Annotated in this window: 45 protein-coding genes and 2 pseudogenes (1 of these 47 running past the window's edge); 33 read left to right on the top strand and 14 right to left on the bottom strand. The window is 71.3% G+C overall.

The window, feature by feature from the left end; all coding sequences use genetic code 11:
* Window positions 1–337: 337 nt before the first annotated feature.
* On the top strand, window positions 338–1657 hold the full coding sequence (locus tag NQU54_RS35845) for a WS/DGAT domain-containing protein (protein ID WP_257634663.1): 1320 nt from the start codon (window positions 338–340) through the stop codon (window positions 1655–1657).
* Here the strand turns inward: NQU54_RS35845 and NQU54_RS35850 are convergent.
* Window positions 1606–2808 carry an SDR family oxidoreductase gene (locus NQU54_RS35850; protein ID WP_257634664.1) on the bottom strand — a complete coding sequence of 401 codons (1203 nt, stop codon included), beginning with the start codon at window positions 2806–2808 and terminating at the stop codon, window positions 1606–1608. The two genes, NQU54_RS35845 and NQU54_RS35850, sit on opposite strands and share 52 nt — an antisense overlap.
* 399 nt (window positions 2809–3207) lie before the next feature.
* Between NQU54_RS35850 and NQU54_RS35855 the strand changes: the two genes are divergently transcribed.
* Window positions 3208–11343: a type I polyketide synthase gene (locus NQU54_RS35855; RefSeq protein WP_257634665.1), complete on the top strand. Its 8136-nt coding sequence runs from the start codon at window positions 3208–3210 to the stop codon at window positions 11341–11343.
* A gap of 114 nt (window positions 11344–11457) precedes the next feature.
* On the opposite strand, the gene NQU54_RS35860 is transcribed toward NQU54_RS35855, so the two are convergent.
* Complete coding sequence (locus tag NQU54_RS35860) at window positions 11458–11733, bottom strand: hypothetical protein (RefSeq protein ID WP_257634666.1); 276 nt, start codon at window positions 11731–11733, stop codon at window positions 11458–11460.
* 19 nt (window positions 11734–11752) lie between these two features.
* Between NQU54_RS35860 and NQU54_RS35865 the strand changes: the two genes are divergently transcribed.
* The gene (locus tag NQU54_RS35865; protein WP_257634667.1) at window positions 11753–12580 is read left to right on the top strand and encodes a hypothetical protein; all 828 of its coding nucleotides are present in this window, start codon (window positions 11753–11755) and stop codon (window positions 12578–12580) included.
* 23 nt (window positions 12581–12603) lie between these two features.
* Here NQU54_RS35865 and NQU54_RS35870 read toward each other — a convergent pair whose 3' ends face one another.
* On the bottom strand, window positions 12604–13578 hold the full coding sequence (locus NQU54_RS35870; protein WP_257634668.1) for a hypothetical protein: 975 nt from the start codon (window positions 13576–13578) through the stop codon (window positions 12604–12606).
* Between the two features lie 296 nt (window positions 13579–13874).
* On the opposite strand from NQU54_RS35870, the gene NQU54_RS35875 reads away from it, so the two are divergent.
* From NQU54_RS35875 to NQU54_RS35920, 10 genes are all read left to right on the top strand, one after another.
* A complete protein-coding gene (locus NQU54_RS35875; RefSeq protein WP_257634720.1) occupies window positions 13875–16046 on the top strand; it encodes a HAMP domain-containing protein in 2172 nt (723 codons plus the stop codon).
* A 9-nt stretch (window positions 16047–16055) separates the two neighbouring features.
* On the top strand, window positions 16056–17615 hold the full coding sequence (gene pgsB, locus NQU54_RS35880; RefSeq protein WP_257634669.1) for a poly-gamma-glutamate synthase PgsB: 1560 nt from the start codon (window positions 16056–16058) through the stop codon (window positions 17613–17615).
* A complete protein-coding gene (locus NQU54_RS35885) occupies window positions 17612–18094 on the top strand; it encodes a poly-gamma-glutamate biosynthesis protein PgsC/CapC (protein ID WP_079259757.1) in 483 nt (160 codons plus the stop codon). The genes pgsB and NQU54_RS35885 overlap by 4 nt, the downstream gene beginning before the upstream one ends.
* Before the next feature lie 21 nt (window positions 18095–18115).
* Window positions 18116–19177, top strand: a complete 1062-nt coding sequence (locus NQU54_RS35890) for an NlpC/P60 family protein (protein WP_257634670.1) — start codon at window positions 18116–18118, stop codon at window positions 19175–19177.
* Between the two features lie 168 nt (window positions 19178–19345).
* Window positions 19346–19786, top strand: coding sequence for a Fur family transcriptional regulator (locus tag NQU54_RS35895; RefSeq protein WP_257634671.1), 441 nt, complete (start codon window positions 19346–19348; stop codon window positions 19784–19786).
* Between the two features lie 33 nt (window positions 19787–19819).
* Entirely contained in the window at window positions 19820–22033 is a 2214-nt protein-coding gene (gene katG / locus NQU54_RS35900; protein WP_257634672.1) for a catalase/peroxidase HPI, read from the top strand.
* A 187-nt stretch (window positions 22034–22220) separates the two neighbouring features.
* Window positions 22221–22595: a Tat pathway signal sequence domain protein gene (locus NQU54_RS35905; RefSeq protein ID WP_257634673.1), complete on the top strand. Its 375-nt coding sequence runs from the start codon at window positions 22221–22223 to the stop codon at window positions 22593–22595.
* The gene (locus tag NQU54_RS35910) at window positions 22592–23206 is read left to right on the top strand and encodes a class F sortase (protein ID WP_257634674.1); all 615 of its coding nucleotides are present in this window, start codon (window positions 22592–22594) and stop codon (window positions 23204–23206) included. Before NQU54_RS35905 ends, NQU54_RS35910 begins: the two co-directional genes overlap by 4 nt.
* Window positions 23207–23291: 85 nt before the next feature.
* Window positions 23292–23783: an RNA polymerase sigma factor gene (locus tag NQU54_RS35915; protein ID WP_069867421.1), complete on the top strand. Its 492-nt coding sequence runs from the start codon at window positions 23292–23294 to the stop codon at window positions 23781–23783.
* Window positions 23767–24303 carry a hypothetical protein gene (locus NQU54_RS35920; RefSeq protein ID WP_372506156.1) on the top strand — a complete coding sequence of 179 codons (537 nt, stop codon included), beginning with the start codon at window positions 23767–23769 and terminating at the stop codon, window positions 24301–24303. Before NQU54_RS35915 ends, NQU54_RS35920 begins: the two co-directional genes overlap by 17 nt.
* 40 nt (window positions 24304–24343) lie before the next feature.
* Here the strand turns inward: NQU54_RS35920 and NQU54_RS35925 are convergent, their stop codons facing one another.
* Window positions 24344–25939 carry a monocarboxylic acid transporter gene (locus NQU54_RS35925; protein WP_069867420.1) on the bottom strand — a complete coding sequence of 532 codons (1596 nt, stop codon included), beginning with the start codon at window positions 25937–25939 and terminating at the stop codon, window positions 24344–24346.
* Entirely contained in the window at window positions 25936–26331 is a 396-nt protein-coding gene (locus tag NQU54_RS35930; RefSeq protein WP_079259763.1) for a DUF485 domain-containing protein, read from the bottom strand. Before NQU54_RS35930 ends, NQU54_RS35925 begins: the two co-directional genes overlap by 4 nt.
* A 538-nt stretch (window positions 26332–26869) precedes the next feature.
* Between NQU54_RS35930 and NQU54_RS35935 the strand changes: the two genes are divergently transcribed.
* The 11 genes from NQU54_RS35935 (at window position 26870) to NQU54_RS35985 (ending at window position 39312) form a co-directional block, all read left to right on the top strand.
* Entirely contained in the window at window positions 26870–28258 is a 1389-nt protein-coding gene (locus NQU54_RS35935) for an L-lactate MFS transporter (protein ID WP_257634675.1), read from the top strand.
* Between the two features lie 4 nt (window positions 28259–28262).
* Complete coding sequence (locus NQU54_RS35940; RefSeq protein ID WP_158525951.1) at window positions 28263–28409, top strand: MFS transporter small subunit; 147 nt, start codon at window positions 28263–28265, stop codon at window positions 28407–28409.
* 144 nt (window positions 28410–28553) lie between these two features.
* On the top strand, window positions 28554–31424 hold the full coding sequence (locus NQU54_RS35945) for a nitrate- and nitrite sensing domain-containing protein (RefSeq protein ID WP_257634676.1): 2871 nt from the start codon (window positions 28554–28556) through the stop codon (window positions 31422–31424).
* Between the two features lie 30 nt (window positions 31425–31454).
* Window positions 31455–31904 carry a roadblock/LC7 domain-containing protein gene (locus NQU54_RS35950; RefSeq protein ID WP_069867416.1) on the top strand — a complete coding sequence of 150 codons (450 nt, stop codon included), beginning with the start codon at window positions 31455–31457 and terminating at the stop codon, window positions 31902–31904.
* Between the two features lie 16 nt (window positions 31905–31920).
* On the top strand, window positions 31921–32532 hold the full coding sequence (locus tag NQU54_RS35955; RefSeq protein ID WP_257634677.1) for a DUF742 domain-containing protein: 612 nt from the start codon (window positions 31921–31923) through the stop codon (window positions 32530–32532).
* Between the two features lie 313 nt (window positions 32533–32845).
* Complete coding sequence (locus NQU54_RS35960; protein ID WP_257634678.1) at window positions 32846–33682, top strand: endo alpha-1,4 polygalactosaminidase; 837 nt, start codon at window positions 32846–32848, stop codon at window positions 33680–33682.
* Between the two features lie 15 nt (window positions 33683–33697).
* Window positions 33698–35014, top strand: a complete 1317-nt coding sequence (locus NQU54_RS35965; protein WP_257634679.1) for an ABC transporter substrate-binding protein — start codon at window positions 33698–33700, stop codon at window positions 35012–35014.
* 10 nt (window positions 35015–35024) lie between these two features.
* A complete protein-coding gene (locus NQU54_RS35970; protein ID WP_257634680.1) occupies window positions 35025–35975 on the top strand; it encodes a carbohydrate ABC transporter permease in 951 nt (316 codons plus the stop codon).
* Window positions 35972–36883 carry a carbohydrate ABC transporter permease gene (locus NQU54_RS35975; protein ID WP_257634681.1) on the top strand — a complete coding sequence of 304 codons (912 nt, stop codon included), beginning with the start codon at window positions 35972–35974 and terminating at the stop codon, window positions 36881–36883. The genes NQU54_RS35970 and NQU54_RS35975 overlap by 4 nt, the downstream gene beginning before the upstream one ends.
* 46 nt (window positions 36884–36929) lie before the next feature.
* On the top strand, window positions 36930–37928 hold the full coding sequence (locus tag NQU54_RS35980) for a carbohydrate kinase family protein (protein ID WP_257634682.1): 999 nt from the start codon (window positions 36930–36932) through the stop codon (window positions 37926–37928).
* Between the two features lie 73 nt (window positions 37929–38001).
* Window positions 38002–39312, top strand: coding sequence for an alpha-glucosidase/alpha-galactosidase (locus NQU54_RS35985; protein WP_257634683.1), 1311 nt, complete (start codon window positions 38002–38004; stop codon window positions 39310–39312).
* An 82-nt stretch (window positions 39313–39394) separates the two neighbouring features.
* Here NQU54_RS35985 and NQU54_RS35990 read toward each other — a convergent pair whose 3' ends face one another.
* The 6 genes from NQU54_RS35990 to NQU54_RS36015 all read right to left on the bottom strand — a co-directional run bounded on the left by NQU54_RS35990 (window position 39395) and on the right by NQU54_RS36015 (window position 47133).
* Window positions 39395–40018: a LysR family transcriptional regulator gene (locus NQU54_RS35990; RefSeq protein WP_257634684.1), complete on the bottom strand. Its 624-nt coding sequence runs from the start codon at window positions 40016–40018 to the stop codon at window positions 39395–39397.
* A gap of 113 nt (window positions 40019–40131) precedes the next feature.
* Window positions 40132–41595 carry a glycoside hydrolase family 43 protein gene (locus tag NQU54_RS35995; RefSeq protein WP_257634685.1) on the bottom strand — a complete coding sequence of 488 codons (1464 nt, stop codon included), beginning with the start codon at window positions 41593–41595 and terminating at the stop codon, window positions 40132–40134.
* Window positions 41596–41667: 72 nt separating this feature from the next.
* Window positions 41668–43524 carry a glycoside hydrolase family 76 protein gene (locus NQU54_RS36000; RefSeq protein ID WP_257634686.1) on the bottom strand — a complete coding sequence of 619 codons (1857 nt, stop codon included), beginning with the start codon at window positions 43522–43524 and terminating at the stop codon, window positions 41668–41670.
* 127 nt (window positions 43525–43651) lie between these two features.
* Window positions 43652–45967, bottom strand: a complete 2316-nt coding sequence (locus NQU54_RS36005; RefSeq protein WP_372506161.1) for an AbfB domain-containing protein — start codon at window positions 45965–45967, stop codon at window positions 43652–43654.
* A gap of 242 nt (window positions 45968–46209) precedes the next feature.
* Window positions 46210–46668, bottom strand: coding sequence for a hypothetical protein (locus tag NQU54_RS36010; RefSeq protein WP_257634687.1), 459 nt, complete (start codon window positions 46666–46668; stop codon window positions 46210–46212).
* A gap of 3 nt (window positions 46669–46671) precedes the next feature.
* Window positions 46672–47133 carry an ATP-binding protein gene (locus NQU54_RS36015; RefSeq protein ID WP_257634688.1) on the bottom strand — a complete coding sequence of 154 codons (462 nt, stop codon included), beginning with the start codon at window positions 47131–47133 and terminating at the stop codon, window positions 46672–46674.
* 244 nt (window positions 47134–47377) lie between these two features.
* Between NQU54_RS36015 and NQU54_RS36020 the strand changes: the two genes are divergently transcribed.
* From NQU54_RS36020 to NQU54_RS36030, 3 genes are all read left to right on the top strand, one after another.
* Complete coding sequence (locus NQU54_RS36020; protein ID WP_069867407.1) at window positions 47378–48253, top strand: Sco1979 family transcriptional regulator; 876 nt, start codon at window positions 47378–47380, stop codon at window positions 48251–48253.
* A gap of 1 nt (window position 48254) precedes the next feature.
* Entirely contained in the window at window positions 48255–48491 is a 237-nt protein-coding gene (locus tag NQU54_RS36025; RefSeq protein ID WP_257634689.1) for a DUF397 domain-containing protein, read from the top strand.
* 108 nt (window positions 48492–48599) lie between these two features.
* Window positions 48600–49415, top strand: a complete 816-nt coding sequence (locus tag NQU54_RS36030; protein WP_257634690.1) for an SAM-dependent methyltransferase — start codon at window positions 48600–48602, stop codon at window positions 49413–49415.
* Window positions 49416–49513: 98 nt separating this feature from the next.
* On the opposite strand, the pseudogene NQU54_RS36035 reads toward NQU54_RS36030, so the two are convergent.
* Window positions 49514–49906: pseudogene (locus tag NQU54_RS36035) on the bottom strand (response regulator); the annotation flags it as partial.
* A gap of 194 nt (window positions 49907–50100) precedes the next feature.
* Here NQU54_RS36035 and NQU54_RS36040 point away from each other — a divergent pair.
* A complete protein-coding gene (locus NQU54_RS36040) occupies window positions 50101–51114 on the top strand; it encodes a LacI family DNA-binding transcriptional regulator (protein ID WP_257634691.1) in 1014 nt (337 codons plus the stop codon).
* Between the two features lie 173 nt (window positions 51115–51287).
* The gene (locus tag NQU54_RS36045; protein WP_257634692.1) at window positions 51288–52766 is read left to right on the top strand and encodes an FGGY-family carbohydrate kinase; all 1479 of its coding nucleotides are present in this window, start codon (window positions 51288–51290) and stop codon (window positions 52764–52766) included.
* Between the two features lie 37 nt (window positions 52767–52803).
* Here NQU54_RS36045 and NQU54_RS36050 read toward each other — a convergent pair whose 3' ends face one another.
* Entirely contained in the window at window positions 52804–53361 is a 558-nt protein-coding gene (locus NQU54_RS36050) for a hypothetical protein (protein WP_257634693.1), read from the bottom strand.
* Window positions 53362–53477: 116 nt separating this feature from the next.
* On the opposite strand from NQU54_RS36050, the pseudogene NQU54_RS36055 reads away from it, so the two are divergent.
* The 3 genes and pseudogenes from NQU54_RS36055 to NQU54_RS36065 form a co-directional block, all read left to right on the top strand.
* A pseudogene (locus NQU54_RS36055) lies at window positions 53478–54053 on the top strand (DUF4185 domain-containing protein); the annotation flags it as partial.
* Between the two features lie 197 nt (window positions 54054–54250).
* Entirely contained in the window at window positions 54251–54871 is a 621-nt protein-coding gene (locus NQU54_RS36060) for a flavin reductase family protein (RefSeq protein ID WP_257634694.1), read from the top strand.
* Between the two features lie 40 nt (window positions 54872–54911).
* Window positions 54912–55556 carry an HAD family hydrolase gene (locus tag NQU54_RS36065; RefSeq protein WP_306279401.1) on the top strand — a complete coding sequence of 215 codons (645 nt, stop codon included), beginning with the start codon at window positions 54912–54914 and terminating at the stop codon, window positions 55554–55556.
* 266 nt (window positions 55557–55822) lie between these two features.
* Here NQU54_RS36065 and NQU54_RS36070 read toward each other — a convergent pair whose 3' ends face one another.
* Window positions 55823–56695: an undecaprenyl-diphosphate phosphatase gene (locus NQU54_RS36070; protein WP_257634723.1), complete on the bottom strand. Its 873-nt coding sequence runs from the start codon at window positions 56693–56695 to the stop codon at window positions 55823–55825.
* Window positions 56696–57013: 318 nt separating this feature from the next.
* Between NQU54_RS36070 and NQU54_RS36075 the strand changes: the two genes are divergently transcribed.
* Window positions 57014–57671: the beginning of an MFS transporter gene (locus tag NQU54_RS36075; protein ID WP_257634695.1), read on the top strand. It continues 887 nt past the right edge of the window; 658 of the gene's 1545 nt are visible here — the first part of the coding sequence; it begins with the start codon at window positions 57014–57016; its stop codon lies beyond the right edge, outside the window.

Here is a 57671-nt window from a genome sequence, read left to right on the forward strand (position 1 = left end):
AAGGCCACGACGGCCGCGGAGGCCGCCAGCAGCCCCAGGGCCGCCGTGTGGACGAGGGCGCGCCTGCGCCCGTTCGCTGAAGTCACGCGCTTCTCCCAGGTCGGGCCCCACAACTCGCGGGCCGTTTCCGATGGTTGATCCGTCCGATGATGGCGGCGCGGGCACCCTCGGCCGTTGGTCCATGCGGGTGATTCACCCGCACGGTCACCAAGGTGCACCCGTAATCGTGAAGGCGCCCGCCGACCGCTGACGCCATGGCCGCCGGGGGTGACGTGAGCGCCACCCGCGGCGTTGTTCCGGCTGCCGGTCGGTGTCACCGGCGGAGGGGTGGAGCGAGATGACCGGGAAGTCGACGGGGGATGCGGCCGGGGAGCCGACCGGGCAGCCGACAGGGAAGCTGCCGTTTCCGGACGCGGCCCTCGTCGCGTACGGCAGGGCGCACCCCGGCACCGGGCTGACCATCGGCGTGGTGCTTGAGCTGGAGGGCCCGCCGCCCGATCGGCGTCAACTCGCGGACTCGTTGCGGCCGGTGGCGGAGCTGCTGGGGACCGGGCCCTCGGACGGCGGCCCGTGGAACGGTGCGGTGGAGTACGCCGAAGCATGTCCGGGGCGGGAGCTGTCCGATGTGGCGCACGAGGCGCTGACCAGTCCGCTGGAGCCGCACCGCTGGTCCTGCGGCGCGGTGGCGGGGCTGCCGGGCGGCACGTCCGCGCTGGTGTGGCGGGCGGACCACCGGCTGCTCGACGGTGCGGGAGCCGCTGGAGTGCTGGCCGCCTGGACGGGCGCCCACCGCCCGGACGCCGCCACCGCGTCCCCCGCGCGGGCCGAACCGTGGCGGGCGCGCGGCGCCGTGCACCGTGCCGTCACCGATCCACTGCGCGCGGCCTGGCTGTGCGGGGCGCCCCTGCTGGAGCGGCGCCGGGCGAACGCGGAGGAGCGCGCCGAGGACGCCGTAGGTGCCGAACACCCGCCCACCGCCCTGTCCTACGCCTGCGCGGAGATCGGCCTCGGTGTGCTGCGCGACATCGCCCGGCGCCACGGCACGACCGTCAACGATGTGTATCTGGCCGCGCTCAGCGGCGCCCTGCGCACCCGGCCCGAACTCGACGGCCCCGACGGGCGGGTGCGCGCCCTGGTCCCGGTGAACGTCCGGGGGCCCGGGGACGCGGCCGTACTGCGCAACCGCCACATTCCGCTGCGGATCCCCCTCCCCGTGGCGGAGCCCGACGCCGGGCGCCGCCTCGCCCTCGTCGCCGCCCGCACGGCGGGCCGGGCCCGCGCACTGCGCCATCCGCTGGTGCGTGCGGTGTTCCGGTCCATCCCCGCCGCGGCCGGGGGATGGTGTTTCGAGCGGTACTTCGACCCGGCCCGCGCCACCCTGCTCGCCAGCAACGTCCGGGGCCCGTCGTCCGCCTTGGCGGTGGCCGGGCGGCGGGTCCTGCGGACGCTGCCGCTGAACTTCCTCCCGGCCGGACACCGGCTGTCCACGGTCCTGGCCACCGCCCAGGGCCGGGCCGTGGTCGGCTTCACCACCTCCGAACCCCGCGCGGCCGCAGAGTCGCTGGCCGCCGCATGGCTGGGGGAGCTGCGGGTGCTGGCGGCGGCTCAGGCCGCCGCGACCGGGGTCACCACCTCTCCGACGGCGTTGGCCAGGTAGGTGGCGTCCAGGGGTTCGGGGTCGGGCAGACCGGCGGTGTCCTGGAGCAGGTTGCCGCGGTCGTACGTCCTGCGCTGGGCGGTGAAGACCAGCAGCGACGCCAGATGGTGGGCGAACAGCGACTCGTACGGGTCCGGGTCGTCGAGGTCGTCCACGAGGTCCAGGGACAGCCCCGGGTAGAGCCGCTCCAGGACCTTCACGGCCGTCGCGAAGGGCGTGTTGTGCGGATGCGTCAGATGTACGGTGCGCACTCCCGCCGGGGCGCCCGGACGGCACGCGGCGCGGGCGGCGCACACCGCGGCGCGCGCCGCGTACTCCACCGGGACGAGGTTGAGCGCCCCGCCGCTCCCCGCGCGGACCCGCACCCGCAGCCCGCTGCCGTGGGCGTCGCCACCGTCGAGGAGCGAGGCGAGCGCCGGGTCGTCCTCGGCCCTGCGGCGCAGCGCCTCGTGGATGAGGAGCGCCAGCACCGCGAGCGGCTGACGCTGCCCGCTGCCGCGGACGGGCCGGTCGGAGACCAGCAGAGACGGCCGCAGGATCGTGGCGCCGCGGCCGGTGCGCGCGCTCCAGGCGTGTACCGCGCGTTCGGCGGTGTACTTGCTCTCCTCGTACGGCGTCAGGAAGCCGTGGCCGCCGTCCAGGTCGTCCTCGCGGATATGCCCCTCGGCGCGTCCCCCGGCCACGTACGCGGTGCTCAGATGGACCACCCGCGCCCCTGCCGCCTCGGTGGCCAGGTCGAGGACGCGCCGGGTGCCGAGGACGTTCGCCTTGAACAGCGGCACCGGGTCGTCGTGCAGGGCGAGTTGTGCGGCACAGTGCCAGAGCTCCGAGCAGCCGTGGGTGAGGGCGTGGCGCTCGCCGTCGGCGAGGCCGAGGCCCGGCAGGGTGAGGTCGGCGGACACGTACCGCAGGCGCCCGCGCGGTGTCGCGGCGCCCGCCAGGACGTCGAGCCCGTCGAGGGCCGTCTCGACGCGCGCCCGCAGACTCCGGGCTCCGGCACGGCGTCTGTCAGGTCCTCCACCATGTCCTCCGCCACGGCCCTCGCCACGGCCGAGGACGGTGATGGGCCGGTCGTCGCCGTCCTCGGTGAGCAGTTGGCGCAGGACGCGGCTGCCGAGGAAACCGGTCGCGCCGGTGAAGAGTACGGCCATGGCGGGCTCCAGACGTCGAAGGGCGGGTGGTTGCGGCTCCGGCGGGTTCGGGAGCGTCCCGGCGTGTTTCCGTGGCGGACCCCATCGCGCCGGGGCGCGTGCCGAGGACACCACATCGACCGCACCCCGCCACGCCGCCCGAGCGCCGCCGTACGCGCCTCCGTACGCGCACTCCGTACCGGCCCTGCCGGTGCGGCTCACCCGAATGGGCTAGGCGGCTCGGAAGGGGTCCGTTCATCACACCGAGTGCACTTCAACTCCGTTCCCTCTAAAGGGTGTACGGGGCGGCGTCGGCGGTCGCCCGGCTGGCTAGTGTGCGTCGCTGCCGAGAGCGTGAGCCGAAAGCGTGACGCGGGCCATCCGCCGGCGTCGCCGAGTGAACATGAGAGAGGCCCCGGTATGCGTCAGGACGAGGCCGAACCGATCGCGGTGGTGGGGGCGGCCTGCCGGCTCCCCGGTGGCATCCGGGACCTGGACGGGCTCTGGGAGGCCCTGGACCAGGGCAGGGACCTGGTGGGGGAGGTGCCCGCGGACCGCTTCGACGCCCGCCTGTTCACCGACCCCTCCGTGCCGCGCCGGGGCAAGTCGTACACCGCGGCCGGCGGTTTCCTCGACGACGTGGCCGGATTCGACGCCGCCTACTTCGGGATCTCCCCCAAGGAAGCGGCGCACATGGACCCGCAGCACCGGCTGCTCCTGGAGATGACCGCCGAGGCGCTGGACGACGCCGCCGTGGACCCGGCCACGCTGGCCGGTTCCGACACCGCCGTGTTCGTCGGGATCTCGGACGCCTCCTACGGCGCTCTCCAGATGTCCTCGCTGCGCACGGTCGGCGCCTACACGATGTCCGGCGCCGCCTCGTCGATCGCCGCCAACCGGGTCTCGCACGCCTTCGACCTGCGCGGCCCCAGCATGGCGATCGACACCGCCTGCTCCTCCTCCCTGGTGGCCCTCGACCGCGCCTGCCGCACCCTGTGGGAGGGCGGTGGCCGGGCCGCCGTCTGCGGCGGGGTCAACGTGCTGCTCAGCCCCTTCCACTACGTGGGGTTCTCCCAGGCGTCGATGCTCTCCCAGCGGGGCCGGTGCGCCTCCTTCTCGGCGCGGGCCGACGGGTTCGTCCGGGCCGAGGGCGGCGGCGTGGTGCTGCTGAAACGGCTGTCGGACGCCCTGGCCGACGGCGACCGTATCCACGGACTCGTCCTGGGCACCGGCAGCAACAGCGACGGCAGGACCATGGGGCTCGCGCTGCCCAACTCCGAGGCGCAGGAGCGGCTGCTGCGCGAGGTCTACGACCGTGCCCGGGTACACCCCGACGAACTGGTCTACTTCGAGGCCCATGGCACCGGCACCCCGGTCGGCGACCCGCTGGAGGCCCTCGCCATCGGCCGCGCCCTCGGCGTGCGCCGGATCTCCGGCGCCCTCCCGATCGGCTCGGTGAAGACCAACCTGGGCCATCTCGAACCGGCGTCCGGCATGGCCGGTCTGTTCAAGGCCCTCCTGGTACTGCGGCACCGCACCGCACCGGCCTCCCTCCACGCCGACCCGCCGCACCCCGACATCGACTTCGAGGGCCTCGGGCTGCGGCTCACCACCCGCTCGACGGCCCTCGCGCCGGTCGAGGCCGACGGGCGCGCCGTCGCCGGGGTGAACTCCTTCGGCTTCGGCGGCGCCAACGCCCACGCCATCGTGGCCGACGCCCCGCCCATGCCCGACGGCCCCCGGCCCCCGCGCGAACCGGTGCCGGTGCTCATCTCGGCCCGCACGGCCAAGGCGCTGCGGCAGGCAGCCGAGACCATGGCCGCCCACCTGGACCAGACGTCCCCGGCCGACTTCTACGACCTGGCCCACACCTCCTGCCTACGCCGAGGACGCCACGACCACCGCGCCGTCGTCTGGGCAACCACCCCAACGGAAGCGGCACGCGGCCTACGCGCCTTGGCCGCGCCGGAGCCGGACCCTGGACGGCTTGATGGTGGGGACCCGGCCGGGGAGCCGGTCGGGCTGGGCGGGGAGTTGGCTGCGTCTGGCGGGCAGTTGGTCGGGGCCGGTGGGGAGTCGGCCGCGCTGGGTGGGGAGTCGGCCGCATCCGCCGGGAAGTCGGCCGCGTCCGCCGGGGCTCCGACCGCGCCGGTCGGGGAGTCAGCTGAGCCCACCGTGGAGCCGACGACGCCTGCCGTTGTAGAGCCGGTCGCGCCCGCCCGGGAGTCAGCCGTGCCCGCCGTGGAGTCGGCCGTACCCGTCGGGGACCCGGTCGTGCCCGCCGCGAAGGCGACCGTGCCCGGCGCGGTGAGTATCGCCGCTGACAGTGGGCGTGTGGCCTTTGTGTTCTGTGGCAATGGGTCGCAGTGGGCCGGGATGGGGGCCGATCTCTTCGCTGCCGACGACGTCTTCCGGCGCGCGGTGCATGACGTCGACGTCGAACTCGCGCCCCGGTTGGGCTGGACGGTGGGCGAGGTGCTCGCCGCGCCCGTCGGGAAGGCGGATCTCGACGCGACGGAGGTGGCTCAGCCCCTCCTCTTCGCCGTGCAGTTGGGGATCACCGCCGTGTTGCGCGACCGGGGGATCGAGCCCGCCATGGTCGTCGGCCATAGCGTCGGGGAGGTGGCCGCCGCCCACGTCTGTGGGGCGCTGTCGCTGCCGGACGCGGCGCGGGTGATCGCCGAGCGTGGCCGGGTGCAGGGGAGTACGGCCGGGAGTGGCCGGATGGCCGCCGTGGGGCTGTCCGCCGAACGGGCCGCGAAGGCGCTCGCCGGGTACGGGGAGAAGCTGGAGATCGCCGGGGTCAACAGTGCCGAGGACGTCACGGTGGCCGGTGACGCCGAAGCCCTGGACCTGCTCGGCGCGGAACTCGCCGCCGCGGGTGTCTTCTTCCGCGATCTGGGCCTCGACTACGCCTTCCACAGCCGCCACATGGACCCCGTCGAGGACGAACTCCTGGCCTGCTTGACGGACGTGACACCGTCGCCCGTACGCGTACCGTTCTACTCCACCGTCTCCGGTTTCCGCGCCCGCGGTACCGACCTGGACGCGGCGTACTGGTGGCGGAACGTGCGTCACCCCGTGCTCCTCGCGGACGCGGTGCGGCGCGCCCTCGCGGACGGGGCCGGGATCCTCCTGGAGATCGGCCCGCACCCCGTACTCCGCGCCTATCTCCGGCGCGTGGCGGCCCGGCGCGGCATGTCCGGTTCGGGCACCGGAACCGGCACCGTCGTGCTGCCGACCCTGCGGCGCGGGGCGGACGGCCCCGCCGCCCTCGGCGCGGCGGCGGCCGCGGCGCTCGCGGCCGGGGCCGCCGTCGACTACGCGGCGCACTTCCCCGTGCCCGGCCGGGTCACCCGGCTTCCCGCCTACCCGTGGCAGTACGAGCGCCACTGGTCCGGCACCCCCCACTCCTGGGCCAACTCCAGCGGGGACGGCGTCATCGTCCATCCCCTGCTCGGCGAGCGCATGCCCACCGCCGTCCCCGGCTGGGAGGGCGCGATCGAACCCGTCCTCGTGCCCTGGCTCGCCGACCACCGGCTCGGCGGATCGGTCGTCATGCCGGCCACCGGATACGCCGAAGCCCTCCTCGCAGCGGGGCGCGCCGTGCACGGGCAGCCGGTCGAGGTGGCACATCTCGACATCAGCGCAAGCCTCGTGGTGCCCTGGCCGGACGCCTCCGCCGTACGGCTACGCGTGGGGCTCGACCCCGACACCACCCTCGCCACGGTCACCAGCACCGACGAGCGCGGCCCGGAGCCACGGGCGCATGCCCGGGCCCGGGTGCGCCCGCTGTTGCGGCCCCGGCCCGAGCCGGTGGACCCCGAGCACCTGCGCGCCCTGTGCGACAGGCGCGTCAGCGGCGAGGAACACTACGCCGCCTGCGCCGAGGTGGGACTCGGCTACGGGCCCGCCTTCCAAACGCTGGAGGAGGTGCGTCTGGGCGAGGTCCGCATGGGCGACGTGCGCCCGGACGAAGCGCACCCGGGCGAGCGGATCTCGGTCGCCACCTATCGGCACGAGGCCCCGGGCGCCCCGTACACCGTCCACCCGGCGCTGCTCGACGGAGCCCTCCAGGCCGGTGCCGCGCTCCTCCATGACCGGCTGCGGGAGCGGGGCGCCTATCTGCCCGCGTCCATCGGCTCGGTGCGGGTGTGGTCGACACCGTCGCCCACCGGGATCGTGTGGGTGACCGAACGCGACTCCACCGGCAGCGAGGTGTGCTGGGACATCACGGTCGCGGACGCCGACGGCACCGTGACGGCACGGCTTGAGGAGTGCCGGCTGCGCCTCTTCCCGATCGCCCGCACCGCCCCCGTCACCCTCCACCACACCGTTCCGCGGGCCGCTCCCCGCGCGTACCTCCCGGCCGCGCCCTCACCCCTGCCGCCGCCCGCGGACATCCTCCGGGACGCCGCCCCGCGTCTGGACGCCGTGTGCGAGCGGTGGCGCGAGGCCCGCTACGACCTGACGTCACGTCATGACGAGGAGCTGACCGCGCGCTCGGCCGCCGCCGCGCTGGCCGGGCTGCTGCCCGACCCCGCGGCGCCCTTCACCGTCGAGGACCTCGTGGCAGCCGGTATGGAGGAACGGCACCGGCCGCTGATCGCCCTGCTCGAACCCCTGCTGCTGCGCCGCGGTCTGCTCACCGAGGTCCCCGGCGGCCGGTGCCGTCTGACGCCCGGCGCCCGCGACACCCCGCCGCCGGTGCGCGAGGCCCTCGCCCAGGCGCCCGGGGATGTGCATCGGATCGCCCTGGCGACCCATCTGACCCGGCACCTGGAGGAGGTCCTCAGGGGGCACATGAGCGCCCTGCGGCTGCTCACCGCCGAACCGGCCGCGCACCTCCTGGAGCAGTACTACGACACCGCGCCGGTCTCCCGCTTCCACAACCGCCTCGCCCAGGCCCTGCTCCGCGCGCAGCTCTCCCACTGGCCCGCCGACCGCGCGCTGCGGATCCTGGAGATCGGCGCCGGTACCGGTGGCATGACCGGGGCGCTGCTGCCCCTGCTGCCCGCCGACCGCACCCGCTACCGCTACACCGATGTCTCACCGGCCTATCTGCCCCGCGCCCGCAACCGCTTCGGCGGCTACGACTTCGTCGAGTACGGCACCTTCGACCTGGACCGGGACCCCGCCGAGCAGGGCTACCGCGAGCAGGGCTTCGACCTCGTCGTCGCGGCCAACGCGCTGCACACGGCCAAGGACCTGGAGCGCGCCCTCGGCCGTGTGGCCTCGCTGCTCGCACCCGGCGGACATCTGCTGGCCTTCGAATGCCACGACCCGGAGACGCTGCTCCCCGTCTTCGGCGCCCTCGACAGCTTCCACCACCGCACCGACACCGCCCTGCGCCCCGAATCCCCGCTGCTGACCCGCGAGCAGTGGCCCGCGCTGCTGCGGCGGTGCGGCTTCACCTCCTGTGCCCGCACGGGCGACACCGAGCCGCCCGGACGCGACCACGCGTCCGTCTTCCTCGCCGCGGCCGGTGGCACTCCCGCCGCCGCACCGCCACCCCCCGCCCCGTCCGCCGCCTACGTCGTCTGCGGCGATACGGCGGAGGATCCGCTGCCCCGCGCCGTCGCCGAGGCGCTGACCGCGTACGGCGCGGGGCACAGTGTCGTCACCGACGCCCGTACGGACGCCGCCGCGTGGACCCGGGCGCTGACCGAGGCGGGCACCGGTGAGACGGCCGTGGTCCTGGTCCTGGGCGGCGCCGAACCCACCGACGCCGAGGAGGCCGTGGCCCGCGCCACCCACGCGGGCCAGACGCTGCGGGCCGTCGCGGAAGCCCACCGGTCCCTCGGCTCACCGGCCGCGGTCCGCCTGTGGCTGGTCACCCGGCCGCACGGCGCCGAGGCGACCCCCGGGCCGATCACCCACCCCACCGACGCCGCCGCGTGGGGGGTGGCACGCTGCCTGGCCAATGAGGAACCCGATCTGCGCGGGCGCCGCCTGAGCCTGTGCCGGAGCGACGACCCGGCCGCGGACGCCGCCCGTCTGGTCCGCGAACTCCTCGACACCGATGCCGAAAACGCCACCGAGGCCACCGATGTCGCCGAGGCCGTCGGCACCCCCGTCGGCACGCCCGGTGCCGCCTACGGCACGGCCGCCGACGAGGACGAGATCGCGCTCACCCCGCACGACCGCTTCGTCCTGCGCGAGCGCGCCCTGCCGCCCGCCGTCCCCCTCGCGGACGGCGCGCCCCGGCCGCCGTACACCCTGCGGGTGCGTCAGCCCGGCCTCTCCTACCGGCTCGCCTGGGAAGAGATCCCGCCGCCGGTCGCGGGCCCCGGAGAGGTGGTCGTCGAGGTGCGCGCGGCGGCCCTGAACTACCGCGACATCATGCAGACGGTCGGGCTGCTGCCCACGGAGGCGCTGAACGGCAGCCCGCGCGAGGAGGACCTCGGGCTCGAATGCGCGGGTGTGGTCAGCGCCTGCGGGCCGGGCGTGGACCGCTTCGCACCCGGGGACCGGGTGGTCGGGGTGGGGACCGGGGCGCTCTCGTCCCAGGTGGTCAGCCCGGTGGGCAACCTGTGGCCGATCCCCGCCGGGAGCACCTTCGCCGAGGCCGCCGGTGTGCCGGTCGCCTACTGCACCGTCCACTACGGCCTGGTGTACACCGCCAGGATGCGGGCGGGTGAGACCGTGCTGGTGCACGGCGCGGCCGGTGGTGTCGGCCTCGCGGCCCTCCAGTACGCACGGGCGTACGGCGCCACGGTCATCGCCACGGCGGGCAGCGGGCCCAAACGCGATCTGCTGCGCGCGCTCGGCGTGGAGCACGTCCTCGACTCACGTTCGCTGGACTTCACCGTCCAGGTCATGGACCTCACCGGGGGCAGGGGCGTGGACATCGTCCTGAACTCCCTCTCCGGCCAGGCCCTGGCCCGGGGCCTGGAGGTGCTCCGCCCCGGCGGCCGCTTCATCGAACTCGGCAAACGCGACTTCTACGAGGACCGGACGCTGCCGCTGCGCCCGTTCGGCTCCCATATCTCCTTCCACGGCGTGGATCTGACCACCGTGCTGCGGGACCCCAGGCTGCGGGGGGACCTCCTGGAGGATGTGGGCCGGACGCTGAACGGCGGCCACGTGGCGCAAACCGGCCCGGACTTCCACCCGCTGCCCCACACCGCCTACCCCGCCGCGCGCGTGGCGGACGCCTTCCTGCTGATGCGCCACTCACGCCATATCGGCAAGGTCGTCGTCACCTTCGACCCGCTGGACGAGCCCTGCGCCATCGAACCCGCCTCCGCGTTCGCCTCCCCGCCCGCGCGGCGCGGAGGTGCGGCCATCGTCGCCGCCCGCGGACCGGTGGCGGCGCGTACGACGCCCACCGCGCCCCGCCTGGACCCGGACGCCTCGTACCTGGTCACGGGCGGCACCAGCGGCTTCGGCGCGGCCACCGCACAGTGGCTGGCCGGCCTCGGCGCCCGCCATCTCGCCCTGGTGAGCCGCAGCGGGGCCGACGGTCCGGACGCCGCCGCCGTGCGCGACGCGCTCGCCCCGGAGGGGGCGCGGGTCACCGCGTACGCCGCGGACGTGGCCGACGCGGAGGCGATGCGCCGGGTGCTGGAGGAGATCGAGGAGAGCGGCCATCCGCTGCGCGGTGTGGTCCACGCGGCGATGGCACTGGACGACGCGCCACTCGCCGAACTCACCGCAGAGCGGATGAGCGCCGTCCTGCGGCCCAAGATCGGCGGAGCCCGGGTCCTGGACACCCTGACCCGCGGTCTGCCACTGGACTTCTTCCTGAGCTACTCCTCCACGACCGCCATGGTGGGCAACTTCAAGCAGTCGGCCTACACGGCGGGCAACCTCTATCTGGAGGGCCTGGCCCGGCTGCGCCGCCGGTACGGCGAGCCCGCGCTCACCCTCGCCTGGGGCGCCATCGGCGAGATCGGCTACGCGGCACGCAACGACCTGCTGGACTCCCTCCACAGCCTGGGCATCGAGCCCCTCGCCCCGCACACCGCCCTCGACTACGGGAGGCGGCTGCTCGGCGGCGACCGGCCGGACGCCCCCGGGGTGGTGGGCGTCTCCCGGACGGACTGGTCGCGCGCCGCCGTGCTGCTGCCCCTGCTGCGCGCCCCGCGCCTCGGCGAGCTCGTACCGCCCCAGGTGGGGGACGGGGAGACCACCCGAGAGGAACTTCTGCGCAGGCTCTCCCTCATGGACGAGGAGGCCGCCCTCGCCCATCTCGTCGACCAGCTCACCCGCCTGCTCGCTGAGGTCCTGCACATGGACCACGAGGACCTCGACCCGCACCGGCGGCTGGACTCCTACGGCATGGACTCCCTGATGGCGGCCCAGGTGCTCGTCTCGCTCAACCAGCGCTACGAACTCGACATCCCGCCCATGGAACTGCTGCGCAGCAACGGCACCATCGCCGAGTTCGCCCGGATCGTACAGCTCCGGCTGGGACTGCATGTCACGGAAACCGCCCCGGTGGCGCCGCCCGTCCCGCACCAGGCCGTCCCGCACCAGGGCGGACCGCACCAGGCCGTCCCGCACCAGGCCGGACCGGATCGCCCGGTCACCGCGGGTGGTGGCGCGAGGTGAGGGAACCACAGCCGCCCGAGCCGCCACCCACCCCGAGGCGCACTCCCCGCCAGGGCCCGGCCGATGTGGCCGGGCGCCTGCTGCTGGGCTGACCACCTCCGGGGAACGGCCCGGCTAGCTGAAGATCGCGATGGCCTCGACGGTCAGCTCACTCGTCCCCGGGTTCCAGTCCCGCACCTTGCCCAGGCAGCGCGCCGGGAACGTGCCCTCATGGCTGTCGTCGTTGCGCAGCCCGTCCGTGGCGCATACGACCCGGACCTGTGGCCCCTGGGCCGGGTCCTCCGGGTCGCCGCGCAGCGGCGAGGCGCTGTCCGAGCCGTTCAAGGCACCGGCACGGCGGATCGAGTACGTCGGCGGCTCCGCGGGCGCCTCGTACCAGGACTGGCTCAAGGCGGGGGAGCGGCGCTTCGTGTCCCAGGAGCAGACCCCTCGGCCCGGCCGGACCACTGCCGCCGACTGGCTGCGCGGTCCGCTGGTCCCGGGCTTCACCGAGCCCGCCGGGGGCGCCGCCGCCGATGAGACGTGGTACTGCGCGGCGTGCCGCAAGGGCGATGCCCTCACCTTCTCCCTGACCACGGTCATGGACTCCGCCGGCCACCACGTCCTCGCGCTCCCGTCCGACATCACCTCCTCGCACTTCGCGGTGGTCTCCGGTGACACGACCCTGTACGAGGGCGACGGCGTCTCCGGCGGTGCCCTGACCGTGCCGCCGGACAAGGCCCCGTACACCGTGGTGTACGACCAGACCAGGACGAACGACGACTTCCGCCAGTCGCTGACCACCCACACCGAGTGGACCTTCGCCTCGGGCCACTCGGGCGGCCGGACCGTGCCGGACAACTGGACGTGTGTGTCCGAGGCGGGCGAGTACGACGGGCCCGCAAAGTGCTCGGCGCTGCCGGTCGTGGTGCCGCGCTACCAGCTGGACACCGCGCCGGACGGCACCAGCCCGGCCGGTGACGCCCACCTTGTCGTCGGCTTCGGGCATGTGCCGGGTGTGGTGGCCCCGCCCGCGGTCACCGAGGCGGCGGTCGAGGTGTCCTTCGACGGTGGCGAGCGGTGGACCGAGGCGTCGGTCACCGCGCTCGGCGAGGGCCGGTTCCGCGCGGACTGGACCACTCCGGATGCCGCGGCGGGCCGGGACGCGTCGCTGCGCGTCACCGGGACCGACGCGGACGGCAACGCCGTGACGCAGACGGTGAAGGCCGCGTTCACCGTGGCCGCGGACCGGGGTTAGGGCCGGGTTAGGGCCTGTCCGGGTCACGGACCCTGGGCCGGGTCGTCCTTCGCCCAGCGCGCGGTCACCGTGCCGACGGCCGCCGCGGCGCGCCGGATCCGGGTGTCGCTCGTGCGCACCGACCGCGCGAACTCGACATGCAGGAACGTCACATGCTCTGCGGCCGCCCTGCGCCCCTGGACGTTGTCGCGGCCCTCCAGGGGGCAGCTGCGGACCCAGGCGCGGCAGACGGAGAAGTGCCGCGCGGTCAGGGCGGCCGCGAGGCGGCGGGCGTCGGCGCGGCCCGCCGAGCCCTTGCCGGTGGAGGCGACGACGTCCCGGCCCGGCGCGGAGTCGTCGGCGAAGCCGTGGAGCTGGACGCCGGGCAGCCCCCGCCGGACGAGTTCGTCGCAGACCGCGTCGAAGACGGAGTCGGTGCGGTGGGCGGCGTCGGCGGCGTCGCCGTCCCCGGCCCTGCGGTGGGCGCCCGCGAGCACCAGGACACCGCCGGGGGAGCCCAGGAGCACACGCGCGCCGAGCCGTTCGGTGTCCTCGTCCGAGACCGGGTGCGGCACCTGGACCGACCAGCGGGCGGGCGCGGAGAGGTCCACATAGACCCGGCCCCAGCCGCGCGGGGCGTCTGTGTCCTCGGTGCGGTCGGACAGTTCGGCGTAGCGGCGGCCGGTGCCGCTGTCGGTGAGCGTACGGAGCCGGAAACCGGCGTCGGCGAGCGGCGGCCGGGCGCGGTCGGGGTGTCCGTCGAGGATCAGGCCCACCGCGTCGGCGACGGCCCGGCGTTCGGCACGGCGTGGCTCGCGGTAGCCGGAGTCGGGGCCGAATCCGGCGGTGAAGTCGGTGATCCTGCGCTCCAGCGGGACCTTGGGGGCGTCCGCACCCTGTGCGGTACGGTCGCCTCCGCTTGACCAACCGATCGTGTACGCGCTCAATCCCGCCAGAAGCAGGCCGAACGCGACCGTGACTGCCGCCACGGTGACCGATTTCCTTCGCATCTCTGCCATGACCGCCTCATCGTAACCGCCTTCTTTATGGGGGGATATCGGGATGAGACGGGCGAAGAATGACCTCTGGGTGAACGCCCGGCAAAGAATGCAAGACCGCCGTTTGCCCAGCCTTGGTTGGGACCAAACAGGTTTTCTCGTTTTTTCTTTAAGATGTGCAACCCTTTGATCCGTCTGACTGTCTGACGGTCCGGATCGCACTCGAGTGCGCTCTGTGGTGTGAGTTGCATGAGAGGAGCACGTTCGTGGCCGCTTCGCGTTCGAAGCGGCGGCACAAGGTCCGCCGAAGGGCCGACATGTCGCTCTTGGGGGGTATTCGACCCCCTATAGCCGTACTGTCGGTTCTGCTTCTCTCCCTCGCGGGAATCACCGCCCTCACCCTGGGCAAACCGGACAACGCCCTGGTCCCCAAGGCGGTCCTGACCTCGCAGCAGTACGTCGCCGAAGACGGCGCCATCGCGCTGCGGGCGTCGCTGGACGAGTCGGTCACCGATCTCACCGGCACCGCGACCCTCTTCAACGAGGGCCGGCCAGTCGCCGCCGACACCGTCCTCGACAAGGTCGGACAGGTCTACCAGAAGTGGCGGGGCACCGCCGTCATCGAGATCAAGTCGGGCAAGATGCTCGCCGCCCGCGGCGAGAACGTCCCGCTGACCGCGATCGAACTCGGCAAGCTCTCCCGCGACGACGGGCTGGCCCCGCGCATGGTGCGCCTGGAGAACGGCCAGACCCGGCTGATCATTCTCGCTCTGCTGTCCTGGAAGGGCCAGCCGCAGCAGCTGCTCGTCGCCTCCAGCACCCTCAGCTTCCCCGGCGTCGACCTCGGCCCGGGCCGCGCCATCGGCGTCGTCGACTCCACCGGCCGGCTGCTGTCCAGCCACGGCGCCCTGGACAGCGAGGCGGCCAAGAAGCAGCTCTCCGCCTTCGCCAAGACCGCCGCGCGCAAGGGCCGCCAGCACCCCATCAAGGCCAAGGAGCCCGGCGCGGGCGGCTACACCGGAGTCAGCGGCCACCTCACCGGGGGCGCCGCCAAGGACGTCCGCACCGTCGGCGGCTACGCCACGCTCACCCCGCCCCGGCCCGGTGAGGCGACCACGGCCAGCAGCCTCGGCCTGACCGTCGTCACCGAGGTCGGCGTCACCGCCAAGGTCTCCCAGATCACCCGCCCCGCCTTCGGTCTGGCCGCGGCCGGAGCCCTGCTGCTCATCGGCGCGCTCGCGGTGCTGGTGCTGCTGGGCACCGTGCAGCGCCCGCTGATCCGGCTGTTCCTGGAGAGCCGCCGCCTCACCCGCGGCGATCTCGCCCGCCCGGTGAGCGTGCCGAGGGCCGGCGAGGCCGCCCGCGTGGGCGCCGCCCTCGAGCGGCTGCGCCGGCAGCTCCAGGGCGAGCCCGCCGATGTCGAGGGCCCCGCCGTGCGCAAGGGCCTGGGCGCCCGCGCCCTGGTGGCCGTCTGCGCCGTCCTGCTGCTCGTCTGGTCGGTCCCGCTGTTGCTGGTGCTCAACCGCGCCGACTCCTCCGTCAAGGTCCCGGCCCAGTTCGTCCACGACCAGAAGTCCCGCACCGTCACCCTCAGCGACCGGGTCCGCCGCGCGCTCAACGAGGGCCATGCGGACCTGTCCGCCGTCGCCGCCCTGATCGGGGACCGCACCACGCCCGAGGACATGGAGAAGGTCCTGGAGCGCACCATGCAGGAGCACGACCGCTACGAGTCGGTGTACGTCCTGGGCGCCGACGGCGAGATCCTCGCCCGGGCCGGTGACAGTCCGCACCACAAGGACGGCGAGGCCCCCTCGAAGCAGGCCATCGAGGTGACCGGCGAGGGCGGTAAGAAGCCCGTGGTCACCGCCACCGCCGGGGCCCCCGGCCGGGGCGGCGCCGCGGTGGTCGGCGAGTTCCGCATCGAGTTCGTCAACGCGCTGCTGGGCCGCCAGGGCATGGGAGAGGTCCGCGTCGTGGACGCCAAGGGCCGGGTCATCGGCGGCGACTCCGGCTACCTCGCCTTCGAGAAGGCACCCTCGTACCTGACCTCGATGCTGGCCATGAAGCGGCCCCAGGCCACCGTCCAGCGCGGTGGCACCGTCAGGGTCGCGGCCGTCGCGCCGTTCAGCGGCGGCGGCGCGGCCAAGTCGCTCGAGTGGAGCCTGGCCAGCTGGCAGCCCGCCTCGGCTCTGGCGATCCCGGAGTACAGCCTCCAGAACCGGACCGTACTGGCCGGGCTGCTGGGACTGACCGCCGCGGCCGCCTGTCTGGGCTGGCTGCACATCGTTGTCGTACGACCGCTGCGCGCGCTGGCCGGACAGGCCGAGGCGCTCGCCGCCGGCGACCGCAAGACCGTGCTGTTCCCGCGCCACCATGACGAGGTCGGTGCCGTGGTCCGCAGCCTGGAGCTGATCCGGCAGCAACTCCAGGAGCAGCCCCGCAAACGGGACGGCGGCAGCCGGACCCCCGCCGGAGTCGGAAGGAACTGAGGCCCCACCGTGCTCTTCCTCTACACCGTGCTCGTGGTGTGCGAGGCCGTCCTGCTGATCGCCGGCATCGTCGAACAGCGGCGGCACCAGACCAACCTCGACATGATCCCCACCCGGGTCCTGGTCAACGGCATCCGCGGCAAGTCCTCCATCACCCGGCTGTGCGCGGGCGCCCTGCGCGGCGGCGGGCTGACCACCGTGGCCAAGACCACCGGTACGGCGGCCCGCTTCATCCACCCGGACGCCACCGAGGAACCCGTCTACCGCAAGTTCGGCATCGCCAACGTCGTCGAGCAGATCGGCATCGTGCGCCGCGCCGCGGCCTACGGCCCGGACGCGCTCGTCATCGAGTGCATGGCGGTCATGCCGGCGCTCCAGGAGATCAACCAGTCCAAGCTGATCCGTTCCACGATCGGCGTGCTGTGCAACGTCCGCGAGGACCACCTGGCCGAGATGGGCCCCACGCTCGACGACGTGGCGCGCTCACTGTGCCGGTCCATGCCGGAGAACGGCATCTGCGTCACCGCCGAGCAGGATCGTTTCCACATCCTCCAGGAGGAGGCGGACGCCAGGAACTGCCAGTTGATCTACGCCGACCCCGCGACGGTCAGCGACGAGGAGCTGCGCGGCTTCAGCTGGTTCACCTTCAAGGAGAACGTGGCCATCGCGCTCACCGTCGCCGAGCTGGTGGGCGTCGACCGCGCGACCGCCCTCCAGGGCATGTACGACGCCCCGCCCGACCCCGGTGTCCTCTCCGTCGAGCGGTACGCCACCGAGGACGGCAAGAAGCTGCGGTTCGCCAACGTCTTCGCGGCCAACGACCCCGAGTCGACGCTGATGAACATCAACCAGCTGCTCGACCTCGGCGCCATCCACCGCCCGCTCAACGTCGTCATCAACTGCCGGCCCGACCGCGTCGAGCGCAACGGCCAGATGGGCGAGATCATCCCGGACCTCGACCCCGAGCGGGTCTTCGTCATCGGGCACCCGGCCAAGTCCGCCATCGACGCCATCCCGGCCGAGTACCGGGGCCGCGCGGTCGACCTGGGCGGGGACCGCCGTGACCCCGAGGAGTTCATGGCCGAGCTGCTGGGCCGCCTCGGCCCCGACTCCTCCTTGGTCGCCATCGGCAACATCCACGGCCAGGGCGAGATCCTCCTGGAGCACCTCGCCGAGCTGCCGGCCGACGACAGCGCCGATGACGCACCGGCGGCACCGGTGGCGGCGGCGCCGGACGAGGGCGACGCCGGGTATGCCGCGTACGCCGGGTACGCCGGGCACGTGGACACGGTCCAGCTGTACGCGCCCCGTCTGGACCCCTACCAGGGCTATCCGGAGGCGTACGAGACCCGGTACGCGCCCCCGGTGCACGTGCCCCAGCAGCAGCGCACCCTGGAGCGGCCGCGCCCGCGGCAGGCACCCGACCGGGGCTCCCAGGACCCCTGGCCCGCGGTGGTACCGGCGCCCGACTCCCCGCAGCCCCGCGGCCTGTTCGAGCCGCGCGTCCCGCCCGCCCCGCCCGCCGACGACTCCCAGCAGTGGCAGAACCCAGGAGAGCAGCACCGTTGATCCCCTCCGTCCTCACCCCCGAGATCGCGGCCATCGGCATCGCGATCGGGCTGCTCTTCTCGCTGGTCTGCTACCTGACCACCAACCTCTCGCCCGGCGGCATGATCACCCCGGGCTGGCTGGCGCTGACCCTCGTCGAGGACCTTCAGCGGGCCGCGATGGTGGTCGGCGTGACGGTGCTCACCTACGTGGGCACGCTGCTGATGCAGAAGTTCGTGATCCTCTACGGCAAGCGGCTCTTCGCCGCGGTCGTGCTGCTCGGGGTGACGCTCCAGGCGACGGTGATGATCATCCTGTCGCTGGAGTTCCCGCTGATGTACGCGAACCAGACCCTCGGCTTCATCGTGCCCGGCCTGATCGCCTACCAGCTGGTCCGCCAGCCCCGGGGGGCCACCCTGCTGTCCACCGGCTCGGTGACGCTGATGGCCTATGTCGTCCTCACCGCCGGAATCCTCCTCGGCGTCATGCCGTCCGCCTGACCCACCACCGGAGCCGATCGCATGCCACCCAAGAAGAAACGTCCCGTCCTCCACGCCGTCACTGTGCTCGCGCTGCTCGGCGCCAGCGGCTATCTGACCGTGGAGCTGCGGAAGGACGAGCAGGACAAGACGCCCGCCACACAGGCCGTCATCGACGAGCCGAATCTGGAGAACGGCACCGGCCAGCAGAGCGGCAAGCAGACCTGGGAGCGTCTGAAGAACCCCGACCGCACCATCCTGCGCGGCGACAACGGCCAGATCCTCGCCACCTTCACCGACCACGCCCGCACCGCCACCCTGCGCGGCCCCTCCCGCACCTTCAGCGAGCCCGCCAACACCAAGTCCAAGGTGATCACCGAGGACTGGGTGCGGCTGATGCCGGAGCCGTGGACCAAGGGCGCCGAGAAGGAACAGTGGTTCAAGGACTGGTTCAAGGAGAACTACGGCAGCAAGAAGGAGGACCTCTTCGCGATCGCCTTCCAGTATGTGCAGGGCGCGCCGGTCAAGAAGGACGCCCAGGGCATCCCGTACGCGGGCGACGCGGTCTTCGGACCGTTCAAACCGGACGGCGTGGACCGGCTGGAGCAGAACGACTTCTTCGACTACCTCGGCATCTCCTACACCTTCCGCGACGGCACCACACTGGCCGCGCGCAAGGAGCGCTACCGGGCGCTGGACTGCTCCGGATTCATCCGCATGGTGTTCGGCTACCGTGCCCGCTACCCCCTGATGGCCAGCAACGCCCTCGGCGACGGCCTGCCGCGCACCGCCAACGGCATGGCCCGTTCCAAGGTCGGCGTCGACATCATCAAGATCCAGGGCCCGGACCCCTGGTACACCCGGCCCACCAAGATCGACGTTCTCCAACCGGGCGACCTGCTGTTCTTCAAGATGGACCACCGCACGGGCAACCATATGGACCATGTCGCCCTGTACCTGGGGCTGGACACCGACGGCCACCGGGTGTTCGTCTCCAGCCGCAAGGAGCAGAACGGCCCCACCATCGGCGACAACGGCGGTGTCTCCCGGATCGACGGCAACGGCTTCTACGCGGGGCTCTTCCGCAGCGCCAAGCGCCTCTGAGGCGCCCGAGCGCTCCGCTGGAAGTGCCCTGACCGCCGTCACCGCCTTCCGCCGATCCACCCAGCGGAAAAATCGGACTGAATCCGGGCAAAAGTTTTCTGCGTGGCGTTAGACTTTAACGGCTCGTTTCCTTGTAGCGTTCGTGTTTATGCGGGTAGGTTCGGCGCCATGACCGCATCCCAGACTCCGACCACTGCCGAGGAGCTGCGCGGTGTCGGCCTGCGGGTGACGGCCGCCCGTGTCGCGCTGCTCGAAACCGTCCGGGGTGGTGATCACCTCGGCGTCGAGGCGATCGCCTCCGGGGTACGCGATCGCGTCGGCCATATCTCCCTCCAGGCCGTGTACGAGGCCCTCCACGCGCTGACCGCCGCGGGGCTCGTACGCCGCATCGAACCGGCCGGCCACCCCGTCCGGTTCGAGGGACGCGTCGGGGACAACCACCACCACCTCGTGTGCAGGTCGTGTGGTGCCGTCGCCGATGTCGACTGCGCCGCCGGTGAGGCGCCCTGCCTCACCGCGTCCGATGACCGCGGCTTCTCCGTCGACGAGGCCGAGGTCATCTACTGGGGCCTGTGCCCCCACTGTTCCACCGCCACCACGAGTTTCTGAGCACCATGATCCGCCCAGCTTGGAAGGATTCCCATGTCCGAGAACCATGAGGCAATCGTCGTAGACGCGAAGACGGGGGAGGCGGGGGGCTGCCCGGTCGCGCATGGCCGCGCTCCGCATCCGACTCAGGGGGGCGGCAACCGTCAGTGGTGGCCGGATCGGCTCAATCTGAAGATCCTTGCCAAGAATCCCGCCGTGGCGAACCCGCTCAATGAGGGGTTCGACTACGCCGAGGCGTTCAAGGCGCTCGACCTCGCGGCGGTCAAGCAGGACATCGCCGGGGTGCTGACCACCTCGCAGGACTGGTGGCCTGCCGATTTCGGCAACTACGGCCCGCTGATGATCCGTATGGCCTGGCACAGCGCCGGGACCTACCGCATCAGCGACGGCCGCGGCGGCGCCGGTGCCGGTCAGCAGCGCTTCGCCCCGCTCAACAGCTGGCCGGACAACGCCAGCCTGGACAAGGCCCGCCGGCTGCTGTGGCCGGTCAAGAAGAAGTACGGCCAGAGCATCTCCTGGGCCGACCTCATGGTCCTCACCGGCAATGTCGCCCTGGAGCAGATGGGCTTTACGACCTTCGGCTTCGGCGGTGGCCGTGAGGACGTCTGGGAGGCCGAGGAGGACGTCTACTGGGGCCCGGAGACCATCTGGCTCGACGACCAGCGCTACACCGGCGACCGCGAGCTGGAGAACCCGCTCGGCGCGGTCCAGATGGGCCTGATCTACGTCAACCCGGAGGGCCCCAACGGCAACCCGGACCCGATCGCCGCGGCCCGCGACATCCGTGAGACGTTCCGCCGGATGGCGATGAACGACGAGGAGACCGTGGCCCTCATCGCCGGTGGCCACACCTTCGGCAAGACCCACGGCGCCGGCCCCGCGGACGCTGTCGGCCCGGACCCGGAGGCCGCCCCGATGGAGCAGCTGGGCCTGGGCTGGAAGAGCAGCCACGGCACGGGCGTGGGCAAGGACGCCATCACCAGTGGCCTCGAGGTCACCTGGACCACCACCCCGACCCAGTGGAGCAACGGGTTCTTCAAGAACCTCTTCGAGTACGAGTACGAGCTCACCCAGAGCCCGGCCGGCGCCAACCAGTGGGTGGCCAAGGACGCCCCGGAGATCGTCCCGGACGCCTTCGACGCGGACAAGAAGCAGCGCCCGACGATGCTCACCACCGACCTGTCGCTGCGCTTCGACCCGATCTACGAGCCGATCTCCCGCCGGTTCTACGAGAACCCGGAGGAGTTCGCGGACGCCTTCGCCCGCGCCTGGTACAAGCTGACCCACCGCGACATGGGCCCCAAGTCGCTGTACCTCGGCCCGGAGGTCCCGGAGGAGACCCTGCTGTGGCAGGACCCGCTGCCCGGGGCCGAGGGCGAGGCCGTCGACGCCGCCGATGTCACGGCGCTCAAGGCCAAGATCCTCGACTCCGGTCTGACCGTCTCGCAGCTGGTCGGCGCCGCATGGGCCTCGGCCGCCACCTTCCGCGGCAGCGACAAGCGCGGCGGCGCCAACGGCGCCCGGATCCGCCTGGAGCCGCAGCGCGGCTGGGAGGTCAACAACCCCGACGAGCTCGCGCAGGTCCTGCGGACCCTCGAGGGCATCCAGGGCGAGTTCAACTCCGGCGCCAAGAAGGTCTCCCTGGCCGACCTGATCGTCCTCGGCGGCTCCGCCGCCGTGGAGAAGGCCGCCAAGGACGCCGGCTTCGACGTCGAGGTGGCCTTCTCCCCGGGCCGTGTGGACGCGACCGAGGAGCACACCGACGCCGAGTCGTTCGCCGCGCTGGAGCCGACGTACGACGGGTTCCGCAACTACCTCGGCAAGGGCCACCGGCTGCCGGCCGAGTACCTGCTGCTGGACCGGGCCAACCTGCTCACCCTCAGCGCCCCCGAGACGACCGTCCTGGTCGGTGGCCTGCGCGTCCTGGGCGCCAACCACAACGGTTCGAAGCACGGTGTCCTCACCGAGACCCCGGGCAGGCTGACCAACGACTTCTTCGTCAACCTGCTCGACCTGGACACGACCTGGAAGTCCACCTCCGAGGACCACAACACCTTCGAGGGCCGTGACTCCTCGGGCACGGTCAAGTGGACCGGCACCCGCGCCGACCTCGTCTTCGGCTCCAACTCCGAACTGCGCGCCCTCGCGGAGGTCTACGCGAGCGACGACGCCAAGGAGAAGTTCGTGAACGACTTCGTCGCGGCATGGGTCAAGGTCATGAACCTGGACCGGTTCGACCTCGTCTGATCCGTTCCGAACACACCGTCCAGGCCGGTCCGCGAGGGCCGGCCTGGACGCCGTTCCGGGCCCCACCGGGCCCGCGGACACGCTTTGCCATCTCTTTACAACGCGCCGCGGCGCTGCCTCGTCTCTCAGCTCGATCCGTAATTCAGCCCGCCGACCACCGGGCGGACCGACGAAAGAGAGCGATTCCATGCGCCGCACTGTTCTCAGCGCGATGACCCTCGCGTGCACCGCCGTACTGGCGAGCACCGCGCCCGCGTTCGCCGACGAGGCGTCCCCGGTCCCCAGCGCCCCCGCCGCCGAAGCCACCCCGGCGCCACGCGCGGAACCGACCCGCGGATCGGCCAGGGCCGTCCCGGTCCCGAGGGAGGAACCGGCCCAGAAGCGGGACCGCGGCCAGGTCGCCGTCGTGCCGGAGGGCGCGCCGGACACCGGAGTGACCGCCACGTCCGCCGGATCCGGGTCCGGGTCCGAGGGCGCGCTGATCGGCGGGGGCGCCGCCGCGGTGCTCGCCGCGGGCGGTGCGGCGGTCCTCGTCGTCCGCCGCCGGGCGACCGGGGCATGACCCCGTTCTCCAGGCGCGCCTTCACCGCCGCGGCTGCGGCCTCGCTGCTGGCCGGCTGCGGCGGCCACCCCGCCGGGCGGACCACGGCCGCACCGAGCACCGGGGGGAGGCCACCGTCCTCGCCCTCCCCTGCGAAGGCGGCGCGTCCCCTGGGGCGTTCGGTCCCGGTCAGGCTGCTGATCCCGGCCATCGGCGTCGACACCCCGGTCATCCGGCTGGGGCTGGCACCGGACGGACGGGTGCAGGTGCCCCCGGTCACCGCGCACGACCGCGCGGGCTGGTACCGGCACTCGCCGACACCGGGGCAGGTCGGCCCGGCGGTCATCCTCGGCCATGTCACGGTCGGCTCCTTCGGCGACGGGGTCTTCCGTCATCTGACGGGGCTGCGCCGGGGCGACCGGGTCGTGGCGCGCCTGGAGAACGGCACGGCGGCGGAGTTCGCCGTCACCGCCGTACGGACGGTGGCCAAGGCGGACTTCCCGGCGGACGACGTCTACGGTGACGTGGACCGTCCGGAGCTGCGGCTGATCACCTGTGGCGGCCCCCGCTCCGGCGACGGCTACCTCGACAACGTGATCGTCTTCGCCGCGCTGACCTCCGCCGGCCCCTGACCCACCTCTGGATCCCGGGCTCGCGGAACCATCGACGGCGGCCCGGGATCCTTTCCTCCGAGTGCCATCACGACCATGGAGCGCGTTGAAACGGTCCCGTGACAGGGCAGCGTCCGAGCTGTTCGCCGCCCTCTACCCGCGCCTCGCCGGCTGGTGCCGCCGTCTCGTCGACGACGACGAGACGGCGCACGAGATCGCCTCCGAGGCGTTCACCCGGCTCTGGGCCCGCTGGACGGCCGTGGAGGAGCCCCGTGGCTTCCTCTACGTCACCGCGGCCAACCTCGTTAGGGACCACTGGCGCAAGGTGGAGCGCGAGCGCAGGGCCATGCGCCGCGCCACCTCGGAAGCCGCCATCCGCCCCCATGCCGAACAGTCCGACCCCTCGGTGCGCCTGCTCGTGCAGTCGCTGCCGGAACGGCTGCGCGTTCCGATCCTGCTGCACTACTACGCTGACATGCCGATCCGGGAGGTGTCCGTACTGACCGGGCGCAAGGAAGGAACCGTCAAGGCCGATCTCCACGCGGCCCGGGAACTGCTCCGCGTCCACCTGAGGAGAAGCCTTGACTCCACGATTTGACGACGGCCCGGAGTACGACGGCCCGGAGTACGACGGGCTGGAGCCCTCACCCGAGGACCCCCTCGCGGTGATCCTGCGGCCCACCTCCGACCACCTCGGCCCGCCCCCCGGCCGGTACGAGGCGATCCGCCGCGCCGCGGCCCGCCGCAAGCTGCTGCGCACCGCGGCCGGGGTCGGCGTCTCCTGCGCCGTGGCGGCGCTCATCGCCCTGCCGCTCCGCATGACGGCACCCGAGACGCCCGCGCGCCCGACGGTCCCGCTGGCCCCGCCCACGACCGGGCCTACGGCGCCCCGGCTCCCGTCTGCACCGACCGGTCCATCGGTGTCGCCCAGCCCGTCGGCGCCGTCCGAGTCCCCAGGTCAGCGCCGCACCCGCGGGCCCCGCCAGACCGCCCGTCCCGAGGACGGCGCGACGGCCCCCATTCAACGGTCGGTGGCCCCGAGCTCCCCGGCGCGGGCCGTGCCGTCGGAGCGCCGCGGGGACGGCGTCCCCGCCCCCGAAAAGACGCGTCGGCCGTAAGGCGGCCCCCAGCGGGGCCCCTTACGGCCGGTCCGTCCCGCTACGCCTGCGAACCGATGCCGGTCAGCGACCGTACTTCCATCTCCGCCTGCTTCTTGGGATCCGCGGGCTCCTTGCTGAAGATCGTGCCGAGGAATCCGCAGAGGAAGGAGAGCGGAATCGACACCAGGCCGGGGTTGGTGAGGGGGAACCAGTGGAAGTCCACGCCCTTGATGACCGACGTGGAACTGCCCGAGATGGCCGGTGAGAAGATGATGAGCACCAGGCCGGACACCAGACCGCCGTAGATGCTCCACAGCGTCCCGGTCGTGTTGAAACGCTTCCAGAACAGCGTGTAGAGAATCGTCGGCAGATTGGCGGACGCCGCGAGCGCCAGGGCCAGCGACACCAGGAAGGCCACGTTCTGGCCGTTGGTGACGATGCCGCCGAGGATGGCCAGGAAACCGATCACCAGCGCCGTCAGACGCGCGACCCGGATCTCCGACCGCGGGTCGGCCTTGCCGCGCCGGATCACATTGGCGTACACGTCATGGGCGAACGACGCCGAGGCGGCCAGGGTCAGCCCGGCCACGACCGCCAGGATCGTCGCGAAGGCCACCGCGGAGACGATGCCCAGCAGCATCGCGCCGCCGATCTCGAAGGCGAGCAGCGGGGCCGCGGAATTCTCGCCGCCCGGGGCGCTCTCGATCCGGTCCGAACCGACCAGGGCGGTGGCGCCGTATCCGACGATCAGGATCGACAGATAGAAGATGAACATCGACCATGAGCACCAGACCACCGAACGCCGGGCCTCCTTGGCGTCGGGCACGGTGTAGAAGCGCATCAGCACATGCGGCAGGCTGGAGATGCCGAGGACCAGCGACAGGGCCAGCGAGACGAAGTCGAGCTGGTCCATCGCGTTCTCGCCGTACCAGCCACCGGGGTTGAGCAGATCCCCGCCCAGAGGGCTGTTCTGCGCCGCCTGGTCGAGGATCGCCGAGAAGCTGAACCCGAACTTGCCCAGGAGGAACACGCTCATGAAGGTCACGCAGATCAGCAGCAGGCCCGCTTTGATGATCTGCACCCAGGTGGTGCCCTTCATGCCGCCCACCAGGACGTAGAAGACCATCACGAGGCCGACGCCGGTGATGATGAGGGCCTGCCCGCTCTTGCTGTGCACATTGAGCAGCAGGGCGATCAGACCGCCCGCGCCGGCCATTTGGGCGAGCATGTAGAAGAACGTGATGACCAGCGTGGAGTTGGCCGCCGCGGCGCGCACCGGGCGCTGCTTCATACGGAAGGCCATCACATCGCCGACCGTGAACCGTCCGGTGTTGCGCAGCCGCTCGCCGACCAGCAGAAGGGCGACCAGCCAGGCCACCAGCCATCCCACGGAGTAGAGGAACCCGTCGTAGCCGTGGACGGCGATCGCTCCCGAAATGCCGAGGAAGGAGGCCGCGGAGAGGAAGTCGCCGGACAGCGCGATGCCGTTCTGGACGCCGGTGAAGGCGCTGCCCGCGGCGTAGTAGTCGGATGTGGTCGAGTTCCGGTTGGTGGCCTTGTAGACGACGAACAGCGTGATGACGACAAAAGCGAAGAATACGCTCAGGTTGATGATCGGGCTGCCGGTCGTGCGGGCTGCGATCTGCACTGTCATTCCTTGCCGACCCCCGCCAGCTCGTGGATCGTGTCCACCTGTGGATCAAGTTTCTTGCGTGCGAAGCGCCGGTATGTGAGGACGATCGTGATCGTCGATATGAATTGGAGCAGGCCGAAAACGGTGCCGGTGTTGACCGCTCCGAACAGCTTGCGGCTCATGAAGTCGTGGTCATAGGCCGAGAAGAGAACGAAGGTCATGTACCAGCACAAGAAGAAGGCACTCATGGGGAAGATGAACCAGAGCAGCCGCTTGCGGAGAAGTTTGAACTCCGGGCTCTGCTGAATCGCCTCGAAGTCGGGCTCACCCGTGTCGTCGACGTACTCGGCGAACCCCGTTCCGGTGGCCCGCTCTGATGGCAAGGAAGCGGGTGGTCGCACCGATTTATTCATGGTTTCTCCGGGGTTTTTCTGACGAGAACGTCGGTTCGGGGCGCCCGCGCTCGGGCGGCAGGGGAGGGGCAACCGGCGGGCCCCTGACGCGGCAAGTGTAGTAAGGCGCCGGATGCAGTCAACGCCCGCACCGGCTCGTCAGCGGCGCACGTGGCGGCATGTCATGCTGTGCGTGCGGCTTCGGTGCCCTTTCGAATATGGCGGGACTGGTCGCTGAATCAATACTTTGTCTCTCCTTCCCGTGTTGTCCATTTTGACGTGGTGTCAGGTTGGCGGCGCCCGCTCAGGGTTGCGCCTCGAGGACGTTTCGGGGCGCGGCGTTGTGTCCCAACTGTCGCCACTGGTAGAACCTCACCCCGGGTAGCACGGCCCATCGTGCGCGAGTGTGAGTGCGGTTGAGCATGCCGCTGTGCAGTGAGTCTGCCATTGGCATATGACGGCAGCTCCGCCCTCGCCACGCCCTCCCCCGGCATGTTTGGATAGGTCCAGGAAAGCAGTCTGCGGGGGTGCTCCCAAGAAGCCGGAGGTAGGTTGATCTGTGGGTTTCCTCGATCGCTCGCGCATCATCGCAGGGGCGGGCTGGAATCGTTGGCTGATTCCGCCGGCGGCGCTTGCGATCCACTTCTCCATCGGTCAGGCCTACGCCTGGAGCGTCTTTAAGATACCCCTGGAAGATTCCCTAGACATCTCGGGAACGGCCAGTGCCCTCCCCTTCCAGATCGGCATCCTGGTACTGGGGCTCTCCGCCGCGTTCGGTGGAACGCTGGTCGAGAGAAAAGGGCCGCGCTGGGCCATGTTCGTGTCGCTGGTGACCTTCTCCTCCGGCTTCCTGGTCGCCGCGCTCGGCGTCGCCACGCGCAATTACTGGCTGGTCGTTCTCGGGTACGGCGGTATCGGCGGAGTCGGCCTCGGTATCGGGTACATCGCGCCGGTGTCCACCTTGATGAAGTGGTTCCCGGACCGGCCGGGCATGGCCACCGGTACGGCCATCATGGGCTTCGGCGGTGGCGCGCTGATCGCCTCTCCCTGGTCGACGGAGATGCTCGAGGCGTTCGGCGGTGACACCGGCGGTATCGCCCGGACGTTCCTGGTGCACGGCCTGGCCTACGCCGTGTTCATGTCGCTGGGCGTGGTGCTGGTGCGGGTGCCGCCCGAGGGCTGGCGGCCGGCCGGCTGGACGCCCCGCGACGACGCGGGGAAGAGGCTCGTCACCACCGCGAACGTATCGGCCAGGAACGCGGTGCGGACACCGCAGTTCTGGTTGCTCTGGGTCGTCCTGTGCATGAACGTTACTGCTGGTATCGGGGTCCTGGAGAAGGCCGCCCCGATGATCCAGGACTTCTTCCACGACACGGCGAGTCCGGTGAGCGCGAGCGCCGCCACCGGGTTCGTCGCGCTGCTGTCCCTGGCCAACATGGCCGGTCGCTTCGTATGGTCCTCGGTCTCCGACGTGGTCGGCCGGAAGAACATCTACCGCCTGTACCTCGGCGCAGGCGCCCTGCTCTACCTCACCCTCATGCTCGAAAAGGACAGCAGCACCGCGCTGTTCGTCGCCTCGACCATGGCGATCCTGTCGTTCTACGGCGGTGGATTCGCCACCGTGCCGGCCTACCTCAAGGATCTGTTCGGCACCTACCAGGTCGGCGCGATCCACGGCCGGCTGCTGACCGCGTGGTCGATCGCCGGAGTCGCCGGACCGCTCATCGTCGATTCCATCGCGGATGCCGCGCAGAGGGACGGGCGCACCGGCCCGTCCCTCTACACCTTCTCGTTCTCCCTCATGATGGGGCTGCTCATCATCGGCTTCATCGCGAACGAGCTGGTGCGCCCGGTGAATCCGAAGTTCCATGAACCGGAGCCGGCGGTCCGCGAGGAGCCGTTGTCCCCAGAGGAGACCCCCGATCCCATTCCGGCAGAGAGGCGGTAGACCGGTGGCCGACGCAGACAGTCCCTCGTCGAACACGGCCGAGGCGGGCGGTTCTCCCGTCGTCATGGCCGTGGCATGGCTGTGGGTGGCTGTGCCGTTTCTATACGGCCTCTATCAACTCGCCGAGAAAAGCAGCAAGTTGTTCGAGTAAAGGCGGACGCGTCGGCGCATCGCCGCAGCGATGTGCCGGGGCGCCTGCCGGGCGTTCGACTTTCCCCGTCCGGGGAAATCCCAGGAGAAACGGCATCGTGATACATCCCAGTGGGCAAGCCGGTCCGAGCGCGGAGGGCGCCTCATGACCCCGGGCAGGCATGCGGCCGCGCGCGATCGCTCGCCGTCGTGGTGGGCCGGCGTCGTGGAATGGCGGAACTGGCGGCTGCCGGTGAAGATGGGCGCCGTTCTGGTGGTGCCCGCTCTGCTCGCCGTCGCCCTGGGCGTCGTGCAGATCCAGCGCGACGTCCAGCGCGCCAACACGTACGCGGACGTACAGCGGCTGGTCAAGCTGCGCGATGGGCTGATGCCGTTGATCGGCGATCTCCAGATGGAGCGGACCATGTCGGCCGAGCGGCTGCGCGGCGGTGGCTCCGCCGATCCGGCCATGCTCCGTCGGCAGAACCAGCGCGTGGACCGCGCCCAGGCCGCCGTCACACACACCACGGAGCGTGCCCACGGGCTCCAAGGGGTGACGGCGAACCGCTACCGCGACGCGTTCAAGCTGCTGGACCAGTTGCCCGCGCTGCGTGCGCAGGTGACGTCCAAGGACATCGGCTCGTGGACCGCGGTGACCCGGTACAGCAAGATCATCAACAGTCTGCTCGACCTGGACCAGGCACTGGGCAGCCGGTTCGGTGAACCCCAGCTGTCCGGACCGGCGACCGCGCTGTACGACCTGGAGCTGGTCCAGGAGCAGGTCCACCTCCAGCATGTGATCGTCACGGAGGCCCCCGAGCCGGGCACGCTGGAGGACCCCAAGCTCATCAGGGCGCTCGTGGAGTCCGACATCCGGATGCGGGACAACCTCAGTGACTTCCGGGCCGTGGCCGCCGCGTCGGACGAACGCACCTACCAGCGCACCGTCACCGGCCCGGAGGTCGAACGGCGCACTGAGCTGCTCGATGCCGTGATGTCCCGGCCGGCAGCGCCGAGCGCCGGGCAGAACGCCGCCGACACAGCGCCGCCGTTCTCCGTCCGTGACTGGAACCGCAGTTCGGAGGCGACCGGAACCCTGATCCACACGGTGGAGAAGAGGCTCGCCGACCGGCTCCGCGTGACCTCCGCCAAATTGCAGGACGAGACGAGCGACCGGGCCGGTGCGGAGTCCGTGCTGCTCTTCGCCGTGCTCCTGCTGGCCCTCGCCATCGGGATCGCCATCGCCCGGCATCTGCTGCGGTCGCTGACCGTACTGCGCTCCACCGCGCTCGACGTGGCCGAACGGCGGCTCCCGGAGGCGGTGTCGAGCATCCGCGAGGGCGAGGTGTCGAGTACGTCGATCAGCGCCGTGCCGGTCCACACCACCGAGGAGTTCGGGCAGCTGGCGCGGGCGTTCGACGCGGTGCACGGCCAGGCCGTACGTCTGGCCGCCGAGCAGGCCGCGCTCCGCGGCGACCTGCGGGACACCCTGGTCAACCTCTCCCGGCGCAGCCAGAGCCTGGTGGACCGGCTGCTGCGCCTGATGGAGCAGCTCGAATCGCATGAAGAGGACCCGGACCAGCTGGCCAGCCTCTTCAAGCTGGACCACCTGGCGACCCGGATGCGGCGCAACAACGAGAACCTGATGGTGCTGTGCGGCAGCACCCCGGTCCGCCCCTCCGAGCAACGCGTGCCGCTCGACAGTGTGCTGCGGGCCGCGGTCTCCGAGATCGAGCACTACCGGAGGGTGGTGGTGCAGCCCGTTCCCGAGGCCGAAGTGATCGGGTACGCTGCCGGTGACCTGGCGCGAATGATCGCTGAGCTGCTCGACAATGCCACCGCGTTCTCCCCGCCGGAGACCCAGGTGATCATCAGCAATACACTACGGCTTGACGGTTCCGCACTGATCGAGGTCCGCGACGAGGGATTCGGGATGAGCGGCGCCGAACTGGCCAAGGCTCATCGTCGCGTAGCGGGGGACGCATCCGTGGAGGTACCGACGTCCCGGCAGATGGGTCTGACCGTCGTCGGCCGGCTGGCCCGTCGCCACGGCCTCGGCGTGGAGCTGATCTCGGAGCGGGACACCGGTGGCGGACTGCGGGCGGGTGTGCTGGTACCGGCCAAGCTGATGCTCGGGGACAGGCCCGCCCTCACCGGCGGCCGGGAGTCCGCACTGCCCGTCCGGCGGGCCTCCGCCAGGACCGCCGAGCCGGCGCGGGCGCACCGGGAGGTCGGCGGCGTCACCGCGGCACCCCTGCCGCGCCGCACGCCCGACGCCGCCCGCTCGCTACGCGCCGGTGACTCCCCGGCCGCTTCCGGACATACGGGCCGCTCCCTGCCGACCCGTCCGCGGGCGTTCGCCGATCCCCAGCAGGACGGCGGCGGACTGCCGCGCAGGACACCTCCCGGCAGGACGGGCCACCCCGCCAAGGCCGGCCATCCCGGCCCGGTCGGCGAGGGCGCACCGGTCGGCGAGGGCGCACCCGAGAGGACCGGTGCCGGGTCAGGCAACGGCGCGGCCCCCGCGGACCGCCGTGCCCAACGGCCGCCGGGGCAGCCCACGGTGCCACCCCAGCGTTCGCGTCCGCCCGCCCAGGACGACGCCCCCTCGCCATGGTTCGCCTCGGCCGCGTCCGAGCACACACCGCAAGGCCCTCCCGGCGAGGAGCGGCCGGACGGCCGCGGGCCGGTGGACCTCCCGGCGGCCCCGGCCCCCCGGCGCCCCGCCCCCGCCGCGTCCAGAGCCCCGGACGAGAGCGGGCCGGACGCCGTGGCGGAGCCGGGCCGGATCGTCCACGACCGGCCGGGCGTCGCGGAGGCGGGCGGAACCACCCCGGCCGGGCTGCCCCGGCGGATGCCGCGCCAGCGCCCGGTCCCGGACCAGGACAAGCCCCGTGCCACCGGAGACCGGCCCACGCCGCGTGCCACCGGAGACGAGGAGAGCGCGCGGCGCAACGCCGGGCGCACCCATACGTTCCTCAGCAATTACCAGTCGGGCATCCGCCGGGCTCAGCCCGACGGACGCGACGAGACATAAGGTCTCAGCGAAGATGGACAGGAAGAACCCATGACCTCACCCCAGCTGCGGGAGGTGAGCCAGTTCGGATGGCTGGTCACCAACTTCACCGAGCGTGTGCCCAATGTGGCGCATGCCGTGGTGGTCTCGGCCGACGGATTGTTGCTCACCGCGTCGGACGGGCTGGCGGCGGATCGAGCCGAGCAGGTGGCCACCATTGCGGCGGGGGCCGTCAGCCTCATCCAGGGCGCCGCCCAGTGCCTGGAAACCGGTGATGTGCGCTCGTCCGTGGTCCAGATGGAGCATGGAAACATGCTGCTGATGTCGATCAAGGACGGCTCGTGCCTCGTGGTACTGGCGGCGCCGGACTGCGAGATCGGCCAGGTGGCATACGAGATGACCGTACTGGTCGACCAGGTCGGCGAGATGCTGACCCCGGAACTCCGCGCCGAATTGCAGGAATTGAACCTGCAAGCCGTGAAGCGGACAGCAGCCCAATAGGCCGAACGGGGAGATCATGAGCACCGGTGAAGGCCCTTCCGGGCAGGGACCTGGGAGAGAACAGGGGGCGGAGGACGAACAGACCTTCGCCGACGTGCTCAACGCCTTCAGCTTCGGCAAAGGCCGACGCGGGCGGAAGACGCCTCGATCCGACGGGAAGCAGGAGCCCCGGTCTCGCCGTGAGGCCGCGGACGCCGGGCCCGACGACCCCACGGGAGCCTTCCCGGGGGCGTCGTCGGACCCCGACCAGCCGGCCGTCTGGGAGTCCGAGCACGACGAGAGCCAGGGCCCGGCCTCGCTGGTGCGCGCCTACTCCTGGACCGGCGGCCGGACCAGGTCCGACCATCACTTCGAGGTGGAGACCCTGGTCACCACCACCGATCTGGGCCACCGCTCCACCGCCACCCTTCAGGCGGACCACCGCCCGGTGATCGCGCTGTGCCAGGAGCCGAGGTCGGTGGCGGAGGTGGCGGCCATGCTCTCGGTGCCGCTGGGCGTGGCCAAGGTCCTGCTCGGCGACATGGCGGAGCGCGGGCTGATCACCGTCCACCGCACGGCCTCCGCGGACGGCGAAACACCGGACGTCTCCCTGATGGAGCGGGTGTTGGTGGGGCTTCGGCGGATCTAGGGGCTGTCTGCGGTTCGGCGCGCGAGGATCGAACAGGTCCTCGCGCGCCTTTATGTCCGTCTTCGTGTGTGATGTCCGCCGTGATATCCCGGCGCGCTGATTGCTTGTGCGCGTTCCAAGCCGACACTGAGCAGTTTCAAGCTCTTGACGTGGCTCGGTCTGATCGGTTTACTCCCTGGCACGCCGATGTGGAGTTTTCGGCGGCAGAGGTACGCCCAGCCGGTATGCGGTGCCACCGCGAGTCCGGCCCGAGTCGCCAGGTCGCCGTCCGTGACCGAGGCGGGGCCGTGCCCCCGGATCATGGAGCTCTGCGATGAGCCTGAACCGTTCGCGCATCCGTACCACTGTGGGCACCGCCGTGGCCTGCGCCTCGGCCGCCGCGGCCGGTGTTCTCGCCCCCGCCCCCGCCTCGGCCGCCTCGGTCGCCCTTCCCCCGGTCCACGCGGGCTTCGACTACCAGATCGGCGGGGCGTACACCCCGCCGAGCGGAGTGGGGGTGGTCAGCCGTGACCACAGCGCCTCCCCGGCTCCCGGCCTGTACAACATCTGTTACGTCAACGCCTTCCAGACCCAGCGGATCGGCGACCCGGGCGGCCCGGACGACTGGGACCGGGACCTGCTGCTGAAGGACGGCGACGGCGAGGTCGTCATCGACCCGGACTGGGACGAGGCGATCCTGGACATCACCACCGACGCCAAGCGGCAGAGCATCGCGCACAAGATCGAGGCCCAGATCGACGAATGCGCCGCCAAGGGCTTCAACGCCCTGGAGCTCGACAACTTCGACACCTACACCCGGGATGTCGTCAAGGGCGCGATCACCGACTCGCACGCCCAGACCTATATGCGGATCCTCTCCTCCTACGGCCACGGCAAGGGCCTGGCCGTCGGCCAGAAGAACACCGTGGAACTGGCCCCGAACCACGCCGCCAACGGTCTCGACTTCGCCATCGCGGAGGAGTGCGGCGACCCCGAGTGGAACGAGTGCTCCCAGTACCTCTCCGCGTTCGGGGACCACGCCATCTTCATCGAGTACACCGCCGCCGGTATGGCGAACGCCTGCCGGTACGGCGACCGGGTGAGCGTCGTACAGCGTGATCGCGATGTCGTCCCCGAGGGCCACGGCGGATACCTCCGCAAGACCTGCTGACCTCCGGAGGCGGACATGGACGAGGTCCATCGCATGCGCGGCGGCCCTTCCCGGCGCGGAGTGCTGCGCGGCGGCGGTGCGCTGGCGCTCACCGGCGCCATGGCGGGATGCGGGACGGGCCTGGGGGTGGATTCCCATGGAGTGGTCCACATCGAGGTGTGGCACGGGCAGACCAGCACCGCCCTGAAAGCGGTCAAACGGCTGGTGGCCGACTTCCACCGGAGCCACCCCTCGATACGCATCGACCTGGGCGGGGGAGTGCTGGCGGACGACATGTTGCAGAAGGTGATGGCCGGTCTCGTCGCCGGATCCCCGCCCGATGTCGCCTATATCTTCGGCTCCGATCTGGCCAATGTCGCGAGAAGCCCCCAGCTGGCGGATCTGACGACGGTCGTGGACTCCGGGCAGGTGCCCTGGAAGCAGTACTGGCCCGCCGCCCGGGAGGGGGTCACGGTGGACGGTGCGGTCCGCGCGGTGCCCGCGGTGCTGGACTCGCTCGCCGTGGTGTGCAACAAGACCCTCTTCCACCGGGCCGGTCTCGAACTGCCCGGACCCGGCTGGACCTGGCCGGACTTCATCGAGACGGCCAGGAAGCTGACCGACCGCGGCAGGGGCACCTTCGGCACCGGCTGGCCCGCCGCGGGCGACGAGGACACGGTGTGGCGCATGTGGCCCATGATCTGGGATCTGGGCGGAGAGGTCATCGCCGAGGGCAAGCGGGAGATCGGATTCGCGGGCGAACCCGGCGTCCGGGCCCTCGATGTGCTCGCGGAGCTCGCCAGGGACAGAAGTGTCTACGTCGATCCCAAACCCGGCGGCGAGCAGATGTACCAGGCGTTCGCCTCCGGCCGGGTGGGGATGGTCGCGACCGGCCCCTGGCAGCTGCCCGACATCCGCCAGGCGAAGATCGACTACCAGGTCGTACCGCTGCCCAGCTTCCACGGCACGTCGGTGACCATCTCCGGCCCCGACACCTGGAGCGTGTTCGACAACGGCTCGGCGCGGCTGACGGCCGCCCGCACCTTCGTCGGCTGGCTCATGGAGCCCGACCAGGCGTATCTGTGGGACACCGAGGCGGGCAGCCTGCCGCAGAGCCGGCCGGCCGAGCGCGGTCCACGGTGGCGGAAGTACGCGGCGGAGGTGCCCGGACTGCCGGTGTTCACCGAGGCGCTGGAGACCGCCCGGGTACGGCCCGTCGACCGGGCCTACCCCAAGATCTCGATCCCGTTCGGCGAGGCCATCACCGCCGTCCTGCTCGGGAAGAGCACCCCGGCGAAGGCGCTGCGGCGATGCGCGGACGAGGCCAACGCCGCCATGGCCAAGGTGCGTTGAGGAGCCTCATATGTCCCGTCTGCCCACCCCCATCACCCGTCCCGCACCGCGCACACCGGCCGGTCCGGCGCGCCGCCGTGGCCGCCGGGAGGCCGCCACGGCCTGGGCGTTCGTCCTGCCCTCCGTCCTGGTCATCCTGGGCCTGAGCGTCATCCCCGTCCTGTGGTCCCTGCTGCTGTCGTTCCAGTACAGCGATCTCCTCACCCCCAGCGTCTGGGTGGGCTGGGACAACTACCGCCAGCTGGCCGACGATCCGCAGTTCGCCCAGGCCGTGCGCAACACACTGGAGTACACGGCGCTGTATGTGCCGCTGAGCATCGGTCTGGGGCTGCTGCTCGCGCTGGTCCTCAACCGCCGCATCCGGTTCGCCGGGCTGTACCGCACCCTGCTCTTCGTGCCGTTCGTGGTGTCGGCCGCCGCCCAGGGCGTGTTGTTCTCCTTCATCCTCGACCCCGAGTTCGGCGCGGCCAACTCGCTGCTGCACCGCCTCGGAGTCTCCCCTCAGGGGTTTCTGTCCGATCCGGGCCAGGCTCTGCTGGTCCTGGTGGCCATCTCGCTGTGGAGCGGCACCGGCTTCTGTGCGGTGATCTACCTCGCGGCCCTCCAGGACGTCCCCCAGGAGCTCACCGAGGCCGCCACCCTGGACGGCGCGGAACGCCGTCATGTGCTGCGCCATGTCACCCTGCCCACGATCGCGCCGGTCAGCGTGTTCCTGCTGCTGTGGCAGACGATCAGCGCCCTCCAGGTCTTCGACCTGGTGTATGTGACGACGAAGGGCGGTCCGCTCGGATCCACCACCGTGATCGTCTACTTCGTCTGGGAGCAGGCGTTCCGGAACTTCACCGCCGGCTACGGGGCCGCGGCGGCCTACGTCCTCGGCGTCGCCCTGCTCGTGGTCGCCGCCGTGCTGCGGCTGGTCCGGCGCCGCGACGACCGCCGCCTCGAGGGAGCCCCATCATGACGGACCTGTCCCACCTCCCCGGGAGAGCCACCGAGCGGCTCCGGCCGGTCGGCCGGACCACCGGGGAGCCCGTGGCCCGCCCACGGCGCCGGCTCCGGCTGCCCTTCAACCCATGGCATCTGCTGCTCGCGCCACTGGCGCTGCTCTTCGCCGTACCGCTGATCTGGCTGGCGCTCAGCTCGGTGATGAGCGACGCGGAGATCAACCGGTTCCCGCCGGCGCTGTGGCCCTCCGGGATCCACCTGGACGGCTACCGGTACGTGCTCGGCAACGCGATGTTCCCGCGCTGGTTCGCCAACTCCCTGATCGTCTCGGCCGTCGCGGTCGTCTCCAACCTGCTGCTGGGGACGCTGGGCGGATACGCCTTCGCCCGGATGCGGTTCGGCGGGTCCCGGGTGCTGCTGGTGCTGATGCTGGCCACCATGGCCATCCCGTTCCAGCTGACGATGATCCCGACCTTCCTGGTGATGCGGAGGCTGGGGCTCATCGACACCCTCGGGGCGCTGATCGTGCCGTCGCTGGTGACGCCGTTCGCGGTGTTCCTGCTGCGGCAGTTCTTCCTCTCCCTGCCCAGGGAGCTGGAGGAGGCCGCCTGGATCGACGGATGTTCACGGCTGCGGGTGCTGTTCCAGATCGTCGTTCCGCTCTCCCGCCCCGCGCTGAGCACCGTCGCCGTCCTCACCTTCCTGACCACCTGGAACGATCTGTCGTGGCCGCTCATCGCCCTGAACCACGACGCCAACTACACCCTCCAGCTGGGCCTGACCACCTTCCGGGGGCAGCACCACACCCAGTGGTCGGCCGTGATGGCGGGCAACGTGATCACCGTCCTGCCGGTGCTGCTCGCCTTCCTCGCGGCCCAGAAGACCTTCGTCCGGTCCATCACCTCCACCGGGCTCAAGGGCTGATCACGGCCCGGCACCGCCCCTCCTCCCTCACCCCTCAGGAACCCGTATGCCGCCCACCTTCGACCTGCTCGTCATCGGGGACGCCAACCCGGACGTCATCGTCGGACCGCTCGACTCCCCACTCGCCTTCGGCCAGCGCGAACAGCTCATCGACAGCGGCGCGCTCACCCTCGGCGGATCCGCCGCGATCACCGCGTGCGGCGCCGCCCGGCTGGGGCTGCGCGTGGCGTTCGCCGGACGTGTCGGGGACGACGGCGCCGGACACTACATGCGCGACCGGCTCGCGGCACACGGCGTCGACGTCGGCGCGCTGCACCTGGACAAGAGCCTGCCGACACCGCTCACGGTCATCGTCACCCGCGGCGAGGACCGGGCCATCCTCACCTCGCCGGGCACCCTCGCCGCCACCTCGGGGCGCGATGTGCCCCCACACCTGCTGACCTCGGCCCGGCACATCCACGCCGCGTCCTTCTTCCTCATGCCGCGGCTCGCCGCCGATCTGCCGGGCCTCTTCTCCACCGCCCGCGCGGCCGGCGCCACCACCTCGCTCGACACCAACGACGACCCCTCGGGCCGATGGGACCGTACGGCGCTGGCGCCCGTCCTCGCCGACACCGACCTCCTGCTGCCCAACGCCGCCGAGGCACACCGGCTGGCCGGTACCGACGGCACATCCGTCGCGGCCGCCGCCGAACTCCTCGCGCACCGGGTCCCGCTGGTGGCCGTCAAGAACGGGGCGGACGGCGCCCTGTGCCACGACGGCCGGACCCTGCTCACCACCGCCGGAGTCCGGGTGACACCCGTGGACGCCGTCGGCGCGGGCGACAGTTTCAACGCGGGCTTCCTCGCCGCACGGCTGGCGGACCGGCCCATCGCCGAGGCGCTCGACCTCGCCGCCGCCTGCGGTGCGCTGTCGACCCGCGCCGCGGGCGGCACCACCGCCCAGCCCACCTGGGACGAAGCCCTTAGGGCCTGTGTCATATCCCCGGCCGGGCGTGCGACGCCTGGCACGCTCCCCCAGCTACCGCCGGGAGGTGCCCCCTGACGCCGCACGCTGATCCGACCGGGGATATGACACAGGCCCTCACCCACCTCACCGCCAACGGAGACACCCCCTCATGATCAACCCCAAGATCGTGCTGATCGGCGCCGGCAGCGTCGTCTTCACCCAGGGCCTGCTGGCGGATCTCTTCGCCTTCCCGGAGCTGCGGACCGCGCGGATCGCCCTGCACGACATCGACGCCGAACGCCTGGCCACCGCCGAGGCCGCCGCACGGTACATCGCCGAGCGGCGGGGCGCCGACGCGCGGATCACCGCACACGCCGACCGGCGCGCGGCGCTCGACGGCGCCGACTTCGTCATCAACCTCGTCCAGATCGGCATGGGCGAGGCCACCCGCATCGACTTCGAGATCCCCGCGCGCCACGGCGTACGGCAGACCATCGGCGACACCCTCGGCGTGGGCGGCATCTTCCGCGCGCTGCGCACCTTCCCGTTCCTCAAGGCGCTGGGCGAGGACATCGCCGCCGTATGCCCCGAGGCATGGCTGCTCAACTACACCAACCCGATGGCGATGAACGTGCAGTACCTGGTGGCGGCCACCGGGCTGACCCGGGTGGTCGGCCTGTGCCATTCGGTGCACTGGACCATGCACGACCTGTGCAACCTGCTGAAGGTCCCCTTCGACGAGGTCACCTACCGCGCCGCCGGGGTCAACCACCAGGCGTGGGTGCTCCGTTTCGAGCACGACGGCACCGATCTGTACCCCCGTCTTGACGCGCTGATCGCCGAGAACGAGCAGCTGCGGCGGCGGGTCCGCGTCGACATGTACCGGCGGCTCGGCTACTACCCGACCGAGACCAGCGAGCACTCCTCCGAGTATGTGCCGTGGTATCTGGGACACGACAGCGAGATCGAGCGGCTGCGGCTGCCCATCGGCGCCTATCTCGGCATCGTCGAGGAGAACGTGGCCGCGTACGAGCGCACCCGCGACGCCCTCGCCACCGGCGCCTGTATCGACGTCGAGGGGACCATGGAGTACGCCCCGCAGATCGTCCACTCCATGGTGACCGGCACCCCCAGGACCGTCTACGGCAATGTGCCCAACCACGGCCTCATCGAGAACCTGCCGGCCCACGGCGTGGTCGAGGTGCCGTGTCTGGTCGACCGGTCCGGTGTCCGGCCGACCAGCGCCGGTGCGCTGCCCCCGCAGCTCGCCGCGCTCAACCGCACCTACCTCAGCATGAACGACCTCGTGGTGCGCGCCGCCCTGGAGGACGAGCCGCGCCATATCCGGCACGCGGCCATGACCGACCCGGCGACCGCCGCGGCGCTGCGGGTCGAGCAGATCTGGGAGCTGTGCGACGACATGGTCCGGGCACACGCCGACCGGCTCCAGCCCGCGCTGCGTGCCACGCTCGGTAGCTGACAATCCCTCGGTAACTGACAATATGAATAATAGTGTGCCAAGCGACCGATGACACGGGTATGAGCCCCGGCCCCCGGCTCGGCTACGCGGATCCGCCCCGGTGGCCGGGCCCGGTCGCGGGCCGGCCCGCGCCGTCGGTCACCTCGCGGAGCACACTCCGCACCTCGCCCCGGAGCCATGCGTGCGCGGGGTCGCTGTCGTGCCGGTGATGCCAGGTGACAACCACCGGGGTCGGTGGCAGCTCCAGCGGGAGCCGCCGGGTGACGATCGCGCCGATCTCCAGGTCGACCTGGCCACGGGTGAGATGGGGCTGGTCGACGGACTCGGCCAGCAGGCTCAGGCGGATGTTCGGGGCCGTGGCGCCGACCCTGGCGATCAGCGGGGCGGCGAGCGCCGCCAGCAGCGCGTCATGGCCGCGCACGCTGAAGTGCCGGTTCAGCCGGGCCAGGTCGAGCCGGCGTACGGGAGTGAGCACGGCGGTGGCCCGCCGGACCAGGTCACGTGTCTCCTCGCGCAGTTCGAGGGCGCGCGGGGTCGGGACCATGGTGCGCCCTGCGCGCACCAGGATGTCGTCGCCGGTCGCGCGGCGGATCCGGGCCGGCGTCCGGCTCATCGCCGGTGGTGTGAGATTCAGCCGGTCCGCCGCGGCGGCCACGCTGTTCTCCTCCAGCAGCGCGTCGAGCGCCACGAGCAGGTTGAGATCCACATGCGTCACGGTAAGGGATGGCCGGGCGGGATTGCGCCGGGCGTCAGGTCCGGCCCGATCCGGCGATGCGTACGGCCCCCGCCGCCGGGCGGGGGCCGCGGATGTGCCGGAGGTCAGCGGGTATACACCTCGGCGCGGTCCACGCTCACGAACGAGGCCCCCGACTGGGCGTTGTGCTCGCCGGTCACCCGGATACGCAGGGTGTGCCGGCCATACGGGAGCCGCGGGCTGCGGTACTGGAGGGATTCACCGGTGCGGATCGCGCCGTAGAAGTCGACGCGCTGCTCGGCGCCGCCGTCGACGCTGAGGGCGGCGATGCCGTTGCCGGTGTCGCGGACCGACAGCAGGGCGATCCGGGTGCCGGTGAAGGAGAAGGTGGCGGTGTTGCCCGCCTGGTCGCTCCAGTGGTCATCGCTCCAGAAGCACTGGACGGCACAGCCCGTTCCCGAGTTCCAGCTGCCCGTGTACGCCAGGCTCCCGTCGCCGCTGGAGCGGCCGTCGTCGTTGATCCAGTACGTGCCCGCTCCGGGGTCGCCGGACGGCAGGTCCTGGGTGGCCCCCATGGCGAGCGGACGGCCAAGATCGGGGCTGCCGTCGGCGCGCCAGGTGATCTTCTGGGCGCGTGTGGTGCGGTCGCTGTAGGTGTTGGTCGACGTGGTCTTGGCGTGGTAGACGATCCAGTCCTCCGTGCCGTCGGGGGAGCGGAAGAACGCGTGGTGGCCGGGGCCGTAGACGCCGTGGTCGTCGGCGCGGGAGAACACCGCACCGGAGTGCTGGGTCCAGTTGCCGGGCACGAGCGGATCGGCGCCGGACGGCAGGGACATCATCCAGACCTGGTAGTCCGGTTTGCCGGTGTCGCAGGTGGAGTACGTCATCCAGGTGCGGCCGTTGCGGTAGAGGAACTCGGGGCCCTCGCGCACCTCGGGGCAGCCGCCGGCCGCGTTGATGGCGACCGCGTTGCCCGAGACGGTGTACGGGTTGGACATCGGGGCGATGTTGAGGCCGTTGTGCTGGTACTGGTTGATGCCCGAGTAGGCGAGGTAGAGGCGTCCGTTGTGCTGGAGGATGCCGGGGTCGATGGCGAAGTCGGCCGTGTGGTTGGGCGGTGTCAGCCGGGACTTGAAGTGGTAGGGGCCGGCCGGGTCGTCGCGGTCGGACTCCAGCACATAGAGCCGGTGGTGGTCGTCCACACCGTCGTCGGCGGTGTAGTAGAGGTACCAGCGGTCGCCGAAGCGGTAGAACTCCGGTGCCCAGATGTGCTGGTTCCGGGAGCCGTCGGTGTCCGTCCATACGGTGATGGGGTCGGCGTCGAGCAGGGTGCCCAGGGAGGAGGAGCGCCACATGCGGATGCTGTCGCCCTGGGTGGTGGTCAGGTAGTAGGCCCCGTTCCAGGAGGTCACATACGGGTCGGGGCCGGTGTTCAGGGGGTTGCGGAAGGTGCCCGCGGCGGCGTGCGGTGCCGCGGCGGCGGTGGGCGGTGCCGCACTGGCGGCGTGCGGGGCCGAGAGCAGGCCCCACAGGGTGGCCAGCAGTGCGGTGAGCAGTGCGGCGTGGCGGTGGGCCGTGCGAGGGCGCATGGCGCCTCCTTGCGTCGATACGAGTACGGCTCATGGCGCCGGGGCAGGTAGGTCTGCTGCCGGCGCGATGGGTCAGAGGCCGTCCGCGGCCGTGAGCGCGCCGAGCGCACTGGCCTGGGTGCGCCAGTCCACCTGGTTGGGGGTGGTGCCCGCCCAGCGCTGGCCGAGCCGGTTGAGCGGGTCGCGGTCGGTGCTCCAGATGGAGTCGGCCTGCTTTTTGAGGTAGGCCCGGTACGTGGTGGATCCGGTGGCGTCCGCGAGATCGGCGAGATGGCGTATGAAGATGCCCTTGAACTGCTTCTGGTTGTCGTCGCAGGCACCGCTGCCGGTGTCGCAGGACTCGGTGAGGACGCCGTCGCGGGTCAGCGCCGTCGAGGTGATCGCGGCGTCGGCCAGGCGGCGGGCGGTGTCCAGGTACTGGCCGTTGCCGGTGGACCGCCACAGCTGGGTGAAGGCGCCGATGGCGAGGCCCTGGTTGTAACTCCACACGGTCTGGGAGTTGTTGCGGCAGTCGCCGGTCAGCCCGTCGTTGACCAGCCCCGCGCCGTTGATCAGTCCGCTGCCCAGGTACCAGGTCGCGGCCGTGGCCGCCCGGTCGCCCCATACGGTGTCGCCGGAGATCCGCTGGTGCAGTGACGTCGTCAGCCACAGGTACAGCCCGTTGGTCACGGCGTTCTTGTAGGTGCGCTCGCGGTCCCACCACACCCCGCCGCCGCAGCTACCGGTGTCCCAGTACTGGTGGACGTAACTGGTGATGGTGACCGCCTCGTCCAGATAGCGCCGGTCGTGGGTGTGGTCGTACGCGGCCAGCCAGGCCACCCCCCACCAGGCCGCGTCGTCGATGGCGCGGCTGATGAAGTGGCCCTCCACCGGGTCGGAGCTGCGCGCGCCCGCGGGGAAGGTGCCGCGGTTCTGCTCGAAGGTGCGGGCGATGACCCAGGCCCAGTCGTCGTCCCGCTGCCCGGTGCGCTCGGCGAAGTCGATGAGCGAGGTGAGGGCGACGGCCGAGTTCCACCAACTGCTGCGCCACCAGCCCTCGTAGGTGTGGTACGACGCCATCAGCGCGTCCGCCGCGGCGCGCGCCCGGGTCGGCGCGGGCCGCGCCCAGGCCGTACAGCTCCCCTCCTGGTGGGCGGCCTCGCGGCCGCAGGCCCGGACGGCCCCGCCGAACAGCAGCCCGCCCGGATCCCGGGTGGCGAACATGGCCGTCCGTGTCGTGGTCCTGCCCGAGGGCACGCCGGTACGGCCGAGGGAGGAGCCCTCGGGCCAGGTGGCGCCGCCGTCCCAGGAGCGGTCGAGCCAGATCTCGTCGCCCGCGCCGCCGTTCTCGATGACGCCCCACGCCATCGCGTTCTTCTGGTCGACATGGAGGCTGATCGTGCGCCCGAACAGGGTGGTGGACGGCACCGGGCGGTCGTCGCCCGCGGCGGTGGCCGGGTCGGCGCCGTCGCAGGACGTGCCGTCGCACACCGTCGGGCGGACCCAGTCGGTGCAGGTGACACCGGCAGCGTCGGCACACGCCCGGAGCCAGCCGCGCCGGTGCCCCACCGGATCGGTGAGGTTGTACATCAGGGTGCGGGTGCCGGTCCAGGAGCCGGGGATGGTCGCCTTGCCGAGCAGTCCCTCCCAGGTGGCGCCGCGGTCCCAGGAGCGGTCGAGCCAGACCGCGTCGCCGCTCACACCGTTGTCGATGCTGGCCCAGGCCATGGAGTCGGGGTCGGACATATGCAGCCTGAGGATCCGGCCGTTGAGGTTCACATCCGGCACGGGGAAGGTGTCGCGCTGCGCCTTCGAGGGGTCGAGGGTGTCACACGCCAGCGCGCAGACCGGGGTCGCGGCGCGGGACGGGGTGGGGAGGACGACGAGGCCGGCCAGGGCGATGGCCAGGGTCAGGAGTCCGCGGAGGAAACGGTGGAGCCGCGCTGACATGACGTACCCGCCTTTCCATGGGGGGCCGTGCGCATGAGCGTGGGGGAGGAGAGAAGCGGCGGCCGCCCGTGCGGAGGGGCGGCCCCCGGAGGGTGCGGGCCCTTCGGCGCGGGCCCGCGGCGGTCGTTCAGGGAGCCCAGGGTGGCTCGATCGCCCAGGTGGTGTCCTCGGTGAAACTGGCCGGGTTGTCCCAGGCGTGGCCGCCGCCGGACTGGGCCAGCCACAGCTCGGCGTTGATATGCCGCAGATACTGCCCGGGGAAGTTGGCGGCCGACATCCGGACGCCACCGCTGCCCTGGACCGGGCACCAGGTCGCGTCCTCCTTGTACCCGGTGGAGTTGTCGCCCGCCTCGCGCCGGACGCGGAATTCGCGGTGGCGCAGATACTCACCGGGGTAGTTGCGGGACTCGAAGGAGTAGCAGAGCTTGTTCGCGAGACCCTGCCTGACCGTCCAGGTGGCGTCCTTCTTCAGCAGATCGCCGCTGGCGGCGTCAACCACCTCGGTGAAGCCCAGCCCGTCGTAGTGGCGGATGTAGCGGTCGGTGTAGCCGGGGGTGGTGACCCGGATGGACACGTTCTGCCCGACGGGCAGTTTCACCGCCGCGCCGACCGACCGGGAGGCCGCGATGAGGGCCTGGTTGGCGGCCCGGACCCGGGCCTGGTCGACCTTGACCACCTGGCGGTCGTAGGACATGAGCCCGTTGGCTTCGTTCTCCACGTCGGTGATCTGCGTGTAGACCGAGGCCGAGAGGCCGCCGGCGGGCATGGTGTTCTCGCGTATCCCGTCGAGCAGGCCGACGAGCCGGTCGTTGAGCGCTGCCGTGGTGGGCTGGTCCTCGTAGCTGAACCCGCCGCCCGGGTACCACTCATGGCCGGGCACCCGGTAGCCGAGCCCGCCGTACTCCCCGAGCACCGAGGCGCGCACCGGCTCCGTCGGGGTGTTGCCGGGCCCGACGTAATTGTGGTTGTCGATGACGTCGCCGTTGCCGCCGTCCTTGGCGGCGCAGCAGTTGACGCCGCTCATGTTGTCGACGAGGCGCGAGGGGTCGTACGCCTTGACCATGTCGGCGATGCGGGCCTGGTCGTACTGGCCCCAGCCCTCGTTCTGGTCCACCCACTGGATGAGCGAGGGCGAGCTGCGGTGCTGGTCGATGATGGCGCGGTACTCGCTCTCCCACTGGGCGCGGGCCGCGCTGTCCGGGGTCTTGCCGCTGTCCATCGAGGGCATGTCCTGCCACACCAGCAGCCCGAGCCGGTCGGCCCAGTAGAACCACCGCTGCGGTTCCACCTTGATGTGCTTGCGGACCATGTTGGAGCCCAGGTCCTTGTGTTTTTGCAGATCGTATTTGAGGGCCTCGTCGGTGGGCGCGGTGTAGATGCCGTCCGGCCAGTAGCCCTGGTCCAGGGTGCCGGTCTGGAAGACGAAGTTCCCGTTGAGCACGGGCCGCCGGACCCCGCCCACGTCCTTCAGCGCGATCGACCGCATACCCGTGTAGCCGCCGACCTTGTCGGCTCCGGCGCCACCGGTCAGCTCGGCCGTGACGTCGTACAGGAACGGGTCCTCCGGCGTCCACAGACGGGCGTTGGGCACCGGTACGGAAAGCTCGTCGCCCACCGTGCCCGTGGCGCTGCCGACAGCCGTGCCGCCGCTGGAGACGGTGACCTTGACGCCCGTGCCGTCCGCTCCGCCGGCGCCGCGCACCGTGACGCGCAGGGTGTTGTCCTCCAGCCGCGGGACCATGTCCAGGCGGGTGATGTGAGCGGGGGCGGTGGGCTCGAGCCAGACGGTCTGCCAGATCCCCGAGGAGGCGGTGTAGACGATGCTCTTGCCGGGGTGCGGGGTGACGTCCTGGATGCGCTGCTTGCCGATGGCCTGACCGCCGGTCTCCGTGGGGTCGTACACGGAGATGACGATGGTGTTGGTGCCGCCGTTCAGCAGGGATGTGATGTCGTACGAGAAGGAGTCGTAGCCGCCGCGGTGGGCGTCGCCGGCCTGCCGGCCGTTGACCCAGACCGTGGTTTCCCAGTCGGAGGCGCCGAAGTTGAGCTGGATGTGACGGCCGCTCCAGCCGGAGGGCACCGTGAAGGTGCGCTTGTACCAGAGCTTGTCATTCTGGGTGATCTTGCGCTGGATGCCGGAGAGCGCGGATTCGGGGACGAACGGCACCCGGATCCGCTCGCCGAACGTGGCCGGCTGTCCGGCGTCGCGGGAGGTGACCGCGAAGTCCCAGATGCCGTTGAGATCCGCCCAGTCGGGCCGGGTGAGCTGTGGCCGCGGATACTCCGGCAGGGGGTCGTCGACCGGGACCCGGTGCGCCTGGTTCGTCAACGGGCCGGTCATCGGGGAGGGTTTGGGCTCCCAGGCGGGTGCGGCGTGGGAGGGGCCGGCGCCGGAGACGAGCAGGGTGGTGGCGGCCAGCGCGGGGACCACGGCGGCGGCCACGCGCCGCTGCCAGGTCCGTCTTGGACGACGAAGGGACGGGAAGCGGAGGAACAAGTGTCTCAGCACGCTGCTGCTCCATGGTCCGGTTGGCGCCGCCGCCCGGAGAGCGGCGGAACTCTTCCACAGGGAACACTTGCTGCACGCATTACCAGAGCACTCACTTCAGTGTTTGTCCATACTTGCGGACAACGTTGTCGAAGAGACCGGGTCCCATGCGAGCGGCAGTGTGCGGAAGGGGGTTCCTACGCCATGGGGGGCGGCCCGGCGGTGTCCCCCGGTGACCAGTGCGGCCGGATGCCCGCGATATGGCAGGTCATGAAGTACAGCGGGATCGGCGGCGTGTACGGCGAGTCGCCCTGCGGGTGATGGATCAGACGCGGGTGCCGGAAGCGGGCGGTGCACCCGCCGCCCAGGTCGGCCATGTGGGCGCCGACCGCGTAGCTGGTGAACGCCGGCCAGGTGACGTCGATATGCGACCCCGAAGGCACGATCCACCACCACCGCTGATCGTCGGCGAAGACACAGCCGATGCGGGGCAGGCACTTCATGACCCGCCGGCCGATGTCCGCGGGCATGCCCACCGCGTCGTACCCCAGCCGGGTGGGCAGGTCTTCCGGTATGCGCAGCCGCCCGCGGTGGCCATGCCGGAGGCCGGCGGCGCCGAGTGACGGCGCCTCAGGGGCAACGTACTGTCGGTCCATGAGTCAGTGACACTCTTCCGTGCGCGATGGCAGCTCGGCCCATACGATCCGTCCCGGTCCGTGCGGGGCGTCCTTGACGCCCCAGGCGCTGCTCACCGCGCCGACCAGCAGAAGCCCTCGTCCCCCTTGGCTCTCGGGGTCCGGTGTCCGCGGCGCGGGGAGGGTGTGGGCCCGGATCTGGTCCTCGACCTCCAGGCGCAGTAGTCCCGCGCCGATGTACAGCCTGCACTCCACACGGTCGCTGACGGTGTGCGCGATCACGTTGGTGACCAGCTCGGAGATCACGAGGAGGGCGTCGTCGCACACCTGGGCACCGACACCCCGGGCGTGCAGCCGCTCGCGCACGGCAGCGCGCACCGTGCACACCGAGGAGGCGACGGCCGGCAGCTGTAAGGCGTATGCCGGGTGCGTGTCCTGCTCCCGGGACGTCCGAAGCGGAGTCAGGGGGAGGGCGAGGGGAGCCACGAGCGGCCGCCTTTCGTCTGCCTGCGCGTCATGGACCGTGCCGTTCCCGCACTGCGCAGTGCCCACGGACGTACCCACGCAAGCGTTCCCACCGTGATCGGACGGTGTGCCCACTGTGACAGGTGCAACGAACGGGTTGCAAGCGGTACTTTGAAAATTGCAAGTTGCCATCGGAGGTTCCGCTTACCCGAATCGATGGCCGTGACAGACTGCACCCGTGAAGCCCGGTGTGGGGAGGTAGAGCGTGGCGGCGGAAACCGCATGGGGCGGTGCGCCCTCCGTCCTCCGCATGATCCTCGGCAGGCAGCTGGAGGAGCTTCGGACGCGCGCCGGCCTGACGTTCGACCAGGCGGGCGCGGCGATCGGAGTCAGCCACTCCACCATCCGCCGGATGGAAGCCGCCAAGGTGGCCCGGCTCAGGCTCGCGGACGTGGAGAAGCTGCTCCAGACCTACGGCGTCACAGACCGGCGCGAGGTCGACACCTTCCTGAAGTCGGTCCGCGAGGCCAACAAGCGCGGCTGGTGGCACACCTACCGCGATGTGATGCCGGACTGGTTCGCGGCGTATCTGAATCTGGAGCAGGCGGCGCTTCAGATCCGCGCCTATGAGGCGCAGTTCGTCCACGGGCTGCTCCAGACCGAGGACTACGCGCGTGCGCTGCTCAGCGCCGGCAACCCGCACGCTCCGGCGGAGGCCACCGAGCGCAGGGTCGCCCTGCGCATGCAGCGCCAGGAACTGCTGTCCCGGGAATCCCCTCCCCGGCTGTGGGTCGTGATGGACGAGACGGTGCTGAGGTGGCCGGTCGGAGGCGCGGCCGTGATGCGCGCCCAGATCGACCACCTGATCGAGATCAGCGCGCTTCCCCAGGTGACCGTGCAGATCATGCCGTTCGGAAGCGGTCCGCATCCGGCGATGCGGGCCGGTGCGTTCCATGTTTTCCGGTTCAGGGCCCGGGAGTTGCCCGACATCGTCTACCTCAGCGGCCTGGTTGGCGCGGTGTATCTGGACAAAGAGGAAGACGTGGTGGTGTATCGCGAGGTCCTGGACCGGATGGGTGCCCAGTCGGTGCCCGCCAGGAAAACCGAGGCCGTCCTCGGCGCAATACGCAAGGAGCTCTGAAGTGCACCACCACATCCGCAGCGGCATACCCTCCCATGACCTCGGCGACCGGGGCTGGTCCAAGCCGTGGAGCGACGACGCCGGAGGCGCCTGCGTCGAAGCCAAGAAGCTGCACGACGGGCGGGTGGCGCTGCGTCAGTCGACCGACCCCGACGGCCCCGCACTGGTTTTCAGCACACACGAGATGACCCGGTTCCTGGCGGGTGTGAAGGCCGGCGACGCCGACTTCCTCTGCTAGCGCCGACGGCACCGTATCCATCCTTCCCGGTCGCGCGGGTCCTTCCTGGCCCCGCGCGACCGGGGGCACACCCAACAGCGAACTGACGACCCACCGGGAGGGGACGCCTTGAGCGACAACGGATGGTCGGCCGACCGCATCGACACCCAGAGCGCGCATTCGGCACGTATCTACGACTACATCCTCGGCGGGAAGGACTACTACCCGGCCGACAAGGAAGCGGGCATCGCCATGTCCCGCGAGTGGCCCGCCCTGCCGATCCATATGCGGGCCAACCGCGACTTCATGAACCGGGCCGTGCGCTACCTCGCCGAAGAGGCGGGGATCCGGCAGTTCCTCGACATCGGCACCGGCATTCCCACATCCCCCAACCTCCATGAGATCGCCCAGGCGGTCGCCCCGGACTCCCGGGTCGTCTACGTGGACAACGACCCCATCGTCCTCACCCTCTCCCAGGGCCTGCTCGCCAGCACGCCCGAGGGCAGGACGGCCTATGTCGAGGCGGACATGTGCGAGCCCGCCACCATCCTCGACGCCCCCGAACTCCGCGAAACCCTCGACCTGACCCGGCCGGTCGCCCTGACGGTGATCGCCATCGTGCACTTCGTCCTGGACAAGGACGACGCCAACGGCATCGTCAACCGCCTCCTGGAGCCGCTGCCCTCCGGAAGCTATCTGGCGATGTCCATCGGCACCGCCGACTTCGCACCGGCGGAGGTGGCCCGGGTCGCCCGCGAGTACGCGGCCCGCGACATGCCCATGCGGCTGCGCACCGAGGACGAGGCCAACCGGTTCTTCGGCGGCCTCGAGATGGTCGAGCCGGGCCTCACTCAGGTCCACAAGTGGCGCCCGGACGGCGCCGTCACCGAAACCATCAAGGACGAGGACATCGCCATGTACGGGGCGGTCGCCCGAAAGCCCTGAGGCGCTTCGTACGGCGTCCTCATACGAAGCCGGGCCCGGCCTGCGGGCCCGGCTTCGTCCCCTGGGCGGGTGGGGAGGCGCGGAACCGTCCGGGGCCGCTACGCCCGCCAGCTGTAGCGGCGCTCGGGGCGGCCCGCGGTGCCGTAGCGCAGGGACACGTCGGCGTTGCCGGTGGCGTGGAAGTACTCCAGGTAGCGGCGGGCGCTGACCCGGGAGATACCGATGTCGGTGGCCGTCTCGGCGGCGGAGACGGTGCCGTCCGCCTCGCGGAGGGCGCGCTCGACGAGCTGGGCGGTCTCCACGCTCAGGCCCTTCGGCAGGGTGCCGCCCGCCGGGGGCGCGAACGCCCCGGCCAGGAAGCGGTCCACATCCGCCTGACCGCGGACGACCGTGGTGAGCAGCCGCCCGCGCTGGGTCGCATAGCGTTCCAGGCGCGGCTGGAGATCCTCGTAGTCGAAGGGCTTGAGGAGGTAGTCGACCACGCCCTGGCGGCGCTCGCGGTGGGCCCGGCACCGGTCGCCCGGAGGCTGTCGGACCCACCAGCGAGACCCCGGCCATGACGTCCGGACGGATCGCACCCGCCCCGTAGCCCGCGAGAGCCCTCGAATACCGGGGTGAAATCCTTTTCACCCGCAAGGTAGGCTGAAGGGCGACCGTACACGGTGAAGGGTTGCGGACACAGTTGGTGACGATCCATGACGTGGCGCGAGCCGCCGGAGTCTCCCCGGCGACCGTCTCGCGTGTCTTCAACGGCGGCAAGGTCACACCGGCACGCGCCCTGTCCGTGCAAGAGGCGGCGGCGGCCCTCGGGTTCGCGCCCAACCGGGTGGCGCGCTCGCTGCGCAAGCAGCGGTCCAGTGTGATCGCGCTGATCATCCCGGACATCGAGAACCCGTTCTTCACCTCGCTCGCCCGCGGTGTCGAGGACGCCGCGCAGCGCACCAGCCTTTCGGTGGTCCTGTGCAACTCCGACGAGGACACCGAGAAGGAGCGCCGCTATCTGGAGGTCGCGCTCGGTGAACAGATGGCGGGGGTCATCGTGGCGGCGGCGTCCCAGGACGAGACGGACCTGGGGCCGCTGACCGACCGCGGTGTGCCCGTCGTCGCCGTCGACCGCCGGCCGCGCGACGCCGAGGTGGACGCGGTCCGGGTCGACAACCACCACGGCGGCGAGGTGGCCACCCGCCACCTCCTCCAGGCCGGATACCGCAGGATCGCCTGCATCACCGGGCCCGAAGGGGCCTCCACCTCCGAGGAACGACTCGCGGGCCACCGCGCGGCGTTGAGCGCCGCCCAGGGCAGCGCGGCCGCGGCCGCGGCCGACAACACCTACATACGCCACGCCGACTTCCGGGTGGAGGGCGGCCGGGTGGCGATGCGTGAACTGCTGGCCTTGCCCGAGCCGCCCGATGCCGTGTTCGTCGCCAACAACCTCATGACCATCGGTGTCCTCGACGCCCTCGGCGAGGCGGGCCGCACCCCGCCCGGCGTCGGTGTGCTCTCCTTCGGCGACGTCCCCTGGGCGTCGCTGGTGCGGCCGTCGCTCACGGCCGTCGAACTGCCCTCGTACGAGCTGGGGCGCACCGCCGCCGACCTGCTGCTACAGCGCAGGGACGGCAGCCTGTCCCCGGTGCAGACCGTGGTGCTGCGCACAAAGCTCCAGGTCCGCGAGAGCACGGCCGGGCCCGCCGGGTCCTGACAGACCCTAGCGGCGTCACGAGAAGAGCGGTGTCGCACCGGCCACTCGCCCGGTGCGACACCGCCTCCCGCAAGCCCGCGCGCCCGCGAGCCCGTCACCAGGTCACTTCAAGCCCGACGTCTTGACCGACTCCACAATTGACGATGAAATCGTTTTCTGTCAGCGTGCTCGCCATGCCTCACAACGCAGTCATCGGTGTGGACATCGGCACTTCGAGCAGCAAGGGCGTCCTCGTCGGTCTCGATGGCACGCTGATCCGCTCGGCCACACGGGAGCACACCCCCGCACGGCCCGGCCCCGGCCGCTTCGAAATGGACGCCTCCATCTGGTGGCGCGAGTTCATCGAACTCGCCCGGGAGCTGACCGCCGCGGATGACACCACCGTGGTCGCCGTCGGGGTCAGCGGCATGGGGCCGTGTGTCCTGCTGGCCGATGAGCGGGACACCCCACTGCGCCCCGCCGTGCTCTACGGTGTGGACACCCGCTCCGTCCACCAGATCCAGCGCATCGCGGCACGGCTGGGCGCCGATGAGATCATGCGCCGTGGCGGCTCCGCCCTGACCACACAGGCAGCGGGGCCCAAGATCGCCTGGATCGCCGAGGAGGAGTCCGAGCTCTACGCGCGGGCCCGGCGGCTGTACATGCCGAGCTCCTGGCTGGTCAGGCAGCTCACCGGCAACTACGTCCTGGACCACCACTCGGCCAGCCAGTGCACCCCGCTGTACGACACGCACACCCGCGAGTGGTACGCCCCCTGGGCCGCCGATGTCGCCCCCGGCATCGAACTGCCGCCACTGCGCTGGCCCGGCGAGGCGGCCGGGACCCTCACCCCCGAGGCCGCCACGGCGACCGGTCTGCCCGCCGGTATCCCCGTCACCACCGGCACTGTCGACGCCTGGGCCGAGGCGCTGAGCGTGGGTGCGCAGAACATCGGCGATCTGATGCTGATGTACGGCACCACCATGTTCCTCATCCACACCGTGCCCGAGCCGCTGACCAGCCCGTCGCTGTGGGGCACGGTCGGCGCCCTGCCCGGGACCCGCAACCTGGCCGGGGGCATGGCCACTTCCGGCGCGGTCGCCAACTGGCTGCGGGACCTGTTCGCCGACGGCGACCACGCCCGACTCACCGCGCTGGCCGCCGAGTCGGGCCCCGGCGCCAATGGCCTGCTGATGCTCCCGTACTTCTCCGGCGAGCGCACCCCGATCATGGACCCGGACGCCCGTGGAGTGATCGCCGGACTGACCCTGTCCCACACCCGCGGAGACCTCTACCGGGCCGCACTCGAAGCCACCGGGTTCGCGGTCCGCCAGAACATCGAGGTCATCGAGGCGGTCGGCGGCGACATCCGCCGCGTGGTCGCCGTGGGCGGCGGCACCCAGGGCGCCCTGTGGACACAGATCGTCTCCGATATCACCGGCCGCCCGCAGGAGTTGCGCACCATCACCATCGGCGCCGGCTACGGCGACGCTCTGCTGGCCGCCCAACTCGTCGGCGACGCCTCCATCGAGGACTGGAACCCGGTGCGCGAGACGGTGACGCCCCGCGCCGAGCACACCGGGCGCTACGACGAGCTGTACACCCTCTACCGGCGGCTGTACCCGGACACCGCCGCCACCGTCCACGCCCTGGCCGCACTCCAGGAGCGCTGAAGCGCTCGCACTTCAGGAGGGCTGAAGCGCTCGCACTTCAGGAGGGCTGAAGCGCTCGCACTTCAGGAGGGCTGAGCGCCCCCCTTCCGAATGGTGCCCTCCATAAGGGCGCCCCCGAGAGGCCACACCCCGATGCGCCCCGGCCGGAGGCCACAGCCGCCTTCCCGCCGAGAGTGACACCGGTGACCGACTCCGCTCGACCCGCGTCGGCCCCGCCACGGACCGCGCGCACCATCGACGCACCACCAACGGAGACCGCATGACCGCGTACACCCTGCCCGAGCTCCACCGGCCGCTCGCCGCCGAGCCGAACACCGTCTACACCGTGGCCAGCGGCGATCTGCGCCCCGCCGCCAACGTCACCTGCTGGCCCACCCAGGAGAAGCTGGAGGGCGACCTCGCCGCGGCCCTCACCGACCTGGGCCGGAAGGTGCGCCGCGGCCACCCGGTCGACCAGGCCAAGGGGCACGGGTTCATCGACAGCCAGCGCGCCGGGATCGAGGTCTTCAAGCGGATACCCGAGGACGCCCCGCTCATCGTCGTCGAGGCCGTCTGGCAGTACAGCCACCACGTGCTCGCCGGTCTGCGCGACCACCGGGGCCCGATCCTGGTCGTGGCCAACTGGAGCGGTGAGTTCCCCGGTCTGGTCGGCCTGCTGAACCTCGCCGGCAGCCGCCTCACCAAGGCGGGATGTGACTACTCGGTGCTGTGGAGACGTGGCAGTACCTGTGCCAGTGGCCCGGGGACCAGTACGGAGGCCAGTTCCAGCAGAAGACCTACGCGGTCGCGGACGACGGCTACTGCTACGTCCTGTCGAGCGTGTTCAACCGGGACGTGGCATCCGACCTCCTGCTCCACCGCGTCCGGCAGGACCAACTGGGCGACCCGGCGGCGTACCAGCCGTGGGGCTATGCGAACGGCTCCTGGGGCTGGGGCAACTACCCCACCACGATCACCGCCCGGCGCCGGTCCGGGGAGATCTGTTTCCGTGCGATGGGCGGCAAGTACGCCCTGACCTGGCTGAACATGGAGCCCCTTGACATCCGCGCCCAGGTTTTCGCCCTGCCGACAAGCGACCTGTTCGCCACCCCGGAACAGCCCCTCATCGTCCCCACCACTCCCGGCAACGAGTCCGGCAACGAGTCCGGCAACGCGGTGGCCAACCCCTACGGCGGTTTCATCGTCCCGGGCTCGACCTTCGGCGACTTCCACCTCGCCGTGAGCCAGTGGTACGACGACCGGAACTACCGGGTGATGCAGTACCGGATCAACGGCCTGGCCGCCTGAGCACGCCGCCACCGACACCCGCGGAGGAGCACACCGTGCGTAAATCCGGATTACCGATCACCCTGGCGGCCGGGATGGCCGGCCCAACGCGCCTCGGGCGACGGGAAACGACGAACGCAAGCCGAGCAGCTGGTGGGGCTGCACCTGGCCGCTGACCCCGTTGGGGTGCGCCGCCACCGGCGCGGATACTGGGGCCCATGCGTATCGATTTCGACCCCGAGACCATGGGCCCCGTCCCGTTCTACAAGCTGCTGACCTCCACCATCGTGCCCCGGCCGATCGCCTGGGTGTCCACGGTCAGCGGGGATGGCGCCGCCAACCTCGCCCCGCACTCGTTCTTCACCGTCGCGGCCGTGGATCCGCCGATCGTGCAGTTCACCTCCGTGGGACGCAAGGACTCGCTGCGGAATGTCGAGGACACCGGGGAGTTTGTGGTGAACCTCGCCCCCGAGGCGCTGTTCGAGCAGGTCAACGCGACCGCGACGAACTTTCCGCACGGGGTGAGCGAGTTCGAGGCGGTGGGGGTGGCGCAGGAGCCGAGTGCGCGGGTGAAGCCACCCCGGGTGGCGGGGTCGCCGGTGGCGCTGGAGTGTGTGGTGCACGGCACGCTGGGGCTCGGAAATTCGACGGTGGTCCTCGGGCGGGTGGTGCATGCCGTGGTCGACGACGAGGTGATGGTCGACGGGCATGCGGAGATCTCCAGGCTGCGGCCGCTGTCCCGGCTGGGGAAGAACGAATGGGGCACGGTCGGCGATGTGCGCGATCTCGCCCGGGTCCGTTATGAGGACTGGGAGGGCCGGGGGCCGGTGCAGGCGTGAGGCGCACCGACCGGAGAAACCGGAGGGAAGGGCCGGGGTGATGGAGAGCGTGGTGTTCGACATCGGCTCGACCCTCGTCCGTGAGGACCGCTACTGGGGTGCCTGGGCCGACTGGCTCGGGGTGCCGCGGCATACCCTGTCCGCGCTGGTGGGGGCCGTGGTCGCGCAGGGGCGGGACGACGGGGACGCGATCCGGCTGGTGCGGCCGGGCGTGGACATCGAGGCCGAGCGGCGGGCGCGGGAGGCGGCGGGCCGTGGGGAGTGGCTGGACGAGTCCGATCTGTACCCGGATGTGCGGTCCGCGCTCGGCGCGCTGCGAGCGTCGGGGCTGCGGGTGGTCCTGGCCGGAAATCAGTCGCTGCGGGCGGGTGAGCTGCTGCGCGGCCTGGGGCTGCCGGTCGACGCCGTGGCGACATCCAGTGAGTGGGGGGTCGCCAAGCCCGATCCGGAGTTCTTCCGGCGGGTGGCGGAGCTCGGCGGTGCCGCGCCCGGGGACACGGTGTACGTGGGTGACTACCCGGCCTTCGACATCCGCCCCGCGAAGGCCGCCGGGCTGCGGGCCGCGCATATCCGCCGGGGGCCGTGGGCGTATCTATGGGCCGATACGGCCGACGCGGCGATGGCGGACTGGCGGATCGACTCGTTGGACCGGCTGGTGGAGATCGTCACCGAACCGCGGATGTGACCGTCACCGAACCGCCGGTGTGATCGGACCCATGGCGCGGCAGCTCGGATGGTGTGGCAGCCCGGGGGAGAGGTGCGCGCTGGGTGAGGAATTCACACCCGGTGTGATGTGAATGCCTGCATATATCTACCGCACACCCTTCCCAGATGCCCCGCATGGCGATTGACTCGTCCCATGCCGCTCAGGGGGCGCCAGACCTGAGCGAAGGGGCCGCCGGACTCCTCCCTCCTCGGCCGGCGGCCCATCCCCCTGCCCTCATGGGTGCGTCAGCCCGCCGACTCGGCCGCGTGGGCGCTCAGCACACCCAAGCCGACCAGCGCGAAGAGTGTGATGCCCAGCAGGATCCGGTAGATCACGAACGGCATGAAGCTCTTACTTGAAATAAACTTCATGAACCACGCGATGACCACATATCCGACCACGAAGGCGATGACCGTCGCGAAGATCGTCGGGCCCCACTCCGTATGGCCCTCGGACGCGTCCTTCAGCTCGAACGCACCGGAGGCCAGCACCGCCGGCACGGCGAGAAGGAAGGAGTAGCGGGCCGCCGCCTCACGGGTGTAGCCCATCAGCAGTCCGCCACTGATCGTCGCGCCCGACCGGGACACGCCCGGCACCAGCGCCATCGCCTGGCAGACGCCGAATATCAGGCCGTCGCGGATGTTCAGTTCTTGCAGTGTCTTGCGCTGGTTGGCGACGCGATGCCGGCCGCCGGTCTCATCGCGCGCCGCACGGCGGTCCGCGAAGCCCAGCACGATACCCAGGACCACGAGGGTCGTGGCTATGAGCCGCAGATCGCGGAACGGACCCTCGATCGCGTCCTGAAGGGTGAGCCCGAGCACGCCGATGGGCAGCGAGCCGACGATCACCAGCCAGCCCATCTGGGCGTCGTGGTTGCCGCGCCACTCCTTGCTGAAGAGCGAGCGGAACCAGGCCGAGACGATATTGACGATGTCCTTGCGGAAGTAGATGAGTACCGCGAGCTCCGTGCCGATCTGGGTGATCGCGGTGAAGGCGGGCCCAGGGTCGTTCCAGCCGGCGAACGCGGCCGTGAGCCGCAGATGGGCGCTGGAGGAGATCGGAAGAAACTCAGTCAGCCCCTGGACCAGCCCGAGGATGAATGATTCGAACCACGACATTGAGTCTTCGCTATCCAAGGCTGATCGTGCGCTGATCAGTTCATAGCCATGGATAACCAGGCGTGACCGATTCAGGGCGGGATGGTCGGCGGGAAGCCGGCGGTCGAGGATCAACAGCCGGTTGGGGGGCAGCGTAGCGTCCCCGGCTGCGCGGCCCATCAAGGGCCTGGTCAGACCATAGGTTCATCGCTTTGACCTCGGGTACTCGGCGCTCGGCCGCCCGGCCGCGGGCGCCCTGCCGAGGATCGGCCCTGAACAGCGCCTGAACAGCCGCAGACAGCTATGGACAGCCGAGGACAGCCGGAGGAGCCGAACTGTATGACCGCGAGCGGGCACGACGGAGGACAGGGAGATCGAGGGGAGGGATCCGGGGATGGGGCCGGAGCCAGGACCGGCCCCGGCGGGACGATCACCACCGAGGTCCCGGCGCGACTGGACCGGCTGCCCTGGTCGCGCTGGCACTGGATGATCGTGGTCGGCCTCGGCACCGTATGGATCCTGGACGGTCTCGAGGTGACCGTCGTCGGCAATATCGCCAGCCGCCTCTCCGAGCCCGGCAGCGGGCTGACCATAACCGACGCGCAGGTCACCGGGATGGCGGCGGCCCTGTATGTGGCCGGGGCCTGCACCGGGGCGCTGGTCTTCGGCTGGCTCACCGACCGCTACGGGCGCAAGAAGCTCTTCCTCATCACGCTCGGGGTCTATCTGGCCGCCACCGCGCTCACCGCCATCTCCTTCTCGGCCTGGTGGTTCTTCCTGTTCCGCTTCCTCACCGGCTTCGGCATCGGCGGGGAGTACGCGGCCATCAACTCCGCGATCGACGAGCTGATCCCCAGCAGATACCGGGGCCGTGTCGATCTGGTCATCAACGGGAGCTTCTGGCTCGGTGCGATGGGCGGCTCGCTGCTCTCCGTGCTGATGCTCAACACCAGCTTCTTCGCGCTGAACGTCGGCTGGCGGCTCACCTTCGCCCTCG

Source organism: Streptomyces malaysiensis subsp. samsunensis (assembly GCF_024519315.1).
Taxonomy (GTDB): Bacteria; Actinomycetota; Actinomycetes; order Streptomycetales; family Streptomycetaceae; genus Streptomyces; species Streptomyces malaysiensis.

Excerpts from the sequence above, each read along its gene's own strand:
- NQU54_RS35975 (WP_257634681.1), top strand. The coding sequence starts at position 35,972 with ATGACGGACCTGTCCCACCTCCCCGGGAGAGCCACCGAGCGGCTCCGG.
- NQU54_RS35855 (WP_257634665.1), top strand. The coding sequence starts at position 3,208 with ATGCGTCAGGACGAGGCCGAACCGATCGCGGTGGTGGGGGCGGCCTGC.
- NQU54_RS35845 (WP_257634663.1), top strand. The coding sequence starts at position 338 with ATGACCGGGAAGTCGACGGGGGATGCGGCCGGGGAGCCGACCGGGCAG.
- NQU54_RS35905 (WP_257634673.1), top strand. The coding sequence starts at position 22,221 with ATGCGCCGCACTGTTCTCAGCGCGATGACCCTCGCGTGCACCGCCGTA.
- NQU54_RS35960 (WP_257634678.1), top strand. The coding sequence starts at position 32,846 with ATGAGCCTGAACCGTTCGCGCATCCGTACCACTGTGGGCACCGCCGTG.
- NQU54_RS36010 (WP_257634687.1), bottom strand. The coding sequence starts at position 46,668 with ATGGACCGACAGTACGTTGCCCCTGAGGCGCCGTCACTCGGCGCCGCC.
- NQU54_RS35890 (WP_257634670.1), top strand. The coding sequence starts at position 18,116 with ATGCCACCCAAGAAGAAACGTCCCGTCCTCCACGCCGTCACTGTGCTC.
- katG (WP_257634672.1), top strand. The coding sequence starts at position 19,820 with ATGTCCGAGAACCATGAGGCAATCGTCGTAGACGCGAAGACGGGGGAG.
- NQU54_RS35965 (WP_257634679.1), top strand. The coding sequence starts at position 33,698 with ATGGACGAGGTCCATCGCATGCGCGGCGGCCCTTCCCGGCGCGGAGTG.
- NQU54_RS35980 (WP_257634682.1), top strand. The coding sequence starts at position 36,930 with ATGCCGCCCACCTTCGACCTGCTCGTCATCGGGGACGCCAACCCGGAC.
- NQU54_RS36070 (WP_257634723.1), bottom strand. The coding sequence starts at position 56,695 with ATGTCGTGGTTCGAATCATTCATCCTCGGGCTGGTCCAGGGGCTGACT.
- NQU54_RS35875 (WP_257634720.1), top strand. The coding sequence starts at position 13,875 with ATGTCGCTCTTGGGGGGTATTCGACCCCCTATAGCCGTACTGTCGGTT.
- NQU54_RS35955 (WP_257634677.1), top strand. The coding sequence starts at position 31,921 with ATGAGCACCGGTGAAGGCCCTTCCGGGCAGGGACCTGGGAGAGAACAG.
- NQU54_RS35850 (WP_257634664.1), bottom strand. The coding sequence starts at position 2,808 with ATGGCCGTACTCTTCACCGGCGCGACCGGTTTCCTCGGCAGCCGCGTC.
- NQU54_RS35985 (WP_257634683.1), top strand. The coding sequence starts at position 38,002 with ATGATCAACCCCAAGATCGTGCTGATCGGCGCCGGCAGCGTCGTCTTC.
- NQU54_RS35970 (WP_257634680.1), top strand. The coding sequence starts at position 35,025 with ATGTCCCGTCTGCCCACCCCCATCACCCGTCCCGCACCGCGCACACCG.
- NQU54_RS35870 (WP_257634668.1), bottom strand. The coding sequence starts at position 13,578 with ATGGCAGAGATGCGAAGGAAATCGGTCACCGTGGCGGCAGTCACGGTC.
- NQU54_RS35930 (WP_079259763.1), bottom strand. The coding sequence starts at position 26,331 with ATGAATAAATCGGTGCGACCACCCGCTTCCTTGCCATCAGAGCGGGCC.
- NQU54_RS35995 (WP_257634685.1), bottom strand. The coding sequence starts at position 41,595 with ATGCGCCCTCGCACGGCCCACCGCCACGCCGCACTGCTCACCGCACTG.
- NQU54_RS35925 (WP_069867420.1), bottom strand. The coding sequence starts at position 25,939 with ATGACAGTGCAGATCGCAGCCCGCACGACCGGCAGCCCGATCATCAAC.
- NQU54_RS35895 (WP_257634671.1), top strand. The coding sequence starts at position 19,346 with ATGACCGCATCCCAGACTCCGACCACTGCCGAGGAGCTGCGCGGTGTC.
- NQU54_RS36000 (WP_257634686.1), bottom strand. The coding sequence starts at position 43,524 with ATGTCAGCGCGGCTCCACCGTTTCCTCCGCGGACTCCTGACCCTGGCC.
- NQU54_RS36060 (WP_257634694.1), top strand. The coding sequence starts at position 54,251 with ATGCGTATCGATTTCGACCCCGAGACCATGGGCCCCGTCCCGTTCTAC.
- NQU54_RS35945 (WP_257634676.1), top strand. The coding sequence starts at position 28,554 with ATGACCCCGGGCAGGCATGCGGCCGCGCGCGATCGCTCGCCGTCGTGG.
- NQU54_RS36065 (WP_306279401.1), top strand. The coding sequence starts at position 54,912 with ATGGAGAGCGTGGTGTTCGACATCGGCTCGACCCTCGTCCGTGAGGAC.
- NQU54_RS35950 (WP_069867416.1), top strand. The coding sequence starts at position 31,455 with ATGACCTCACCCCAGCTGCGGGAGGTGAGCCAGTTCGGATGGCTGGTC.
- NQU54_RS36045 (WP_257634692.1), top strand. The coding sequence starts at position 51,288 with ATGCCTCACAACGCAGTCATCGGTGTGGACATCGGCACTTCGAGCAGC.
- NQU54_RS35910 (WP_257634674.1), top strand. The coding sequence starts at position 22,592 with ATGACCCCGTTCTCCAGGCGCGCCTTCACCGCCGCGGCTGCGGCCTCG.